Annotated in this window: 36 protein-coding genes and 1 tRNA gene; 21 read left to right on the top strand and 16 right to left on the bottom strand. The window is 40.7% G+C overall.

The genetic code is table 11. From position 1 onward, the window contains the following. Positions 1 to 270 precede the first annotated feature (270 nt). From H6G41_RS28625 to H6G41_RS28610, 4 genes are all read left to right on the top strand, one after another. A complete protein-coding gene (locus H6G41_RS28625; RefSeq protein WP_190750997.1) occupies positions 271 to 1,140 on the top strand; it encodes a zinc metalloprotease HtpX in 870 nt (289 codons plus the stop codon). 119 nt (positions 1,141 to 1,259) lie between these two features. Further along, the gene (locus tag H6G41_RS28620; protein WP_190750995.1) at positions 1,260 to 1,661 is read left to right on the top strand and encodes a hypothetical protein; all 402 of its coding nucleotides are present in this window, start codon (positions 1,260 to 1,262) and stop codon (positions 1,659 to 1,661) included. A gap of 181 nt (positions 1,662 to 1,842) precedes the next feature. Beyond that, positions 1,843 to 2,301, top strand: coding sequence for a hypothetical protein (locus H6G41_RS28615; RefSeq protein ID WP_190750993.1), 459 nt, complete (start codon positions 1,843 to 1,845; stop codon positions 2,299 to 2,301). 105 nt (positions 2,302 to 2,406) lie between these two features. Then, positions 2,407 to 4,524: an NACHT domain-containing protein gene (locus tag H6G41_RS28610; protein ID WP_190750991.1), complete on the top strand. Its 2,118-nt coding sequence runs from the start codon at positions 2,407 to 2,409 to the stop codon at positions 4,522 to 4,524. A gap of 327 nt (positions 4,525 to 4,851) precedes the next feature. Here H6G41_RS28610 and H6G41_RS28600 read toward each other — a convergent pair whose 3' ends face one another. From H6G41_RS28600 to H6G41_RS28590, 3 genes are all read right to left on the bottom strand, one after another. Beyond that, the gene (locus H6G41_RS28600; RefSeq protein WP_190750987.1) at positions 4,852 to 5,298 is read right to left on the bottom strand and encodes a PIN domain-containing protein; all 447 of its coding nucleotides are present in this window, start codon (positions 5,296 to 5,298) and stop codon (positions 4,852 to 4,854) included. Continuing rightward, positions 5,285 to 5,518: a hypothetical protein gene (locus tag H6G41_RS28595; protein ID WP_190750985.1), complete on the bottom strand. Its 234-nt coding sequence runs from the start codon at positions 5,516 to 5,518 to the stop codon at positions 5,285 to 5,287. The genes H6G41_RS28600 and H6G41_RS28595 overlap by 14 nt, the downstream gene beginning before the upstream one ends. Positions 5,519 to 5,699: 181 nt before the next feature. Next, positions 5,700 to 5,772, bottom strand: a tRNA-Val gene (locus H6G41_RS28590). Between the two features lie 84 nt (positions 5,773 to 5,856). On the opposite strand from H6G41_RS28590, the gene H6G41_RS28585 reads away from it, so the two are divergent. Further along, complete coding sequence (locus H6G41_RS28585) at positions 5,857 to 6,483, top strand: metal-binding protein (protein WP_190750983.1); 627 nt, start codon at positions 5,857 to 5,859, stop codon at positions 6,481 to 6,483. A gap of 51 nt (positions 6,484 to 6,534) precedes the next feature. Then, complete coding sequence (mazG, locus tag H6G41_RS28580; protein WP_190750981.1) at positions 6,535 to 7,341, top strand: nucleoside triphosphate pyrophosphohydrolase; 807 nt, start codon at positions 6,535 to 6,537, stop codon at positions 7,339 to 7,341. 173 nt (positions 7,342 to 7,514) lie between these two features. Here mazG and H6G41_RS28575 read toward each other — a convergent pair whose 3' ends face one another. The 3 genes from H6G41_RS28575 to H6G41_RS28565 form a co-directional block, all read right to left on the bottom strand. Then, positions 7,515 to 8,732: a transporter substrate-binding domain-containing protein gene (locus H6G41_RS28575; protein ID WP_190750979.1), complete on the bottom strand. Its 1,218-nt coding sequence runs from the start codon at positions 8,730 to 8,732 to the stop codon at positions 7,515 to 7,517. A gap of 401 nt (positions 8,733 to 9,133) precedes the next feature. Continuing rightward, positions 9,134 to 9,760 carry an SMI1/KNR4 family protein gene (locus H6G41_RS28570; RefSeq protein ID WP_190750977.1) on the bottom strand — a complete coding sequence of 209 codons (627 nt, stop codon included), beginning with the start codon at positions 9,758 to 9,760 and terminating at the stop codon, positions 9,134 to 9,136. Positions 9,761 to 10,100: 340 nt separating this feature from the next. Continuing rightward, positions 10,101 to 10,637 (bottom strand): hypothetical protein, encoded by a 537-nt coding sequence (locus H6G41_RS28565; protein WP_190750975.1) that lies wholly within the window; start codon positions 10,635 to 10,637, stop codon positions 10,101 to 10,103. A gap of 411 nt (positions 10,638 to 11,048) precedes the next feature. Here H6G41_RS28565 and H6G41_RS28560 point away from each other — a divergent pair, with 411 nt between their 5' ends. Both H6G41_RS28560 and H6G41_RS28555 read left to right on the top strand, forming a co-directional pair. After that, complete coding sequence (locus tag H6G41_RS28560; RefSeq protein WP_190750973.1) at positions 11,049 to 13,037, top strand: S8 family serine peptidase; 1,989 nt, start codon at positions 11,049 to 11,051, stop codon at positions 13,035 to 13,037. A 185-nt stretch (positions 13,038 to 13,222) separates the two neighbouring features. After that, complete coding sequence (locus H6G41_RS28555; RefSeq protein WP_190750971.1) at positions 13,223 to 13,762, top strand: SH3 domain-containing protein; 540 nt, start codon at positions 13,223 to 13,225, stop codon at positions 13,760 to 13,762. A 120-nt stretch (positions 13,763 to 13,882) separates the two neighbouring features. Here H6G41_RS28555 and H6G41_RS28550 read toward each other — a convergent pair whose 3' ends face one another. From H6G41_RS28550 to H6G41_RS28535, 4 genes are all read right to left on the bottom strand, one after another. Beyond that, positions 13,883 to 14,779, bottom strand: coding sequence for a bile acid:sodium symporter family protein (locus H6G41_RS28550; RefSeq protein ID WP_190750969.1), 897 nt, complete (start codon positions 14,777 to 14,779; stop codon positions 13,883 to 13,885). A gap of 391 nt (positions 14,780 to 15,170) precedes the next feature. Next, the gene (locus tag H6G41_RS28545; RefSeq protein WP_190750967.1) at positions 15,171 to 16,184 is read right to left on the bottom strand and encodes an SDR family oxidoreductase; all 1,014 of its coding nucleotides are present in this window, start codon (positions 16,182 to 16,184) and stop codon (positions 15,171 to 15,173) included. Positions 16,185 to 16,333: 149 nt separating this feature from the next. After that, positions 16,334 to 17,041: an ROK family protein gene (locus tag H6G41_RS28540; protein ID WP_190750965.1), complete on the bottom strand. Its 708-nt coding sequence runs from the start codon at positions 17,039 to 17,041 to the stop codon at positions 16,334 to 16,336. A gap of 164 nt (positions 17,042 to 17,205) precedes the next feature. Continuing rightward, positions 17,206 to 18,489 carry an aspartate aminotransferase family protein gene (locus H6G41_RS28535; protein WP_190750963.1) on the bottom strand — a complete coding sequence of 428 codons (1,284 nt, stop codon included), beginning with the start codon at positions 18,487 to 18,489 and terminating at the stop codon, positions 17,206 to 17,208. A 199-nt stretch (positions 18,490 to 18,688) separates the two neighbouring features. Here H6G41_RS28535 and H6G41_RS28530 point away from each other — a divergent pair, with 199 nt between their 5' ends. The 7 genes from H6G41_RS28530 (at position 18,689) to H6G41_RS28500 (ending at position 30,404) form a co-directional block, all read left to right on the top strand. Then, positions 18,689 to 19,753, top strand: coding sequence for a potassium channel protein (locus H6G41_RS28530; protein ID WP_308796624.1), 1,065 nt, complete (start codon positions 18,689 to 18,691; stop codon positions 19,751 to 19,753). A 54-nt stretch (positions 19,754 to 19,807) separates the two neighbouring features. Next, on the top strand, positions 19,808 to 20,839 hold the full coding sequence (locus H6G41_RS28525) for a VOC family protein (protein ID WP_190750961.1): 1,032 nt from the start codon (positions 19,808 to 19,810) through the stop codon (positions 20,837 to 20,839). A 54-nt stretch (positions 20,840 to 20,893) separates the two neighbouring features. Further along, complete coding sequence (locus H6G41_RS28520) at positions 20,894 to 21,493, top strand: YdcF family protein (protein WP_190750959.1); 600 nt, start codon at positions 20,894 to 20,896, stop codon at positions 21,491 to 21,493. Between the two features lie 127 nt (positions 21,494 to 21,620). Then, positions 21,621 to 22,151, top strand: coding sequence for a hypothetical protein (locus tag H6G41_RS28515; protein WP_190750999.1), 531 nt, complete (start codon positions 21,621 to 21,623; stop codon positions 22,149 to 22,151). A gap of 611 nt (positions 22,152 to 22,762) precedes the next feature. Continuing rightward, complete coding sequence (locus H6G41_RS28510; RefSeq protein WP_190750957.1) at positions 22,763 to 24,586, top strand: vWA domain-containing protein; 1,824 nt, start codon at positions 22,763 to 22,765, stop codon at positions 24,584 to 24,586. A 20-nt stretch (positions 24,587 to 24,606) separates the two neighbouring features. Continuing rightward, positions 24,607 to 27,351, top strand: a complete 2,745-nt coding sequence (locus H6G41_RS28505) for a tubulin-like doman-containing protein (protein WP_190750955.1) — start codon at positions 24,607 to 24,609, stop codon at positions 27,349 to 27,351. An 11-nt stretch (positions 27,352 to 27,362) separates the two neighbouring features. Next, positions 27,363 to 30,404: a hypothetical protein gene (locus H6G41_RS28500; protein ID WP_190750953.1), complete on the top strand. Its 3,042-nt coding sequence runs from the start codon at positions 27,363 to 27,365 to the stop codon at positions 30,402 to 30,404. Positions 30,405 to 30,487: 83 nt separating this feature from the next. Here the strand turns inward: H6G41_RS28500 and H6G41_RS28495 are convergent, their stop codons facing one another. Further along, positions 30,488 to 30,874: a tautomerase family protein gene (locus H6G41_RS28495; RefSeq protein ID WP_190750951.1), complete on the bottom strand. Its 387-nt coding sequence runs from the start codon at positions 30,872 to 30,874 to the stop codon at positions 30,488 to 30,490. 265 nt (positions 30,875 to 31,139) lie between these two features. On the opposite strand from H6G41_RS28495, the gene H6G41_RS28490 reads away from it, so the two are divergent. Then, positions 31,140 to 31,442 carry a hypothetical protein gene (locus H6G41_RS28490; protein WP_190750949.1) on the top strand — a complete coding sequence of 101 codons (303 nt, stop codon included), beginning with the start codon at positions 31,140 to 31,142 and terminating at the stop codon, positions 31,440 to 31,442. 2 nt (positions 31,443 to 31,444) lie between these two features. Further along, positions 31,445 to 31,813, top strand: a complete 369-nt coding sequence (locus tag H6G41_RS28485; protein WP_190750947.1) for a pentapeptide repeat-containing protein — start codon at positions 31,445 to 31,447, stop codon at positions 31,811 to 31,813. A gap of 206 nt (positions 31,814 to 32,019) precedes the next feature. Here the strand turns inward: H6G41_RS28485 and H6G41_RS28480 are convergent, their stop codons facing one another. Then, the gene (locus H6G41_RS28480; RefSeq protein ID WP_190750946.1) at positions 32,020 to 33,024 is read right to left on the bottom strand and encodes a glycerophosphodiester phosphodiesterase; all 1,005 of its coding nucleotides are present in this window, start codon (positions 33,022 to 33,024) and stop codon (positions 32,020 to 32,022) included. Between the two features lie 135 nt (positions 33,025 to 33,159). Here H6G41_RS28480 and ligA point away from each other — a divergent pair, with 135 nt between their 5' ends. From ligA to H6G41_RS28465, 3 genes are all read left to right on the top strand, one after another. After that, a complete protein-coding gene (ligA, locus tag H6G41_RS28475; RefSeq protein WP_190750944.1) occupies positions 33,160 to 35,193 on the top strand; it encodes an NAD-dependent DNA ligase LigA in 2,034 nt (677 codons plus the stop codon). A gap of 104 nt (positions 35,194 to 35,297) precedes the next feature. Next, positions 35,298 to 35,783, top strand: a complete 486-nt coding sequence (locus H6G41_RS28470; protein ID WP_190750942.1) for a hypothetical protein — start codon at positions 35,298 to 35,300, stop codon at positions 35,781 to 35,783. 162 nt (positions 35,784 to 35,945) lie between these two features. After that, complete coding sequence (locus tag H6G41_RS28465) at positions 35,946 to 36,326, top strand: DUF423 domain-containing protein (protein WP_190750940.1); 381 nt, start codon at positions 35,946 to 35,948, stop codon at positions 36,324 to 36,326. A 186-nt stretch (positions 36,327 to 36,512) separates the two neighbouring features. Here H6G41_RS28465 and H6G41_RS28460 read toward each other — a convergent pair whose 3' ends face one another. The 3 genes from H6G41_RS28460 to H6G41_RS28450 are packed head-to-tail and all read right to left on the bottom strand — an operon-like array spanning position 36,513 to position 37,751. After that, positions 36,513 to 36,665 carry a hypothetical protein gene (locus H6G41_RS28460; RefSeq protein ID WP_190750938.1) on the bottom strand — a complete coding sequence of 51 codons (153 nt, stop codon included), beginning with the start codon at positions 36,663 to 36,665 and terminating at the stop codon, positions 36,513 to 36,515. A 41-nt stretch (positions 36,666 to 36,706) separates the two neighbouring features. After that, positions 36,707 to 37,111, bottom strand: coding sequence for a biopolymer transporter ExbD (locus tag H6G41_RS28455; protein ID WP_190750936.1), 405 nt, complete (start codon positions 37,109 to 37,111; stop codon positions 36,707 to 36,709). Further along, the gene (locus tag H6G41_RS28450) at positions 37,095 to 37,751 is read right to left on the bottom strand and encodes a MotA/TolQ/ExbB proton channel family protein (RefSeq protein ID WP_190750934.1); all 657 of its coding nucleotides are present in this window, start codon (positions 37,749 to 37,751) and stop codon (positions 37,095 to 37,097) included. The genes H6G41_RS28455 and H6G41_RS28450 overlap by 17 nt, the downstream gene beginning before the upstream one ends. A gap of 304 nt (positions 37,752 to 38,055) precedes the next feature. Between H6G41_RS28450 and H6G41_RS28445 the strand changes: the two genes are divergently transcribed. After that, positions 38,056 to 39,741, top strand: coding sequence for an energy transducer TonB (locus tag H6G41_RS28445; protein WP_190750932.1), 1,686 nt, complete (start codon positions 38,056 to 38,058; stop codon positions 39,739 to 39,741). Between the two features lie 166 nt (positions 39,742 to 39,907). Here the strand turns inward: H6G41_RS28445 and H6G41_RS28440 are convergent, their stop codons facing one another. Next, positions 39,908 to 40,129 (bottom strand): FeoA family protein, encoded by a 222-nt coding sequence (locus H6G41_RS28440; protein ID WP_190750929.1) that lies wholly within the window; start codon positions 40,127 to 40,129, stop codon positions 39,908 to 39,910. Between the last annotated feature and the right edge of the window lie 342 nt (positions 40,130 to 40,471).

Here is a 40,471-nt window from a genome sequence, read left to right as displayed (position 1 = left end):
ATGTCAATACATATAAGGCTTTTGGCAAAATAAAGATGCTTTTTTTGTGTTTATATGAGTGCTATAACTAATAATTTGGCATAATAGCTACTGAAGAACCAGAATTTTATGTGCTTTCGATGACATTACCATCAACAGCATGGGAAAACCGTACTCAAATGGGAGGTTTTCTGTAATCTAAATCAGGGATGAGCTAGGTAAGATTGAAGAGCGACTTAAGTAATGCTGTTGTCTAAAAAATCAATTACGGCATTAGCAGGAGAGCATAATATGGGAAATCAATTCAAAACTTTGGTATTGCTAGCTACTCTCAGTGGTTTGTTAATTGCAATTAGTTACTGGGTAATTGGTGGCAGTACTGGTTTAATTATAGGTATTGGTTTAGCAGCAGTTACAAATCTATTTTCTTGGTATCAATCAGATAAAATTGCCCTGGCTGTATATCGCGCCCAGCCTGTAACAGAAGCCCAAGCACCGGGGCTGTATCGCATGGTGAAGAAATTAAGCGATCGCGCTAACATTCCCATACCCGGAGTATATATTGTTCCTGGTCAAACTGCCAACGCTTTCGCCACAGGACGCGATCCCGAACACGCGGCTGTTGCTGTAACAGAAGGAATATTGCAGATATTACCGGAAGATGAACTAGAAGGCGTAATTGCCCATGAACTCACCCATATTATCAACCGCGACACCTTAACCCAAGCCGTTGCAGCCACAGTTGCTGGTGCAATCTCTTTCTTGGCGCAAATGGTAAGTTATAGTTTATGGTTTGGCGGTGGTTCCCGCGATGATGACAGAGGCGGTAATCCCTTAGGCGTGTTGTTAACGGTATTACTTGCGCCTGTTGCAGCCACAATTATCCAACTAGCAATTTCCCGCACTAGAGAATTCTCCGCCGATGCTGGTGCTGCAAGATTAACAGGTAATCCCCGCGCTTTAGCTAGAGCATTGCAACGCCTAGAACTGACAGCAAAACAGTTACCTTTAGATGGTAATCCAGCCTTTGAACCTTTGTTAATTATCAATCCCATCTCTGGACAATTTTTAGGTAACTTGTTCTCCAGCCACCCCGCCACAGATGCACGAGTTGAACAATTGCTAAAATTAGAACGAGAACTAGCAACAACATCTTACTAAGGCGATTTTCAGAGAAGAATATACCAGGTGTTTGGCTTCTCTACGAGACGCTGCGCGAACGACTTCGCTCAGCCAACACCTTACCCTGAGCGAATTGCAATTTTAAGGATGTAGCAACTATGACTGATAATAATGTTAAATCAACTTTAATCATCGAAGTTAGCCCCGAAACTCACAAATTGGTAGAAACCGAAATGGTTGGGGAAACTGAGGAAGTCAAAGGCGAAACCAAAGCATTAATTGAAGCACTGAAAAAACGCGCCCAAGCTGAAGCAAAGTCAGCAGGTAATATCAGCAGTGAAACCTATTTAAAAGCTGTACGTCAAGCACGGGAAGCGATTGAAGCCAGGACACTCGTTGAACGAGAGTATCGCCTAGAATACGCTTGGCTAGTTCTGCAAGACGAATTTGAGAAAAACTGGTACTTGCTGATGAAAGAACTAGTAGATTTTAGCGATCGCCTCCAACATACAGCCAAAGCCGCTTGGGAAGCCTTCAATACTCCCCGTTATCAACGTTAATTAGCTATATCTATATAATCTACCGTAGGGGCATAGCAGTGCTATGCCCTGATTATTTTGTTGAGTGGTGCGCGATCGCAAATTAGCCTTGATTAATCATCCGTTGGTTGTCAGCAAAAATTTCTGTCATACTACCAAATTAGAGCAGATATAAGGTCATTTCTACATCTAATTTGAGTTTATGGAACCTGTGACGCTGACAGCTATTTGTACTGCGATCGCTACTATACTTTTAACGAAACCACTAGAGAAAGTAGGCGAAAACATTGGTGATGTGCTTTGGACGCAAGGTGGTAAGTTAATAGACAAGCTGCGCACAAAGAATAAATTGCCATTGCTGACTGCGACTGTAGAAGCTGATGAAACCCAAAGATTAGATTACGGACAAGCAGTGCTAGAACTCAAAAGCGCAGCTGAACAAGATCCGGAAATTGCTCAAGCAGTTGTGGAAGTGGAAGCAGCCGCTAATAATGACAAGTCTGAGACGGGCAAAGAAATTCAAAAATTAGCAAATGAAATCAAATCACAGCCCTCAGTTGTGAATAATTTTGCGAAATTAGCAGAAGAAATAAAAGCCGAAAAAGGTGCAATGGTTGCTCAACAAATCATTATTGAGCAGCAAACCAATACTTACAACTGACTGGAGTCGCCCGACGGGGAGAAGCGGGTAAAGTTAACTCTCGATAACTGGCGTGAAATCTGTCGTGAAATCTTGACAGAAAGGCGAAAGCTGACTACAAATCCCTTGACATCAACTGAAGGAGTCGCCCTACAAGTTGATGATGTTTACGTACCACTGGGATTAATTGAGCGCAAAAAACCATCCAAACGTCAGGATGATTTTTCTCCAGAACAGGGATCGGAACTGTATAAAGAAACAGAAATCACCAAAACATTTGAGCATGATGTTTTTCTTGAAGAAGTTTTAAAACATAAGAACACGCCTAAAAGTAAAGGTAAGCGAATAGCAATTATTGGCGAACCAGGCGCAGGAAAAACAACATTATTACAACAGATTGCTGATTGGGTGTCTCGTGAGATTCCCCAGTCAATAGTCATTTGGGTATCCTTAGCAGATTTGCGAGGAAAAGAATTAAAAGCTTATCTTTTGGATACTTGGTTAAATCAAGTAGCTGAGAAAATAGGTAAAGCTGAAGTCACTAAACAACTAAAAGATGATTTTGTCACTCTATTTAATCAAAATCATGTGTGGCTGCTGCTAGATGGGTTAGATGAAATGTCCACATCTTCAGGTAATCCTCTCACAGAAATTGCACGACAATTCCGTGAAGCTGGGGTAATTTGTAAAGCGCGAATTGTGCTAACCTGTAGAGTAAATTTGTGGGATAGCGGTATTAATGCACTTGATGATTTTGATATTTATCGTACTTTAGATTTTGCTTATCCACAACAGGTAGAACAATTTATTGATAAATGGTTTACTGCTATCCCCGAAACTGGCAAACAGTTATGTACTGCTTTAAAAGCACCCGGTAAAGAACGGATTCAGGATTTAGTCAAAAATCCTCTGCGGTTAACACTATTGTGTTTGAATTGGCAATCAGGAGATGGCAAATTACCAGATACTCAAGCGGGACTTTATCAGCAATTTGTTGATGATTTCTACAAGTGGAAAAAAGACGAATTTACTACTGCCTCTCATCAGCGTCAGCAACTCAATATCAAGTTTGGGGAATTAGCTAAAGCAGCAATAGATACAGAAGCAACTCGTTTTCGCTTGCGGGAAGATTTTGTTAGTCAGTTTTTGGGGTACGCTGATGATGACAATTCGTTGCTGAAATTAGCACTAAATCGAGGCTGGCTGAACAGTATAGGGATAGATGAACAGAGAAAACCTGTTTACGCTTTCTTTCATGCCTCATTTCAAGAATACTTTGCAGCTAAAGCAATTGATGACTGGCATTTCTTTCTTAACCATGTTCCCAAAAATCCTAGTCAAGGAACTTATCGCATCTTTGAGCCGCAATGGAAACAGGTAATATTGCTTTGGTTAGGGCGAGAAGAAGAAAATCTTAAACAGCAAAAGCAAGAGTTTATTGATGCTTTAGTTAGTTTTAAAGATGGATGTCGAAAATTTTATCAATATCATGCTTATTTTTTAGCAGCAGCAGCAATTGCAGAGTTTAGGACTTATTATAAAGCAGATAAAATAGTAACACAAATTGTCAAGTGGACAATTAATAGTCAGAGTTTAATCCAAGAAGAAGCTAGGTCAGCACTGCAACAAACAGACCGTACAAAAGCGATCGCCGCCTTGGTGCAACTGCTGCAATCAACTAATCTGGATGACGATACCCGTGGGCTGGCAGCAGATAGCTTAGGGGAAATCGACCCTGGCAATAAAATTGCGATCTCTGCCTTGGTGCAACTGCTGCAATCAACTACTGTGCATGACTCAACCCGTTGCCAGGCAGCATATAGCTTAGGGAAAATTGACCCTGGCAATGAAATAGGGATCGCCACCTTGGTGGAACTGCTGCAATCAAATAACCTGGATGAATTCACCCCTTGGCTGGCAGCATATAGCTTAGGGAAAATTGACCCTGGCAATGAATTTGCGATCACTGCTTTGGTGCAACTGTTGCAATCAACTACTGTGGATTACTACATCCGTAGAGATGCAGCAGGAAGCTTAGGGCAAATCATACAAGACAATAATCATCGGTTTAAAGCAGTTGAAGTTGTAAGTCGTTATTGGCGAGTGGATGATAATTTCTATAATTTAGCCTGGAAATGCGCCCAGAATATGCCTTACCCCGATTTCTATCAAGCTTGGCATCAGCATAATTTTGCTACTCGTGCGCTGCGAACTTTAAAGAAAATCCTCTTTACAGAAATTTGAGTACAGCAGCAACGTTACAAATGAAGTTCCCCTAGTAACATTAGCTTGTAAATTCTTTACCAACACAGAAACCGTCGTTACGAATAAAGTTGTTTCGTTACGAATGCTTATGCGATGTTTACCAACACAACTTGTTTTGTTACGAATGCTTATCCGCTGGTAACGACAACTTATGCGATCGTTACCAACACAACTTGTTTCGTTACCACAACTTATCTATTGGTGGCAAACGCTTATGTTGTGGTTACCACGGCTTAAGTAAAACTTATTAATCAAAGGCAAAATATAGCTATTCTCATTTTGATGTCTTGGCGTAAACTTCAAGAGTTAAGTCTTTGGCTCTACAAATGGATTCACAATCTGTAAGGCATTTTCAACGATTAAACCATCTTGCATATCTTCTGAGTACAAAATACTCGCTTCCCCCAGAATTGCACTAGCAACAATGAGGCTATCCCAAAACGAGAACAAATAGCCATTCCGCAATTGTGCAGCATACTCAAGCGTTTCTAGAGAAACAGATAGAATTTCACAACCTTCTGAAAATTCTGTAACTAAGCTTTGAATTTGTGAGTTATCAAACCCTGCTTTGCGGATTAAATTTGCACAAACCTCATTGATTACTTGTGTACTAACAACTAAGTTTTCTTGGCTAGTAATGTTTGTAGCTACTTGTTGCTTTTTGATAGCACTTGCATCATTAGAACTCAAAATGAAACGATATAACCAAATATTAGAATCCACAAAGCACCGCTTCGATTCACCAGCGTTCATTTGCTTCCTCTCTGGTGAGTGGTTTGAAACCCATAACTTGAATGGGATTTGCGGTTAGCTGAGCAATAATACCTGTTTTGGGAAAACCTTTCTTACTTGGGTTGGTTTTCAAGATAACGATTTGCACAATTTCCGCGTTGCGAATTTCGTCTTGATACTCAACAGGAATTTCAATGTTCCCGTTGTTGACCCTAGCGTTAAAATGTGTGTTTGTAGTCATGATAATTACACACCTTTTGCAAATTGTTTAATGACTTAAATCTCGTTTCATACCATTTCACTTTTATCATGATACAAATACGTGAGTAAGGCTTTAGGATTGCTCATACACCCTCTGACTTTTCATCAAACATTAAAAAAGGCGAGAAACAAGTTAAATGTTTCTCGCCTTTTTATGTGAGTGGGCAGTACCAGACTCGAACTGATGACATCCTGCTTGTAAGGCAGGCGCTCTACCAACTGAGCTAACCGCCCGTTTGCGCTCACATTTATAGAATATAGCAAAAGATTTTGAATCGCGCTAGTATTTTTGAGAAAAAATTTTTTGAGAAATTTAAAATGCCCTCTGGTCGAACCCACGATAGCATTACGCTGTATGCTCTGCCATTGGTGGCGGGTGTGACTTTCTGGCAGACTGGCAGTAGCAATGTGACTTTATTTGTTGCCGGCGGGTTTCTGTTTGGGGGGCTGATGTTCGGCCCGGATTTAGATATTTACTCAATTCAATACCAACGCTGGGGTTTCTTGCGCTGGATTTGGCTACCTTATCAAAAAAGTTTGCGGCATCGCTCTTTTTTATCCCACGGGCCGATTATTGGCACGACGCTACGAGTTATTTATCTGAGTTGCTTAATTGCGATCGCGTCGATTTTTATCTTAATCATTGCCGAAAAGCTTTGGAATATCGCCTTTAGCTGGCAACATGTCGGCGGTACAGTGGGGCGATCGCTCGCCAGTTACAGCACTGAATTTCTCGCTTTATTCTTGGGCATGGAACTCGGTGCCATGAGTCATTCTCTCAGCGATTGGAGCAACTCCACATACAAGCGGGTGAAAAAACAAGGCATCAAGGCATTGCTACCAAGTGGCAAAATTAAGAAACGTAAATCGAGTAGCACAGGTAAGCGGCGGGTGTTGAGCAGGGGGACAAGGAGGACAAGGAAGACGAGGGACAATAATAAATGATAAATGCCCCATGCCCAATGCCCCATGCCCAATACCCATTAACTATTAACTATGAACCAAAACTTAGCAGCATTACAAGAATTAATTGAGGTGGTGGCAAAATTGCGATCGCCTGATGGTGGGTGTCCTTGGGATTTGGCGCAAACGCCGGAAAGTCTCACTCCCTATGTGATTGAGGAAGCTTATGAGGTAGTGGATGCAATTAAGAGTGGTGACCAAAAGGCGATCGCGGAAGAATTAGGTGATTTACTATTACAGGTAGTATTGCAAGCTCAAATCGCTAGTGAATCTGGGCAATTCTCTCTTAAAGAAGTCGCTGAAGGGATTTCCCAAAAATTAATTCGCCGTCATCCCCATGTATTTGGTGATGTGGAAGTGGCGAGTGTAGAGGAAGTGCGGCAAAACTGGGAAGAAATCAAAGCCGCCGAAAAAGGCGAACCATCACCAGAAAATCAAAAACTCAGCACTAAACTCAGTCGCTATGGGCGCACCCTTCCCCCATTAATGGCAGCGATGAAGATTTCCCAAAAAGCAGCGGCTGTGGGCTTTGAATGGGAAAATATTGAGGGAGTGTGGGATAAGTTTCATGAAGAGTTAGCAGAATTTCAACAGGCTTTAGCCGCAGAAACCCCCGAAGCCCAACAAGCAGAATTAGGCGATTTACTATTTGCAACCATTCAACTAGCCCGTTGGCATAATCTCGATCCTAGCGTTGGTTTACAAGGTACAAATCAGCGATTCATCCAAAGGTTACAAAAAATGGAGGCAGTTGTTGACCGCCCCCTTTCGGATTACACTTTGGCTGAATTAGAAGTTTTGTGGCAACAAGCAAAGGCGCAAATTGCAAAGGACGGTTGACGGTTGACGGTTGACGGTTGACTGTTGAGTGTTGACTGTTGTACGGGCGGGTTCACAAATATCCTCACCAAGCAACGATAATTCTCAATAAACCCGCCCCTACTGACTGTTGACTGTTGCCCAATGCCCAATGCCCAATGCCCAATGCCCAATGCCCAATGCCCAATGCCCAATTACGACTTCTTCACGTCAAACCACTTATCATAAAGCGATTGATATGTGCCATCTTCTTTGAGACTCAACAATGCACTATTAATTTGTTTGCGGTAGGGACTGTTATTAGGTAGAACAATACCGTAGTTTTCTTCACGGAAGACACTACCAACTATCTCTACCTTTCCTTGACCTTCATTAGCAGCATAAAACAGAAGTACGGGAGCATCAAAGACGACTGCATCAGCCTTTTTGCTTTGTAAAGCATCGTAAGCTTGCTCAATCTTGGGAACTTCTAGGACGGGAATTTTACGTTCTTTTAGATATTTGGCGGCTGTGCTACCAGCAGTTGTTGCTACTAATTTACCTGGTAAATCTTCTACACTTCTGATATCGCCCTGGAGTTGCTGCACGGTCAGGGAAGTGGTAGCCGCGGCTGTAAAGTAGGCGACGAAGAGAACGCCGATAAACATCCAGATAATAGCTATTACCCTTCCCACTACACCCTTGGGCATTTCGTCGGCTTGGGTTGCTAAGGTTGCTGCTGCCCACCAACAAGCTTTAAAAATTCCTGGGAAGTATGATTTATCAATCATTCCTTCTTTATGATTGCGTTCTGATAACCAAATTACATGGGCAGCGACAACAATCAGCAGCAATGCAATCCCAACTACCTGAAACAAGGTAGGAGAAAATATCAATTGCAAAATGTTAGCAAAAGCACCGCCATTCGCTTCTGGAGGTCTTACCATGATTTGCAACCCACCAGCAAACATTGGTAAGGAGAAATCAAAGTTCTCCTGTCTTTCGGCGGTAATGGAGATAGCAGCAATGCCAGCATTAGCTTTGCTATCTTTCACAGCAGAAAGTAAATCGGCTACGGTGGAATACTCAACAAATTCCGATTTTATACCTATCTTGGTAGCAATGCTGCGCCAAAGGTCAATACTAAAACCAGATAGTTCACCTTTATCTTTGTTGACAAAGGGTGGGATCATCCTTGTGGCAACGAGGAAAGAATTATTAGCTGCTGCTGGTTCGGGTTCTTCGGCTATTCCTGGGTGGACGAAAGATAGCGCCAGCAATAACGCCATCACTCCACTGAGTAATCCTAGCCACATGTGTCTTTTAGGGAAACGCCGGCTGTGATTTTTGCTGTAACCTCTGTAAAAATAGGTAAGTTGGCTTTTCCAGCCGACCATAAATTGGCGGAATCTACGAGCGATCGCATTTATCATTGGAATTTCTTCGGATTGTATGTAGTATCTATCTATCATTCCCAACCCATAACAGATATCACATAGGTGGTACTAAGTTGTTGATGGTTGACGGTTGACTGTGCAGCACTGAAGCTCTGGTGAAGTGTTGATTGAAAACAAAGATGGTATGACCCCCCTGATATCAATTTTGTTAACTGAATCAGGGCGGTTAATAGCTCGTAGTCAGGACTATTGAGGGGTATGACCTTCCATCGCCAGATGTAGCCTTGACGCACGGGAGTGTCAATCAGTAAAGGGCGAATTTTGGGTTTAGTAAAAGTAATTGAAAAGTCTCTATCGCTTTCTCAATATAATTGATATTACCTTTATTGACCATTAGAAAACATACAATTATTCAAGATGATTGAGATATAAATTAATTAAAGTCTTCCCTGCGTAATCATTTTCCAATAATCAAGAAAATGGCTCATTTGCGGATTTTTAGTACTAAAAGTTTTAGTATCCTCTTCAGTACTTATGATGTAATTTCCCGCTTCTAGTTGAGTAATAAACCAAGTTAAAAATGATTCTAAATCCTCTGCAAAAACAAATTTAATGTCTTCATCTCTACCAAAGTTGATAACTTGCCCTATTGTCCCTTTCTTTCCTGGGTCTAAATCTATACCTAAATGGTTTCCGCCCCAATCGAAAGCAAAAGGAACCCACTTTTTATTAGCATATATTTCTTTGATTTTTCCTGGACTATAAGATTGACCAAGAATATCCTTATTGATATCCTCATCTACAAGTTCCGCCCACACTTGCCAATTTGCAAATACTTCTAGCAATGACAAGAATTCTAAACCGTAAAATAGTCCTGGGTAAGTTCCACTTTTCTGGCCATTATGCCACTTATATAAGTCTTTAAATGATGAAGGTAACTCGATTTGTATTTTATTTTCTAATTCCTGGATTTCCTCTTCAGTTGCTCCCGGATTTAAGGTATCTAACACTTCCGAAAAATTGTTATTTAACCAGTTGTCAATTCTATTTAATATTTCTTTCATAAAAATTTATAGTAAATCAAAAAAAGCTGTTTGAGCTTTTTTATCACATTTTTATCAATTTGAGTAAGAGATTTGTAATATTTTTTATTTTAAAAGTGAGTTATTAAAAATTCATTTCTTAAACATGCTAATACACTATGAATTCAAAATAAGCAAGACATTGAAACGCTTTTATTTGTCTGGCGATCGCCATCGCTTCCGACTGCAAAGCCTCCGGTAAGAAGGTCAGCTATTCTGCCTTTAAGTTGGACAATCCATTGTGAGGGCTGTTGACTGTTGACGGTTGACTGTAAGCTCTCAACAGTCAACTATCTTTTCTACCATCCTTTCCTAAACATCCCTAACGCTGTCTCCTTTCCATTAGCATTTGCGGCTCGACATTTTCCACATTTGGTATTGCTTCTAATTGACGAATTTCTTGGAAAGCATCGCTCATCTTACCTGATTTAGCACGTAACCACGCGGCATGAGGAGCATAAGCCAATTTTTCGGTGATTTCATAACCAGCTTGATTAATCGCGGCTTTTTGCGATTCTACATCAACGTTTTCCGCAAAGCGAATAAATATTAAACCCGTGGGTACAGCGAGTGAACCTCCTTGCAATCTATACACAGGGCTGATTGTATCTGTAATTGCTGACTTTGGTTCACCTGTAAATACTGCTATTTTCCCTTCATTTAATAATAAAGTGGGTGTAGCGACGCTGGCTTTCGGTTCTTGGGAGTGTACAGCATAGTAACCAGGCTGACGACTATATAACACAGGCGCATCCTTGCCTATACTTATTTGTTGGGGATATGCACTAAAGTAGTCTGGGGTAAATCTCACTTCAGCAATTGGGGGTAGAGAATAAGCCAACAAAAATAATTCAATCATGTTGTTTAAATTCTATAATTTTCAATAGTTGTGTTAACTGTTAACCGTCATCGGTCAACAGTTAACTGTCAACGTGAAATCCCATCCCTTTAAAGGTGGGATGAGCTTAATAAGACTTGTCGCCTTGAGATAGTAGAAAGTTTCCCTGGTTGGTGTTTAGTAGAACAACCAAAGGAAAAATTACTATTGCCTAATGCCCAATGCCCAATGCCCAATGCCCAATGCCCAATGCCCAATGCCCAATGCCCTAATATTTAACTTCTGTTAGCAATATTCAGGAAAAACCTAGTTCAAACTTGTATTTACTCGCTATACTAACTTATTTCTCAGCTGCGGCTGGCGGGTGATACTTTCCAGATCTGCACAAGCCATCCAGAGGCTGAGATGCAAATGGATACAGGAGATTAAATTATGGTTCAGGTTCGCTATGGTGGTCAGAACGGTGAACAGTATGAGCTTGTTATTAGCGATAACCACATTGTAGTTCGTACCGAAAATCGCAGTTTACTTGTAGGCGATCGCCCTTTTGAAGTTACATCTGTATCACCCGAAGCCCGGAGTATCCTCAAGCAATTTGAGGTAAAAACCCGATTTCGCCAAGCAGGTGTAGAAGTTTTGCAAGTGAAAGCGGCCAGTGAAGATGGTGCTTTACGCGACCAAGCCAGGACAATTCTCAATCAAGAACCGCAAATTCAATTTGCTGGGCGGGTATTGGTCGATCCTCGGTCAAACCAGCCAGTTATCTATACAGAAAACTTATTCGTTAAATTTGATGATGAAACGGAAGCTAACACCTGTGAAGAAGTTTTGCAGCGTTACAATTTGACCATCAAGCGTCAACTTGATTATGCCCGCAATGCTTATTTTGTCAGTGCGCCGGCAAATACTGGTTTAGCCATTTTTGACTTGGCTGAAAGTCTAGTCAATGAAGAAGTTGTAGAATTGTGCCATCCCGAACTAGTCCGGGAATTCCGCCAACGTCAAGTTTTCTCCCAGCAATGGCATCTCAAAGAAACCACAATTAATGGTAAAAAAATTAACGCTCATGTTAACGTCGAAGCAGCTTGGAAGTTCAGCGACGGTACGGGCACAACTATTGCCATTGTTGATGATGGTGTAGATATTGACCATGAAGAATTCCGTTCTGCTGGTAAAGTTGTCGCTCCTAGGGATGTAACATTTAAAACTAATAATCCCAGACCAGGAAACTCAGATAATCATGGCACAGCTTGCGCCGGGGTAGCTTGTGGTAATGGAAGTTTTGGCGCATCGGGTGTAGCACCAAAAGCCAAACTTATGCCCATTCGCTTTGTCTCAGCTTTGGGTTCCCAAGAAGAAGCCGACGCTTTTGTTTGGGCGGCGCAAAATGGTGCAGATATCATTTCTTGTAGCTGGGGGCCAGCAGATGGGGATTGGTGGGATGCAAACGATCCAGTTCACAAGCAAAAAGTACCTTTACCTGACTCTACAAGGTTAGCGATGGACTACGCCTTTACTAAGGGGCGTAATGGTAAGGGCTGCGTAATTTTATTTGCCGCAGGGAATGGTAACGAAAGTGTAGATAATGATGGCTATGCCAGCTATTCTAAAGTTATTGCTGTAGCTGCTTGTAACGATTTTGGTACCAGAAGCGCCTATAGTGACTTTGGCAATGCTGTTTGGTGTGCTTTCCCCAGTAATAACGGTTACAGTTCCCAAACAGAAGGGATTTGGACAACCGATCGCACTGGTGCAGTCGGTTACAATGCTGGTAAAACTGAACTTGGGGATTTAGCAGGTAACTATACTAATAATTTTGGTGGAACTTCTAGCGCCTGTCCTGGAGTAGCGGGTATAGCGGCGTTGATTCTTTCCCGTAACCCAGATTTACGTTGGGATGAGGTGAAAGATATTATTAAACGTTCTTGCGATCGCATTGATACCGCTGGCGGCAATTATAATGCTAACGGACACAGCCCCCTATATGGTTACGGTCGCATCAATGCTCTCAAAGCTGTAGAACTGGCGTTACCGACACAAACCACACCTGTGGGTGTTTTCAAAGCCGTTCAAGATGTACCAATTAATGATTTGCAGACATCTAAACTCAGTTTAGCGATCGCTAATACTAATGCCATCAAATCTATCAAAGTTGAGGTAGATATTGAGCATACCTACATTGGCGATTTAGTTGTCAGCCTCATTCCCCCCACAGCATCAAGTGTATTACCAATAATTCTCCACGATCGCCAAGGCGGAGCCACAGACAACATCAAAAAAACCTATGATGAAGTCAATACTCCTGATTTAACTAAGCTCAAAGGTAAAAGTCCCCAAGGTAATTGGACTTTAGAAGTCACCGATAAAGCCCAAGTAGATACAGGGAAAATTCGCAGTTTGACTATTGAAATCGGGTTTTAACTAGGGACTTTCTCAGTAAAAAAATATTCCCTTGTTATTGTTGACTGTTGACCCTTCGACTACGCTCAGGGTCAACAGTTTCGCTTTTGCGGAAAATCATTAATTACCTATGTATTTATATTTAGTGCAAGTGACTTGCCAGTTCGATTTTATTCTTTGGTTATCAAATATTTTCTGGGGAATTTATGGGTATAAAAACAAAGTTGGCAGCAGTATTGTTGACTGTTGGCACATTTATGAATACGGTATTACCTGCAATAGCTCGTCCAGCAACCTTAACGACTGATAGCAATTTGCGAACTAGCGCCTCTTTGACAGCAACCGTCGCGGATGTTTTAGCATTGGGTAGTAATGTAGAAGTTTTAAATATTACCGTAGGCGATGATGGCAGTTACTGGTATTACGTGCAACCAAACAGAGGAAAGAAGGCAAAAGGTTGGATACGTGGCGATTTAGTCAGGTTTCAGCCAAGCCAGAAGCGTTATGCAACCATAGCTGGGGAACGTGGATATACAATTAATGTGCGCTCCTCGCCTAACTTAAACAGCAAAGTTTTGTACAGTGCTGTGTCAGGTGATTTGGTAAGCGTTGAAGATTCCTTTCAAAAAGCGGGTCAATACCGTTGGTATCGCATCCAGTTCCCCAATAATGTTAGTGGTTGGGTGCGAGAAGACTTGCTATCAATCTGGCCGCAAGGATGTATTATCACCTGTCCAACACATTAGGAACTTCCAGAGAATAAATTACCCAATTTATTTAATGAGATTGTTCTTTATACCCCCTCTCCCAATCCCCTGAGGGGGCCTATCTTTAGCTATCTTTTAAAGAAATAACTGGAAACCCAGCTAAACCTGGCTCTCTACAGGTTCCTGAACCGCACTAGTTACAGCCAATTGTCTACCGTAGTTAATTGCAATCAAACCTGTGACATTCATAAACAAACTGTAAATTGCCGCAGGTATTGCCATATCAGGATTGTTGAGTAATCCGGCTGTAATTGCGATCGCAAGTGTACCATTTTGAATGCCCACCTCAATAGCAATGCAGATTTGCTGTGCAGAATTGAGGTTAAATAACTTGCTGGTATAAAATCCTGTAATCATAGATATAGTATTTAACAACACTACACCCACGCCAACTTGCATAATAAAGCCAGGGAGACTATTCCACTCACGAATAATTAAGATGAGAATAATTAAGGCTAGGAAAGCAACTGCTAGGCGGCTAGTAACTTTTTCTAGACGACGGGCGATTTCGGGCAATATCTGCCTTATTCCCATTCCTAAACCTATAGGCAGAAGCGTCATCAAGAAAACTTGTAATATTGTGGCACCAATTGGTAAGGCGATCGCGGCAGTTTGGCCGATGAAGTGCTGATACGCGAGATTTCCTAATATGGGAATTGTAAATACTGTAATCACACTGCTAAAAGCTGTCAAAGTGACTGAAAGAGCAACATCACCTTTAGCAAGGAATGTAATTACATTTGAAGATACGCCACCTGGACACAGGGCGATTATCATTAACCCCATAGCAATCGTCGGTTGCATGGGTACAAGTGTTGCAATGATGAAACCAATAATAGGTAAAAAAATTAACTGACTAACTAAGCCAATTAAAACAGCTTTCGGATACTTCTTTACACGTTGGAAATCTTCTGGTACAAGAGATAAACCCATTCCTAGCATGATAATTGCTAAGGCAATAGGTAAAGCCACAGCAGTAAAAAAGCTTGCTTGCATAATCAATTTTGGATTAATTAGACAAAATTGATGATATCAGAATGTTTCTACGTCTGGTGGTGTAATTTCAAGATAAATGGCGTACCTCTTCAGGGAAGCAAGCTACGCATAGCGTCTTTGACAGGAGAGGGCTTTCATTATTTATTAGTCATTGGTCATTGGTAATTAGTCATTTGTCAGCGAAACATCAATAATATTATTGAGGGCAAGTCACTGCCTTGCCCCTACAATCGGTTCCGTTCTTTTTTAAAATTGGTATTAATTACAGAAATGTTGAAAATTCTTAAAAAATTAGTTCGTATTCAGGAATTTAGTCCTGAATTTTAAAGAACTAAAGTCTTGATTACGAACTTTAAAAATTAAGGTTCTCTTGTATTAATGAGAAATTGAATTAAATTTCATTCCTACCAAATATGCCTAAAGCTGTGGCAATACCTAATGCTGCAACTGCTAATGCACCCCATTTCAATGGGGGATTTTTATCGAAATTATCTAAGAAACTGGGTATGGACAAGTTTCTAAAATCTCCCTCAACTTTGTCATAGCCTGCAATTGGCGCAAAAACATTGTTGGGTGCATCTGCTGATTTTGGCTCATTAGTACGCTGTCCTTGAAATGCGATCGCCAATAGCAGAGAATCAGCTAAGGCTGGCGAAACTCGTTGCACTAAATCTAAGATTTTGCCCGCATCCCCAACGACAAAATCACGGGTGGGATGTTCAGCAGCGTAGAGAATAGCATCACTAACCAAACTCGGTTGATAATATGGCGGTACTCCTGTAGGCTTCACCCCTAGTTTGGTGCGAACTTTATTGTAGTAAGGAGTATTAATTGTTGCCGGCAGTATGGATGTGACGCTAATCGGCCATTTTTCGTGTTGTAACTCTACCCGCAAAGCATCAAGAAATCCTTCTAAACCATGCTTGGCTGTGGAATAGGGGCTTTGTAAAGGTAGACTGCGCCTTCCTTCCATTGAGGAAATATGAATTAACGCTCCCCGTCCCTCTTGTTTGAGATAGGGTAGGGCTGCCATTGCTCCGTATACTTGTCCCATTAAGGTAACATCTACAACTCTGGCAAACTCCTCTGGTGTAATTTTCTCAAAAGGAGCAATCACACCTGTAGCAGCCGTATGCACCCAAGTATCGAGTCGTCCGTATTCTGCCACAGTTTTATCTGCGATCGCTTTTACTTGCTGAAAATCACTGACATCGGCAATTATATAGGTTGCTTCACCGCCCAAATTGCGGATCTCATTCACCAAAGACTGTAATCCTGGTTCACTACGGGCAGCAACTACAACCTTAGCGCCACGTTCGGCAAACTTCACTGCTGTATCCCGCCCAATCCCGCTGGAAGCCCCAACAATAGCTACCACCTGCTGACCAATTGATTTTAATTGCATGGTTAATTATTCTTAACACCTTCCCTTCAATCAATAGGCGCGATTTGTGCTTAGTTCATCTCTCGCCAGACTTAGGCCGGATTAGGGAAGGGGAAGAGGGAGATGATGAAGTGTGGGGAGTTTTCTTCCCAATGCCCAATGCCCAATAACTAATCTCTCCACAAAGCAATGCCGCCTAATAAACCCGTAATATTGGGAATGAGTTTGACATTTAGGGGTAGCTGGAGATTGACGCGGACGGCTTCACCGCCACCGATATAAAGGCAATCATAATTAAATAAATGTTCTAAAGAAGCGATCGCTTTTTGTAAGCGTCGATTCCATTTTTTATCGCCAATTTTTTCTAACGCTGCCCGCCCTAGTTGTTCTTCGTAGGTGTCGCCTTTGCGGAACTTATGGTGCCCCATTTCCATATTCGGGACTAGCTTACCATCGACAAATAACGCGGAACCAAACCCTGTACCCAAAGTAATCACTAATTCCACACCTTTACCTGCGATCGCACCTAGCCCTTGCATATCGGCATCATTAATTACCCGTACAGGTTTATTTAATTTATTGGCTAAGGCTGTTTGAAAATCAAAACCGATCCAATCCCGATCTAAATTTACCGCCGTTTCCGTGACTCCGTGGCGCACCACACCAGGAAAACCCACGGAAACGCGATGAAATTCACCTTGATTAGCTGCTAAAACTGCAATAGCATTAATTACTGTGTCTGGTTTCGCTGGTTGGGGTGTTTCTAAACGCCCCCTTTCGGTTACAGGTTGTCCTGTAACATCTAAAACCAAAGCTTTGACACCACTACCACCAATATCTACTGATAGAGTGCGAATTGAGCCATTATCTTCTACCATTGCGTTTTCTCCCAGCAATTTTGTGCTACTTGGTTATTATGCTCTCCTGTTTTTGATTTACGTGCAGAAGTTTTGATAGTCTTCACAAGTGAAAATAGGGGCTAGGGGCTAGGGAGGACAAGGAAGATAAATCTCCCATGCCCAATGCCCCCATGCCCAATGCCCTAAACTGTCAGCGTTGCTAGTGCTTTTTCTACGGCTTGCAAGGCTGTGTTAACTTCTGCTTCTGTGACAATTAATGGTGGTACAAACCGCAGAACTTTGGGCCCGGCTGGTACAAGCAATACACCTTCAGCGATCGCAACTTTGACAATCTCAGCTGCTGTTAGCTCGATATCCGCTTGCAATTCCATACCATTAATTAAGCCCCAGCCGCGAACATCGGCGATGAGATGAGGATTTTTAGCAGCGATCGCTCTTAGTCCTTCACGCAGTTGTTCACCCCGTTGTTCGACATTCTGTAAGATATTGTCTTTCTCTAATGTCTGACAGACACTCAGGGCGACTCCACAAGCAAAGGGATTACCGCCAAAGGTGCTGGCGTGTTCTCCTGGCTGGAAGACATCGCAGAATTTCTTACTCATCATGGCACCGATGGGGATACCACCACCTAATCCCTTCGCGCTGGTGAAAATATCCGGTTCTACGCCGAGAGTTTCGTAACCCCATAATTTACCGGTGCGTCCCATTCCAACTTGCACTTCGTCAAAAATCAACAAAATGCCAGTTTCGTCACAAATTTGCCGCAATTTTTGGAAGTAGGCGCGATCGCCTGGACGCACGCCGCCTTCTCCTTGTAATGGTTCTAATAATATTGCTGCTACACGGTAATCGCCTTCATCGAGTTCGCTAATTGCCGCTTCTATAGCGCCAATATCGTTGTAAGGCACATAATGAAACCCAGGAACCAAGGGATCGAAGTATTTTTGATACTTGGGTTGCCCTGTAGCCGTAATTGTGGCTAAAGTCCGGCCGTGAAAACTAGCATTAGCGGTTAAAATAATTGGTCGTTCAATTTCTAAGACAGTATGGGCGTATTTCCGCGCCAGTTTAATTGCGGCTTCGTTAGCTTCCGCACCAGAATTACAGAAAAAGACGCGATCGGCGCAGGAATGTTGAATCAACCATTTTGCCAATTCACCTTGTTCGCGAATGTAGTACAAATTCGAGACATGATGCAGCCTTTGGATTTGGCTTGTTACTGCTTCTACCATAGCTGGGTGGGCATGTCCCAAGGTACAAGTGGCAATTCCCGCCACAAAGTCCAAATATTCCCGCCCTTCAGTATCCCAAACTCGGCATCCTGCACCCCGTTCTAAGGCTAGGGGAAATCGAGCATAAGTAGACATCACCGCTGCATCAAAGCTGTTGGCATCAAAAGGGCTTGATGGCAACGAATCAGACTTTGGGGGGTTGGTGGCTGCTTCAACTAAACTTTGTATGCTCACTACCGCTCCTTAAGAAAATCTTTAATCGTATAGTTATCTACTAGTGTCGTAGAAATTTCTCAAAAATATCGACTATTTTCTGCAACTCATATTTTTAAAGTTATACATTGACAAAAAGTACTAAATATGAATTATGAATTTTTAGGATTACCTTTGGTTAAATATTGTTTTTCTTACCAGTCGCAGGGGTGAAAAAATTGTGTATTCAATGCCTGAGCAAAAATATCAACGTATCCAACAGGAGTTGATGGCAGGGGCGATCGCTCTCGGCTGTGTTTTCGTGATTGGGACTTTATGGTACTGTCTGGTGGAGGGTTGGTCATGGGAAGATGCTGCTTACATGACGGTAATTACCTTGGCTACTGTGGGATATGGCGAAACCCATCCCCTCGGCAGTCGCGGTAGATTATTTACTATTGCCTTAATTTTGATGGGTGTAATCAATATCGGTTACATTGTCAATAGATTTACTCAAGCAGTAATTGAAGGCTACTTTCAAGAAGGAATTCGACTTAGGCAACAGAGGCGTTTAATGGAATCCTTAACAGGACATTACATCATTTGTGGATTTAGTCGGACAGGACGCCAAATAGCCAAAGAATTTCGGGCAGAAGGCGTGGCCTTCGTTGTCATTGATTCCGAGCTGGAATCTGTGCAAAGAGCGCAAACAGAAGGTTACATAGCATACCAAGGAGATGCCACATTAGATGAATCCCTGGTAAGAGTTGGTATAGAAAGAGCGATTTGTATTGTTGCCGCACTGCCTTCTGATGCAGAAAATTTATACACAGTTTTATCAGCAAAAACACTAAATCCAGGCATCAGAGCGATCGCCAGAGCTAGCACAGAAGAAGCGTTACAAAAATTACAGCGCGGTGGTGCAGATGCGGTGATTTCTCCTTATATTACTGGAGGAAAGCGAATGGCCGCTGCTGCCCTCAGACCCCAAATTTTAGATTTTGTCGATGGTATCCTTTCCGGTTCCGATCGCCAATTGTACATGGAAGAATTTCTCCTAGAACCAGCTTTTTGTCCGTTTGTGGGACAAACCCTACAAAAAGCGAAATTGCGATCGCAAACAGGTGCTTTAGTCTTAGCAATTCGTCGCACTGATGGTAACTTAATTGGCGGCCCTACTGGTGATACAGTCTTAATGCCAGGAGATACTCTTATCTGCATGGGTACAGCAGAACAATTGCGTAGCCTGAACCAAATTCTCGGCCCCATCCTCTCCCAAAAGTTGCGTAAACCCAAAAATAGCTAATTTGGCTAGTTGTCAGTTTTCAATGGTTTTTTCCCCCTTCCTTAATCAAAATATATGAATCAGGGTCAACAAACTGCAATTGCAGGTATATACGAAGTATGTATTGGGATTACAGACCCAATTTATGCAATTCAATATTGGGAACAATTTGGCTATCGAATTGGTAAAGTTGGGGAATTATCTGTTGATATTGCCAAGCAATTATATGGTGTAAATTCGTCTTTACGCTCAATTCGCCTTTATCACCAAGATGCAGATCATGGATTAATTCGCTTGATGATTTGGCAAAATCCCATCAATCAGGGATTAGGAACAGCTTCCATGAAAATTAAAGGAAATCGTTGGGCGACAGCCTTAACTGCTGATACATTAACTATTTTAAATCATGCCGATGAAGCAAAAGCTGCTGGTTGGGATATTCGCTACACACATCCTTATTGGGAAATAATTTATAACAAGGAAAGAAAAAGCCAACCTTTTACTGAACCTGCGGTTGGGGTGCGGGAAATATTATTATTACAACCGTTATCAAGACAAGTTTTCTTCCAAAGATTTGGTTATACAATGCCTCATTATGGACAAATTAACTCTAATGCAACATTTAAGACTAGCCAGTTTACCCACATGGGGTTAATTGTTCAAGATGACAGCAAAGAAACCTTGAATTTTTACGAAGATGTTTTGGGTTTGTTGCGTGTACGGGATGATGTCGAAACTACCTATGAAGCTTCCCCAGCAGGGCGTGATATTTTTGACCTCAATCCTGGGGAAAAATTTATTGTTACCGCCTTTGATGACCCGCGTTCTTCTGTTTATGACTTCATGGCTGCTCGCAGTGGTAGACTTTACATTGTTCGCTTCCCCGAAAGCATCAATTTAGAGTCACGCTTTGAATCCGCACAACCCGGTAGCCTGGGAATGTCATTATATACCTACAGAGTGCGGGGAATTGAAAAATATTGCGATCGCATTCGCCAAAGTTCAGCCCAAAATATAACTAACATCATTAGTAACGAATTTGGCGAGATGAGTTTCTCCTTCCGTTCGCCCGATGGCTATTTCTGGAATTTGGTAGAAAATTGTTGATGGTTAACTGTTGACTGCGGTCACTGAACTTGTTGAAGTGTTGACTATTGACCAATGACAAAATCACAAAAACGATGGCTGATACTGATTTTACTAGCTTTCATATCTGCTTTATCACTAGCGATCGCATCTACAGCTATCAGTATTTATTTGTATGGTAATCAAACTTATACGGCTAAAGCAGAAGCAGCCATTGTTTTAGGCGCAGCCGTTTGGGGAGAAGAACCATCTCCCGTATTTCGTGAAAGAATAAATCACGCAATTAATTTGTATCAAAATCAGCAGATTAATAAAATAATTTTTACTGGCGGAGTTGGCGAACCTAATGAAGCTGCGGAAGCAATAATTGGCAAAAATTATGCTTTAGCAAGACAAGTAAAATTAAATGATATTCTCACTGAAACAGAATCGCGCACGACTTACCAAAATCTCAAAAATGCTCGTTCTGTAGCCTATAATTCCAAATTAAATAAATTTCTGATTGTCAGCGATCCATTGCATATGAAAAGAGCAGTACTGATGGCTAGAAATTTAGACATGGATGCATATCCATCACCTACACCTACTACTCGCTATAGTAGTTTCCGCAGTCAGATAGAGTTTCTGATACGGGAAACTTTTTTTTACTTTGTCTACCTCGTGTTGCAAATTTAGCTAATAGCTGAATTTAGTATATTTTTCCATAAAAATAATTCTGTTTAATTCAGAGGAACCTCAACCGGAGGATAGGTTAGAAGGCTAGAAATAACTATTAAAAGATCCGACCAAAAAAACTATGTTGATGAGAATTTGGGCTGTTACCGTTTTAGTAACTTATTCTTGGTTAATGGCTGAAGTCGTAGCTGCTGAACCAATCCAAGTTGTCGCTGCTTCTCCCCAAAGCGATGCTCAACCAATTATTGTCAATAAAGCTGAATTTGGTGTACAACGAGTTGGTTCTCAAGGTAAAACCACCTTTATTCCTACCTTTAGAGTCCCGCTACAAGAAGGAACTAAATATGGCTGGCAAATTCAACTCAAAAATTACAAAGGTGCAGTAACATGGAGAGAAATTCTCAGATTACCAAAACGTCCAGAAACCTGGGGTGTAGATAGCGGACAAGACTTGATCATATCCCCAGATGGTAAAGAAGCAGTAACGAAGCGCACACAAAATACTACCGATGGCGTGATTAAGAATTTTTGGACGATCGCACCTGGCGATCCCGATGGTAAACATAGAATTCAAGTCTATATTGACGATCGGCTAATTGCTGTGTTCGAGTTTGAAATTGTTCCTCTCCGAAAGCCGAAAGCCGAAGGGAGAATTTAGAACTAACAGCGATTTAGCTGGATGTATTGTTGAAAGCGATCGCAACTCAAGCCCAAATTATCACATGTCGGGGTGGGGTATCCCACCCTTAACGATCCATTCATCACTGGTAGTGATTAACAATTTATCTGACTTATTGTCAAGGCTAATTAAACTTAAATATAAAATTATTCTATTTGTTATCTCAATTAATATCTATATATTTGCGGAATTGATAAATTAGTTTAGCTTTATTATAGCAGTAATTTCACTTGTATCTAAGAAAACGTGACATTTTTGCATCAAGTAGTTAATATATAACTTGATATGTCATCTATTAAATAAATTCCGCCTAATCAGGCTGAAATGTAGATGATAATTCCCAAAAATTAATTACTTATGTATTCAGTCAGATATGAAAAATTATCAACTGCTTCTGGCTATTAATAGAATTGCCATCAAAAATTAATAATTAAATCTTGCAGATTAATTTCTGAAATAACAAACTAAAAATATCTTATTTCTATTCTTAATGAAAGAAATATGACATTTTTTGCTGCTTAATTTTAGTCAGTATATTTTCAGTTTATTGTATATAGTTTTATCGCTGGTATGTCTGGAGCAATCTACCAATGAATTTTAAATACTTCAAGCATTGGAGGAAATACATCTCAATCCAAAGTATTGCGGTTTTGAGTTTGATGTCAATTCCTGACTTATCTATTGCATCCAGCAATCCTCAAGGAGGAATTGACTGGATTGTGGTAATAGATACTTCTGCTTCCATGCGTGGTGTAGGCGGGACAAAGAATATTTTTTCGCAAGTAAAAAATTCTATTACTGAGTTTGTAAATACTGCCAGATTAGGCGATACAGTTACTATTTATAGTTTTGACAAAGATGTCACTCTCAATGCTAATGATATCGCTATTAATAGTAATCCCGACCGAGGAAAGCTCAAGCAAATAATTAACTCGCTTCAGGCGAATGGCGTGCGGACTCATACAGGAAAAGCTGTACAACAAGCGCTACAACATTCCGCTATCTTAAATCAACGAGATAATTCTCTGGGGCGGACTGTCAGCATAGTATTTTTAACTGATGGATTAGAAGATGTCCGGGGTATTGATAATCCTGTTTCTATCCCTAGTAGCACTCAACTTTTAAACCAACAACAATGTAAACCTTATGTATTTTTCGTATCTTTAGGATTAGAAGAACACGAAAAACAATTGAATGAATTTGCGAATAATCCCGCACTTTGTAGTAAAGGACTGGTATTAAGAGATCCGGGAGGAGTGCAGTTAAATAGACTGGCGCAAAATATTCGTCCAGTGTTAGTTAAAGCAAAATTAGATGTAAATTTACCCAGAACAAATTTGCAGCCAGTTTTACCCGGAACTACTAAAAAAATTAAAATTAATAGTATTAGTAATGTTAACTCTACAGTTAATGTACAACTAGAAGATCCTCACCAAAGTGGTATTAGCTTAATTTCTGGCGATCGCTCAATTGATTTAGCTGCGAATCAAGCCAAAAGTATACCTTTAAGCTTACAAATACCAGATCGGGTTCAGGGAGGCGTCCATAACTTGCGCTTGGTGCTGACAACAGCAAATAATGCGATCGCACCCATGACGGTTGATGTACCTGTCACCGTTAAGCCAACGCTGGAATTTTCCCCGACAAAGTTAGATTTTGGGACTACAGAAGTTGGACAATCTACAGCAACTCAAACTTTAGTAGTTAAGAGTAATATTGCCACAACTGCTCAATTACAACTGCAAGGCAATTTTAAAGATATTTCTGTTATAGAATCGCCAAAACCTATATCCTTGCAAGTTGGGGAAACGAAAATTCCTCTGCAATTTCAAGTAAGCGATCGCGGTTCTGAAGGTAAACGCAATTTTACCTTGGTATTACAGCCAGATAACTCCCTTGCAAGTCCTATTAATGCAGAAGTTAATCTGAATATTTTAATTCCACTAGGACGCAAAATTATTACTTGGACGCTCTTAGTGCTGCTGCTATTGCTAATTACTCTCATCGCCATTTGTTTAATTCAACGCAAAACCCCCTGGGAATTAGTCGAAGATTTGCGCACGCGCGATCGCTTAGAAGGAGCGCTGTTAGTCCTCAAACCATTACCAAAATCCTTAGACGACGAAGAGATTAGCCTGACTCGTCTGCATCAAAGTAAAGTTTGTCTCAGTAATTTAATACCAGCAATTGCGGATACCGATGCTGATGCTGAGTTAGTTGTAGCTTGGCGAGCAGGTAAAAAAATTATTGATATTCACTGTTTGAAAGGTGTAATTTTTGTCAATACTAAGAAAGTCGATACAGAAGAACTTTACGACGAGGACATTATCGAAATTGGCGATGTAAAGCTGCAATTTAATTGGATTGCGCATCAAAGACCATTTGAGCCAAACAGTGAGCAAACAAACTTTTAAATCATCTCATAGGAGAGTTCATGTCTAGTAACAGGGTTGAGCGTCCTACCGTTGTCTTTCGTCCTACCGTTGTCATTGGGTTAGGGGGAACAGGTTATGAAGTGGTACTCAAGCTGAAAAAGCGATTTATAGATGTTTATGGCTCAGTACCAGAAATTATTCGGTTTCTTTCTATTGATACTACAGAAAATATTCAAGAACGAGAAAAATCACCGGATGGTAATAAGGTTTTCTTAGAACCTAATGAACTTTATGCAATTTCTGTTGCTAATCCCATACCCTTAACACGTAACGATAATATCAGCGAATGGTGGCCGAAAGATATTCCAGCAACTAGCTTAATTAGTGGTGCGGGACAAATTCGCGCTAGGGGAAGGTTAGCATTATTTGCTAAAGTTGGCGATATTAACGGTTTAATCGCCCAAGCAATCAATACTGTCAGAGAAATTCGCACTAATACACAAGCATATTCAGATAATTTTCAAGTTTCTAACCGTGATGGTGTCGAAGTTTTTATTGTTGGTAGTATAGCAGGTGGAACAGGGAGCGGCACATTTTTAGATGTGGCGTTTTTAACTAGGCAATATTTAAATAGTTTTTCTAATGTTACAGGAGTATTTGTTTTACCAAGAGTATTTGCTAATCTTCCCCAAACTCATTTAATTAAATCTAATGCTTATGGCGCTCTCAAAGAAATTGAACACTTTTGGGGATTATCACCAGCAAATCCAATTGAAGTCGATTATGGAATTTGCAAAGTTAAAGCCGATCGCCCTCCTTTTGACGCAGTATTTTTAATTGATGGTGTCAATAAAAAGGGAACTGTAGTTAACCGTCCTGATGATTTACAAAATTTAGTTGCTGATGGGTTGTACGTACAAATTGGTTCGCAAATTGGTTTAGATGCGGCTAACGTTGCTGATAATATTCGTGCTTACATCGCAACTGGTGAAACAGTAAGAGGACGAAAAATTAATTATTGTAGCTTTGGCTTTGCTACCCTAACTCTACCCACCAAAAAATATGAGCGGATGAAATTAGAAGACGCTCTAAAATTATTGAAAAATGAGTTAATGGGAACGACGATCACCATTGATGTTGATAGCGAAATTGAGCGCTTTCTGCAAGAATGTAAGTTAGCAGAAAATACTATTTTAAATGCGTTAACAGAAATCGAATCTGTTGGACAAATTAAACCAGAATTTAGAATTGGCGAGATGGTCTTTGACCGCACAGCCTTACTCAAAATTAAGGAACTCTACAAGCGGCAATTTGACCAATTTGAACAACGCATAGCCAAAGAACTAACAGCCAATCTTCAGCGTTTAGATCAGGCTGCTACTTCTGCTATTGTTAATGGTTGGGAAAAGGGAATTAATCGTCCTAATGGTTTAGCTTACGTTTGGTATTTTTTAACCAAAATTTCCGAAAAACTAGATGAGTTGCAGCAGTTAGTACAGCGCAAATCTCAAGAAGCTCAACTTAATTTCAACAATTTGAAGTTAGAACCACAAGAAGAAAAAATTACAGAAGCGGCTCAAGCATTCTTTTTAAATAAGAATAATATCCAAGCAGCTTGTCAAAGATATAAAGAACGAGCGGATCACAAATGGAAGATTTATTTACATTGGAAGCGATGTGATAAAGCGGCTGAACTTTATGGTGTGTTGCGTAATAAGGTAGATGTCGTTAAAGAAAAATGTCAGCGTCTACACAGCAACCTAGATAAAGTTTATCGAGACATCGAGCAGAGTTATCAAGATATTAGTCGTCAAGTCAGTAACGATAATCCTTTTATTCATACCATCCAGCGCGTTAATTTGGAATCAAAACGCCCCAAAGTTACAGGTGAAGATTTCATTCGCTGGTATCGAGAAAAATCTCAAACTTTGAGCCATTGGGCAGATAAAAAAGCTGAAAATGTTAGGGATGAATTTATCGAATTTTTAGATGAAACTTACCTACCTCTAACCAGCATGACTGTTGAGGAAGTATTAGCAGATAGCAACCCCGAAGATGCAGGAGAAGATTTACAACAACTCGGTAAATTAGCAGTACCTTTGTGGCAGTATCAAGAAACAGAAATTCCTGCTAAACAGCAGCATGTCATTACAGAATTTTATTACTACGGCGTAGAAAGTAATAAAACCATTTTTAGCACTCCACCTCTAGCAAGCAGAGTACCAAAAAGCAGAACAAATCCGTCTTTTGTCCCCACCGGCGAACCTCATAAAGTTACTTTATTTCGTGTAGAAATAGGTGTACCTTTATTTGCCTTTAATGGTATGAAAGATATGGAATTAGCTTACCTAGATCCAGATAAAGTCTTCAAACACTTAGATCGGCGGTGGACAAACTTAGCTAATTTAATTCCCCCGGAAGATGACGGTGGGGCGTTGCGTTGGTTTGCTTTGGCGCTAGCAACAGAACCATATAAATTGATTGTCAATCAAAAAAGACAATACTCCGTTTATACAGATCAAGCGAGAAAGTTAGAAGGCGGAGTTTTACCTTTGGGAAGCGATCGCAAATCCGCATTTAAAGCTTTTAAAGGTAACCAGCTTTTAGTTAAGGAAATTGCTGACAAAGTTGAAAGTATTACCCACGAAGATCAAGACAAAGCGAGATTAGCTTTGGAGGGCTATATCAATCAAATTAATAAAGTTTTAAGAGAAAACAGGGTAGATGCTCAGATTAAAGAACAGGTAGAAATGGAAATTCAAGAAATTGAAGCCTACCTGGAAGATTTGGATGTGATTATGTAGAGATTAGCCTCATGTCAAAACCAACTATTTTAATTGCACTCGATCCGCACAGTGCTGCTTTTTGTGCAGCCATTAAACGCCAGTTGCAAGAATTATCGACGATCCAAAGTCGTTTAATTCAAACTTACGCTTTAACTTGGGATAATCAAACTTTTGGCTTTAGCACCGATTTAGATCGGTTTGCTGATGGGAGTTTTGATTTAGCTCAAACCCACAGTAAAAAAGCTGCTGTCTCCCAAATCCGCACTCAATTTAACCAAGCGGCTAACCAACTACAAACGGAACTAATCGATTTACTCAAAACCCTAAATCAATTACCAGAAGCGATTGCTGCTAAACGCCAGGGAATAGAAATTGGTAATAGTCATCGCGTCTATCTCATGCTCTCAGCTAGTAATAATTTTGCACCAGGAGTAGTATTTGAGCTAGTACGTTTGATGCGCTGGTTATTTACTAAATATTTCACAGATACACCCCATAGCTTAGAGGCTTTATTACTTTTACCAGGTTTATTTAACCAAGCTACAGCTTTTGATTATGGCGCTGCTTATACATTTCTCAAAGAGCTAGATTACAAAATGACTAGTGGTGTAGTCATTACAGCTAACCAAAAAGTACCGCCTTTTGATAACTGCTGGCTAATTGATGAGCGAATCGGGGGAATCAAAGAGAATTTACTCAGTTATGCTGATGCATTTGCAGGTTTTTTAACTTTGGAGCCAGAAACCAATGGCTTGTTAATTGGTACGCATAAAGTTAGAGGAAAAATACCTGCTTACAGTACTTTTGGCTATGGAGAATTATTTTTTCCCAAAGAAACAATAATTACTCGTTTAAGTAGTGCTTTAGCTGCTGATATCGTTATGAGGCAGTTTTTACCCAGAGCAGAATATACTCCCGAAGCAAATCGCAAGTGGCTATTAGATGCTAAAGATTTAGTCTTGAGTGATGAATTTAATAATGCTTTCCTTCAATTAGAACGAGATAACGGTAAACCAGTATGGCAAGATTTTAACCCACGCCTTGATATCCGTAATGGTATGGCGAAAGAATATGGTATGGAATTGCAGCGTGCTTACCAACAATTTGAAAATCGCGAATTACTTGCTTATAAACGCACGTTAGAAAATTCTAGTAAACAAGCCCAAAAAACTTTAGCCAATTTTTTAGATAACAGCATTAATCGCTATATTGATGCTACACCTAGAGGTTTAAATGAAGCAGTTAAGTTATTAAATTTATTGACTTATTTATACTTAGAACTGCAAACCGATTCAATTAGCGAACAACCAGAAAATCTTGTGACTCAATTGCGATTTGCGGAAGCATTTCTCGATTCTAGATTGCAGGTGACAATTGATAAAGAAGCATCCAAAAAGCTACTCAATCAAGTTTTATCTTTAAAATTACAACGGCAACAATTACAAGATTCTACTGTAGAAAACAGTTCGGAAGTAGATAAAATTCAAGAACAGCTAGAAACCGCGATCGCCGATTATAAACAAGCAGTAAATACAGAAAGCGAACAAGCGCGACAACTGCGGGTAATAGCGATCGCTCACGCACGGGAAACCGCAAGAGAAGAAATTAATCAATCACAAAAACATCTATCTGGTATTGAGAATCAACTGGAAAGCCATACTGATAAACTCAGTGAACTGCTAGCCGAAGAAAGCCTTTTTCGGACTAAATACTTAGTAATTTTCCCTAGTATTGTTGTATTTTTTGTCCTGGCTCTGGTGATTCTTACAGGTATTTTCAGCCAGTCAATACTATGGCTATTATTGCAAAATATCTGGGCTAACTTAGCTAATCATCTGCTAGGAACTGCGGTATTTATTTTAATATATCTAGGGATAGTTTGGCTGAAATACAGCAGTGATATCCGCGATCGCATTCAAAAAGTCCAAAAGCAAATTCAACGCTTAGAAAGCAGTTTAAAAGCCACGGCTGTAGAATTACGCCGCAATTATAACGAGCAACTAAAATTAGAATACGACCTCTATGTGCAAAATCTCCGCGTTGAATCGTTAAATTATTTAATTAAAATAGCTCGACAAAAAACCGAGACTTTACGTACAACTCTTACTAATTTCTCTAGAATATATGATGATTTACTAGCTCAAAATCACAAAGCGACAACTAGCTTTTCCGAAATTCGCCTGTCAGTGCTGACAGATACAGATATTGATAATTATTACGAGAATTTCTTGGCTAAACTACCCACAGAAAAATTCACTCAGGAACAGGTAAAGCGTTCGCAGTCGTGGCAAATGTCTGTGGGAGAATTTCAAAATCTACTCATGTCATTTGCTCGTCAACAGTTTGAGCATTTAACTAATTTGTCAGTTGCAGAAGTATTAAAACAACCGGATTTAATCGCGTCTCATAGTGCCAGCTTACGTTTAAATCAGCTTTACGATAATGCTAAACTCTTGCTAAGGTTGCAAGATATTGATGCACATTTAAACCCAACCTCTCAACGAGAGCTAACTCTGTGGGTGGGAGCTAAAGATAAGGAAGAAATTTTTGCAATTTATAGTCGTTTTAGTCGGACTTTAACAGCTTTATTAGGGGAAGACGAGCAACATTTAGCTCTTTTAACTCGTTCTTTAGGCTTCCCGGCTTATTTTCTCAGTCAGATAGAGTTTTACCGCGACTGTTATGAACGCACTCAAAGCGAACATCCAGCGCCAGAAGAAAACATTCCCGATTTAATTCCTGAGGAAATCGGCTCTAGTCAGGAATTGAAGCTAGCTTATCAAACTCTGCTATTAGCGATCGCGCTAGGGCTATTATCCCAAAATTCTCAAGGTAATTATCAATTCCAAGGTCGTTCGCTAGGTAAAGATAGAGAACAAATCGCCTTAGCTTTAGCAACTGAGTTTACTTTACAAGAACTCTATGGAGAACTCCAAGAACGAATTGAAACTTTTGAACACGATTTAATATACCAGAAATTACAAGAACTAGAAAAAGCTGCTCAGAATTTAACTCAATCGGAACGCAAACTTTTGGATCTGCTACTTTCAGACTATAATCCGCTAAATTAACGCTTTTACAGTTTTAAATTAGCAAAAAGCATCTGTAAGAACAGCTTCAGGAGTTTTAGTTACTTCCAGATGTAGCTATTTTGCTAAACCTCAATTTTGTAATTCAGTTCGTGTTCATCACCTGGTAATCCACGAAAACCCCAATTATGCTTAGGGTTCTCGAAAATTGTTATCTCTAAATCTTGCGCCGTAATCCCTACAGAAAGCGATCGCTCAAACAACAGCTTAATCAATTGTTTTTTCGCGGCTACACTCCGCCCTTCAATCATACTCAACTCGATAATGGTATAACGCTCAGTGCGCCCAGTCGGGTAATAAAAGTCTGACTTATCCAAGGGAAAAAAACGATGCGATCGCTTATTTGCGGGAAACTGTAATGCATCCATTACGCAACTATGAATCACATCTGAAAGTTGTTGCTTGATTGGGTTTAAATAATCCCTAATACCGTAAATTTTGACTTGAACCATAAATTTATCCTCATTTTTGCTCGTTACAGTTAACTTTCTTCAGCACAAATATTTCCTGAGATAGTGGTTAAGAAAATATAACTATGTAGTTAACTTAGTATAAAAACTGCTGTTTAAACTATTAACATTGATGTTTCTACTTGTAGCAGAACATCAATGTCAACCTGGTGAATAGAGCTATTAATAAAATAATTACAATTAGTCTTCATTAGTTGCAAACTACGCAGTATCTTAAAAATAGAGAGTTGATACTGTTTGAGAAACAATGGTAAACTTAACCGAATTTCAGCAGTTAATCGAAACACAGCAATTATCCCTAGAAACTCTACCGAAAGCTCTACAAGCACTGTTTTATGACAAAAAGGGTAATTGGAATCAAGCTCATGAAATAGTGCAAAATGCTAGTGATGTTGACAGCGCTTGGGTTCATGCTTATTTACATCGCAAAGAAGGGGATTTGAGTAATGCTCGTTACTGGTATCGACGTAGCAATCAGCTAGAATTCTCTGGGGAACTCAACCAGGAATGGGAAGCAATTACTTCTTATTTATTGAAAAAGGTGAAATAAGCATGGACGCAGCAGAATTAATCCGCCGTTATACGGGAGGAGAAAGATATTTTCCCGCAGCACATTTAACTAAAGTCAAATTAATTGCAGCTAACTTACCAGGAATCAATTTATGGGGAGCAGACTTGAGTGGAGCTAACTTAGCTAAAGCTAAATTATGGGGAGCAGATTTGAGTAGAACTAACCTAGCACAAGCCAACTTAACTAGAGCAAATTTAAGCGGCGTGAAGCTCAATGAGGCAAATCTCCGGGGAGCCAAGCTGAACTATGCCAAGTTGTATGGAGCCGATTTAACTGGTGCTTACTACGATGAAAGCACTCGATTTAGTATTGGTTTCGATCCAGTTAGTAGAAACATGCGCAAGTTTTAAAAGCTTATCGATCCACACTCAAATATTTATTTTTGAGTGTGTCATTAATTATTAAATTACTTTAAATAGCATTTTTTAAAATTTGTTTTATTTGGGAATTTAATTAAGCTTAGTTTGTAGGGTGTGTTACCCCGTAGGCTAACGCACCTTTAATTGTTAATAATGCGGTGCGCTACGCGAAAACATACCCTAATTTTTTTAAATTATTATTGTATATTGCTATTTTGTAATTTTACTAAATTTGCAGTATCGGGAAAATCACTAAATACCCCATCAACTCCTAAACTAAAAAATAACTCATATTCCTGTTGGGGATTATCTTGAAATTCGAGGGATAAAAATAAATTTTCATTGCGGAATGTCCAAGCATGGACTAGTAAAGACGCTGCATGAGCATCACTAAGTAATGATGTTGCAGACAGCATTTTTTTATTATTATCTATAGGAACGAGCAAATTTTTATGAATTCCTATCGCTTGTGCATATTCGGCAATTTCTTGTAAACCTGATTTTGTGATTAAATCTGTATAAATTCTAGTATCACCATGAACAATAAAATCATAGGGTTTACCTGTATTATTCAACAATTGCACCAAAGGTATATCAGTTTTACTAGCTAAATATTTGAGGTTGCTAACTTCAAAAGATTGAATAAAAATAGGTGTATTTGCGCCTTGATAACCATTAGCTTGTAAAATTGATAGTAAAGGTTCTTCTAAAGCTAATCCGATAGATTGAAAATAACTTGGGTGCTTAGTTTCTGGATAAATGCCAATAGTCCGCCCAACAGCAATACTTTTAGTTTTAGCTAAATCGATAATTTCTTGGAATGTAGGAATTGCAAATAATCCATCATAGTTTGTATTTTGCGATCGCACTTTGGGAATGCGCTCTTTTGCCCGCAGGGTTTTCAGTTCTGCTAAGGTAAAATCTTCTGTAAACCAGCCTGTTTTACTTTCCCCATCAATAATCTTAGTAGTTTGACGTTCAGCAAATTCTGGATGCTGGGCTATATCGGTAGTTTCGGAAATTTCATTTTCGTGACGCGCAACTAATACACCATCTTTGGTTGCAACTAAATCGGGTTCAATATAATCAGCCCCTAAATCAATTGCGAGTTCATAAGCCGCTAATGTATGTTCTGGACGGTAGCCGCTAGCGCCTCTGTGTCCAATAATAATTGGGGCTGTAAATTGCTTAATTGTCTTCATCGCCCTGATTCTAGATAATAGGGTTATTCTTATAATGAGATTCTCTATTTTGAGGAATGCTCAAAACCTCAAAGTCAGTCGCTATACTAGCAAAACATCGTTAAATTTATTTGCTAAGTATTTTGTAAACAGTCAATGATACAGAATCAGCCAGAAACCAAGCGCGTAGCAGAACTACGTCAGTTGTTGCAGCAAGCTAGTTATGCTTATTATGTCCTAGATGCACCGATTATGGAGGATGCTGTCTATGACCAGTTATATCGAGAATTGCAACAATTAGAAATTCAGTATCCAGAACTGATAACACCGGATAGTCCGACTCAGCGGGTGGGTGAAAGACCAGCGACACAGTTTACATCTGTGCGGCATAATATCCCCTTATATAGTCTGGAGAATGCCTTTAATATTGATGAGTTACAAACATGGGATCAGCGTTGGCAAAGACAAGTACCGAAAACTGATGCTGTAGATTATGTTGCAGAACTAAAAATTGATGGTTCTGCGATCGCTCTTACCTATCACAATGGCATACTAACTAGAGGTGCCACTAGGGGTGACGGGGTAACAGGTGAAGATATCACCCAAAATGTGCGCACAATTCGTTCCATTCCTTTGCGTTTAAATTTTGACGGTTTAGAACCTTTAGAAAAGGTAGAAGTTCGGGGTGAGGCGTTTCTACCCTTAGAAGTATTTAAACAAATTAACGAAGAAAGACAAAAAGCTTCTGAGCAATTATTCGCTAATCCCCGCAATGCTGCGGCTGGTACGCTGAGACAGTTAGATTCGCGGATTGTCGCCCGCAGGCGCTTAGATTTCTTTGCTTATACTTTGCACATTCCTGGTAGAGATGATGCCAGTATTGCCAACACTCAATGGCAAGCTCTGGAATTGTTGCAAAAAATGGGTTTTCGCGTCAACCCCAACCATAAATTATGTCCTTCCCTAGCCGATGTAGGCGATTATTACAAATTTTGGGATACGGAACGGCTAAATTTACCTTACATGACCGATGGGGTAGTCGTAAAACTCAATTCCTTTAAACTGCAAGAACAGCTAGGATTTACCCAGAAATTCCCCCGTTGGGCGGTGGCGTTAAAATATCCCGCAGAAGAAGCACCTACCCGCGTGGAAAATATTGCGGTAAATGTGGGGAGAACGGGGGCGTTAACACCATTGGCGGAGATGCGCCCAGTACAATTAGCGGGAACAACAGTATCAAGAGCTACATTACATAATAGCGATCGCATTTCTCAATTAGATATCCGTATTGGCGATACAGTAATCGTTCGCAAAGCTGGGGAGATTATCCCGGAGGTAGTGCGGGTACTGAAAGAACTGCGCCCTGATAATACACAACCGTTTATTATGCCGAGTAATTGTCCAGTTTGCGGACAACCGGTGGTGCGAGAATTGGGTGAAGCTGTTACTCGATGCGTCAATGCTTCCTGTGCGGCGATTCTCAAAGGCGCAATCGAACATTGGGTAAGCCGCGATGCTTTAGATATTAAAGGAATGGGGGAAAAACTAGTACATCAACTCGTAGATAAAGGTTTAGTGCATTCTGTCGCAGATTTATACAACATCACCGAAGCCCAGTTATGTAGCTTAGAAAGAATGGGACAAAAATCGGCACAGAAATTAATTGATGCGATCGCGCAATCAAAAAATCAACCTTGGTCGCGAGTATTGTATGGTTTAGGTATCCGTCATGTTGGTAGCGTTAATGCCCAATTATTAACCGAGAAGTTTAACTCTGTAGATAAATTAGCTCAAGCTAAACAATCAGATATTGCTCTTATTTACGGAATTGGTGTAGAAATTGCCGAATCTGTACATCAATGGTTTCAAATTGCAGCCAATCAAACTTTAATTTCTCGCTTGCAAGCCGCCGGGTTAGAATTAGAAACCACAGAAGAAACAACAATAACTGAAGGTAATCAAAAATTAGCCGGAAAAACTTTTGTAGTCACTGGAACTTTACCCACCTTAAAGCGAGATGACGCCAAAGCTTTAATTCAAAAAGCTGGCGGTAAAGTGACAGATTCAGTCAGTAAAAAAACAGATTACTTACTTGTCGGTGAAGATGCTGGTTCTAAATTAGCCAAAGCCGAATCCTTGGGAATTCCCCAATTAACGGAAGTACAGTTTTTGGCGATGTTAGCAGAGTAGTCATTGTTGACTGTTGACTGTTGACTGTTGAGTGTTAACCATTGGAAGCTTTGCAAAACTAAAGTTAAAATTGCAAGCAAAGTTCAAATCTGAGAGAGCGAACTATGAAGACTGCTGAAAAATTAGCTGCTGGTTGGCTACTTACACTCGGTTTCATGTTTTTAACGATATCAGTCTCAGCAGGAATTCAGAAACATGATATGTTGAAGCCTATCCCAGGTGCAGATGGTAACTCAGGGAAAGAATTTCTTAATAAACCGCGTCTTTATCGCCTTAATTATGAGGCTACCCAAGGTCTGATTTTTGGCGTTCCTACTTTAATTTTAGGGGGATGGCTCAGTTTAGGATTGTATCATCAAAGCAGACAAGAGAAAAAAGCTTTAAATCAACAAATGAGCGATCGCCTGCAATCGATTTTTTATCAAATGCTACAAGAAAATAAAGGGCGTATGACTCTTCTTGGCTTTGCAATAAAATCAGAATTACCTGCAATCGCCGCCAGACAGTATTTAGATGAGAAAGCTAAAGAATTCAATGCTAATTTTAAAGTCAGCGAAGATGGGACTGTATCATATCATTTTGAGATTTAGATGTTTCAGGGACTAGGGGCTAGGGACTAGAGGCTAGAGGCTAAAGATTTTCATGTTTGCTTGTGGGATTTTCCCGTGAATGGCTAACTTGAAAGAGTAATGTCTCCCTTCTTTTTCTGCTTTCATTCCTACATCTTCTTCACCAATCTACGCCTAAGTATAATGACGCAGATTTTTGTAAGTATAGCTGCCATTTTAGGCGGTTTATCTGTTGCCGCTGGTGCCTTTGGTGCTCATGCTTTACGGGACAAAATCAGCGAGCGATCGCTGGAGATTTTTGATATTGGTGCTAGGTATCAAATGTACCATGCTCTCGCACTGTTATTAGTAGGATTACTACTAAGCCGCACCGAGTCGCCACCCTCTACCCTCATAGCCAGTGGTTGGTTGTTTATTCTCGGTATTGCCATATTCTCCGGGAGTTTGTACGCCTTGAGTTTAACTGGTGTTAAATCTTTGGGAGCAATTGCACCTTTGGGAGGTGCAGCTTTTATTGCTGGTTGGGGTGCTTTAGCCTTTGCGGCTTGGAGTTTAAAACTTTGATTGTTGACTGTTGACTTTTGTACGGGCGGGTTCACAGATATCCTCACTGATTCATGAAGATCTTCCATAAACCCGCCCCTACTGACTGTTGATGGTTCACGGTTAACAATCAACAGCCATAAAAATACCCCCTATTGGGGGTTTTTGCTGCGGTTCATGTTTCTTGAGAAAACACAAGAGGATAATTTAGGTTCGGTATAACGACAGACGATAAGTTAGGTTCGGTATAAGGTGTTCTGTATATGCGCCCATATTAACAGCTAAATCAGTAAATGCAAGGGGCGATCGCGGATTCTTCAAAATTGCTTTATCAAAACTGGGCAAAACTCGCTCAGACACAGGAATTCCCCAACTAAATTTAGTTGGGGGGATGATTAAACTTAAGGCTTTTGTGTGGCGATCGCTAACCTTGCACCCTTAACCTGACGCACTTGATCCATAATCGTGACAATCTCCCCATGTTCCACTTGACGATCGGCGTTAATCACTACAATCGTGTCTGGGGTGGAACCAACCATTCCCCGTAGCTGTTCAGCTAGTACATCAACCGTTGTCGGCTGTTTATTCAAGCTAATTTTGCCGTTAGCTTCTACTGTTACAGTAATTTTGCTGGGTACTTGCGACTGTTGCGAAGTTGAAGCTTGGGGTAAATTGACGGGTAATCCTTCTTGGCGCGTCAGAAATAGGGTGGACATGATGAAAAACGTCAAAATCGCAAATATTACGTCAATCATCGGCACAATATTTATCTGTGCTGGAATATCCGCTTCATCTGGTAGACGCATAAACTTTTTCTCCTCCTCGTTCGTAACGACGGCGATATAACAGCTCTAATTGCCCACCATATTCCTGAATCAATCCAGTTTGACGTTGAGCTAGTCCGCGAAAAGAATTAGCAAAGAACAGGGTGAAAATTGCCACAATTAAGCCAGACGCTGTGGAAACCAGTGCTTCGCTGATCCCCGATGTCACACCTGCGGTTTTTGTCCCGCCAACATCACCAAGATTGAGAGAAGCGAATGAAACAATCAAACCTAGCACCGTTCCTAACAAGCCAAATAATGGTGAAAGACCGATAATTGTGTCAAAAATTGTGTTAAAACGCTTAATAATCGGTAATTCTGCTTGCGCTTCACTTTCCAAGGCCAAGCGAAACTCTTCTGGTGTCGGTTCTTCCAATTCCAAAGCAGCTAGGAAAATTCGGGGAATCGGTAAATTCGCATTCTGACGGGATTTTTCGATTGCTCCCACCACATTATCCATCCGGTAGAGATTGAGAATTTCTCGCACCACCTTGCTTTGGCGGGTATTGATTCGATACCAAAACCGCACCCGCTCAACAATCAAAGCTACCGCCACAATAGAGAACGCCAGCAGAGGCCACATTACCACGCCACCTGCGCTGAATAACTGTTTTATCCCCATAGATCCTTTGGTTTAATTTCAATGAATATGCTGATGCTGTAAGTTTTTGGTCAAATTGAGATCTACTCTCAATTGAGAATTATAGAATACTGCAAATACTTCTCAACTTGATGTGAAAGTATAATGACAGAAAACGCATTGATTATTCAAGTAGGATTAATCCAATTGTTCTAGCTTGATGCCTGACACGATGTCATAGTTGAAAACTAACGCAAAAGTAATAGTCAGGATATTTACAGAGATTGATTGACTTTTGCTCCAGGACACTTTAACCTTTTTAGTGAGAATATCTAGCAACATACTTATGAGCTTCTCCGGCACTACTTTCGAGCAGCGCGAGAAAGAAACAAAGGCGCTTAAAGGTTTTTTGGTTCTGAGTCTAATTGGTTCCCTCGGCTTCCATGTAGCGGTACTCGCTTCTGGGATTGGTAATTATTTCTCTAGAGTGTCCCCTCTGGAAGAGGAACCTATCGAGTTTACAATTCTTGACACCCCCGAAGAGAAAAAGTTAGAAGAAGAACCAAAGCCGGAGAAGTCTCCTCAAAAGTTGGCAATCCAAGAAAAAACAGAAATTCTGGCAAGTTCTACAAGTAACCCCAAAACTGAAAGTATTATCAAACCTGAAAATCCGGTACAGCCAGTTCCCCTTCCAGCCAAGGTGGAATTACCTCCCCCTAAACCTGTGGTACCAGAGCCACCTATCCAAAAGTTGGTTGAAAACTTAAAAAAACCTATCGAACCGCTGAAAACTCAAGTTCAGCCAGAAACAACCGCAACAAATATAGCCCCAAAACCAGTTAACAACGCTCCAGAAAAACCCGTAGACAAATCTGTTGCTTTATCTAACACAAGTTCCAGTAGTAAGTTACGCGATACTCTACGCGGAATTAGAGATTCTCAAGCAAGTCAGTCAACACCAGGAAATGGTACACCTGGGGGTGGCGGCGGTGGCGGCGGCGGTGGAACATCCGTCTTAACTGGTAACGGTTCTGGCAGTATTGGTGGTTCTGGTACAGGAACAGGTACTGGTATTGGTAGCGGTTCTGGTTCTGGTATTGGTAACGGCAATGGTTCCGGTGTCGGTAGCGGTTCTGGTTCTGGTATTGGTAACGGCAATGGTTCTGGTGTTGGTAATGGCAATGGTGGTAATGGCGGAGTACCTATAGCTACTGCACCTACAACCCCGAAGTTACCTAGTAATGGAGATGGAGAAGGTAATTCTCGGCGTGGCGGTGATGGTCGCGCCGCTTGTCAAGAGTGTAATGTTAGATACTCAGATAGAGCCAGACGGCGCAAGGCAGAAGGCAGAGTAAACGTAGCTGTTGATACTGATGTAAATGGTAATGTTACTAATGTGAGATTACTTGGTTCCAGTGGCGATAGAGAATTAGATGAAGAACACCTACGCCAAGCTAGAAACTGGAAACTGAAGCCTTCTGAGAGAGGGAGACAAGGAGTACAGATAGCTACAGAGTATGCGATCCAAGGTTCGCGTCGCCATAGCCAAGTCAGGAAGCAGCAACAGGAACGCCAAGAACGTGAAAGACAGAGAGAAACAGCAGCAGCCTCTTCTAACAACAATTCTAGTCAAGAAACACCAAGACGCAGACGGCGTTTAGAAGCAGCGACTTCTGGAGGTAACGATGTTCCTGTCAGATCAACAAGACAAAGGGAGCAAAGTGCTACTAACAGTACAGAATCCAGAATTAACCGGAGATTGCGGCGTACCAACACTACAGAAGCGACACCAACAAGGGTACAAAGTTCGGAAAATTCTTTGAGTAATCGTCTGCGACGGCGATCGCGGGAAGTGACAGCGGATGTGAGAACATCAGGACAAACAACGCAAAATTTATTGAGAAGACGGCGGCGGACTTTGAAACCATCTGCGCCAGCGTCGGATAGTGGTAGTCGTTTGCGGGATGCTCTGCGTCGTAGTCGTCAGTCTACTCCTACTGCTGCACCTAGTCCGAGTACAACAACACCGTAGGTGTGCCCTTCTCCTTCGCTCACGCTACTTTGTTGGCTTCGACTGCGCTCAGCCAACACTCTCTGGTACATTCTTGAATAGGAAATTTTGATTTTTTATTCTGTGCGATCGCTTTTTTCTCTGCGGTTTAAATGATCATTGGTTGAACCGCAGAGAACGCAGAGATTTAACACGATTTCACAAAAATACTTTGGGCTGTTTCCTGATCCAAAGCGGTGCGGGTTCTGCCAACTGTGATGATGTAGGATGGAAAGCGTTGCTCTAGCACTAAATTACTACCTGGTAAAATACCGAATGCCATGAGCTTGTGTAAAATTGCATCATCTTCAGTTTGCAAACAAACTACCGTTTGTGGTTGACCAATTTTGACTGTTGGTAAGGCGTTCATCTTAAAATTGCACTCCAAAGAAGGTTAAGCCAAGGTTGACAAGATATCCCATCAAAAAAGCAAAGGGGAAAATAAATAATACGATCGCAGTTGTAATTTTTGCGCCCCGTTCTTTAATTAGCATTTGCAATTGAGCAACACAGGGTAGAAACAATGTCAAAACAATCGCCGCTACGACTAACTGATTACCTGTGAGGCTACCTTGTTGTTGTAAATCAAATAGTCCGGCTGCACCATAATCTAGGGGAAACGCATCTTATTTCCTAATAAAAACTAAGAGAGATTTCAAAATGACATTGATAATTGTAAAAATTCCGGCAATGATAAATAAAACAAATAAAA

Source organism: Tolypothrix sp. FACHB-123, from assembly GCF_014697075.1.
Lineage (GTDB): Bacteria > Cyanobacteriota > Cyanobacteriia > Cyanobacteriales > Nostocaceae > Aulosira.
The sequence above is the reverse complement of the archived record's forward strand: the minus strand, read 5'-3'. Positions and strand labels throughout refer to the sequence as shown.

Excerpts from the sequence above, each read along its gene's own strand:
- H6G41_RS28625 (WP_190750997.1), top strand. The coding sequence starts at position 271 with ATGGGAAATCAATTCAAAACTTTGGTATTGCTAGCTACTCTCAGTGGT.
- H6G41_RS28620 (WP_190750995.1), top strand. The coding sequence starts at position 1,260 with ATGACTGATAATAATGTTAAATCAACTTTAATCATCGAAGTTAGCCCC.
- H6G41_RS28615 (WP_190750993.1), top strand. The coding sequence starts at position 1,843 with ATGGAACCTGTGACGCTGACAGCTATTTGTACTGCGATCGCTACTATA.
- H6G41_RS28600 (WP_190750987.1), bottom strand. The coding sequence starts at position 5,298 with ATGAACGCTGGTGAATCGAAGCGGTGCTTTGTGGATTCTAATATTTGG.
- H6G41_RS28595 (WP_190750985.1), bottom strand. The coding sequence starts at position 5,518 with ATGACTACAAACACACATTTTAACGCTAGGGTCAACAACGGGAACATT.
- H6G41_RS28585 (WP_190750983.1), top strand. The coding sequence starts at position 5,857 with ATGCCCTCTGGTCGAACCCACGATAGCATTACGCTGTATGCTCTGCCA.
- mazG (WP_190750981.1), top strand. The coding sequence starts at position 6,535 with ATGAACCAAAACTTAGCAGCATTACAAGAATTAATTGAGGTGGTGGCA.
- H6G41_RS28575 (WP_190750979.1), bottom strand. The coding sequence starts at position 8,732 with ATGATAAATGCGATCGCTCGTAGATTCCGCCAATTTATGGTCGGCTGG.
- H6G41_RS28570 (WP_190750977.1), bottom strand. The coding sequence starts at position 9,760 with ATGAAAGAAATATTAAATAGAATTGACAACTGGTTAAATAACAATTTT.
- H6G41_RS28565 (WP_190750975.1), bottom strand. The coding sequence starts at position 10,637 with ATGATTGAATTATTTTTGTTGGCTTATTCTCTACCCCCAATTGCTGAA.
- H6G41_RS28560 (WP_190750973.1), top strand. The coding sequence starts at position 11,049 with ATGGTTCAGGTTCGCTATGGTGGTCAGAACGGTGAACAGTATGAGCTT.
- H6G41_RS28555 (WP_190750971.1), top strand. The coding sequence starts at position 13,223 with ATGGGTATAAAAACAAAGTTGGCAGCAGTATTGTTGACTGTTGGCACA.
- H6G41_RS28550 (WP_190750969.1), bottom strand. The coding sequence starts at position 14,779 with ATGCAAGCAAGCTTTTTTACTGCTGTGGCTTTACCTATTGCCTTAGCA.
- H6G41_RS28545 (WP_190750967.1), bottom strand. The coding sequence starts at position 16,184 with ATGCAATTAAAATCAATTGGTCAGCAGGTGGTAGCTATTGTTGGGGCT.
- H6G41_RS28540 (WP_190750965.1), bottom strand. The coding sequence starts at position 17,041 with ATGGTAGAAGATAATGGCTCAATTCGCACTCTATCAGTAGATATTGGT.
- H6G41_RS28525 (WP_190750961.1), top strand. The coding sequence starts at position 19,808 with ATGAATCAGGGTCAACAAACTGCAATTGCAGGTATATACGAAGTATGT.
- H6G41_RS28520 (WP_190750959.1), top strand. The coding sequence starts at position 20,894 with ATGACAAAATCACAAAAACGATGGCTGATACTGATTTTACTAGCTTTC.
- H6G41_RS28515 (WP_190750999.1), top strand. The coding sequence starts at position 21,621 with ATGAGAATTTGGGCTGTTACCGTTTTAGTAACTTATTCTTGGTTAATG.
- H6G41_RS28510 (WP_190750957.1), top strand. The coding sequence starts at position 22,763 with ATGAATTTTAAATACTTCAAGCATTGGAGGAAATACATCTCAATCCAA.
- H6G41_RS28505 (WP_190750955.1), top strand. The coding sequence starts at position 24,607 with ATGTCTAGTAACAGGGTTGAGCGTCCTACCGTTGTCTTTCGTCCTACC.
- H6G41_RS28500 (WP_190750953.1), top strand. The coding sequence starts at position 27,363 with ATGTCAAAACCAACTATTTTAATTGCACTCGATCCGCACAGTGCTGCT.
- H6G41_RS28495 (WP_190750951.1), bottom strand. The coding sequence starts at position 30,874 with ATGGTTCAAGTCAAAATTTACGGTATTAGGGATTATTTAAACCCAATC.
- H6G41_RS28490 (WP_190750949.1), top strand. The coding sequence starts at position 31,140 with ATGGTAAACTTAACCGAATTTCAGCAGTTAATCGAAACACAGCAATTA.
- H6G41_RS28485 (WP_190750947.1), top strand. The coding sequence starts at position 31,445 with ATGGACGCAGCAGAATTAATCCGCCGTTATACGGGAGGAGAAAGATAT.
- H6G41_RS28480 (WP_190750946.1), bottom strand. The coding sequence starts at position 33,024 with ATGAAGACAATTAAGCAATTTACAGCCCCAATTATTATTGGACACAGA.
- ligA (WP_190750944.1), top strand. The coding sequence starts at position 33,160 with ATGATACAGAATCAGCCAGAAACCAAGCGCGTAGCAGAACTACGTCAG.
- H6G41_RS28470 (WP_190750942.1), top strand. The coding sequence starts at position 35,298 with ATGAAGACTGCTGAAAAATTAGCTGCTGGTTGGCTACTTACACTCGGT.
- H6G41_RS28465 (WP_190750940.1), top strand. The coding sequence starts at position 35,946 with ATGACGCAGATTTTTGTAAGTATAGCTGCCATTTTAGGCGGTTTATCT.
- H6G41_RS28455 (WP_190750936.1), bottom strand. The coding sequence starts at position 37,111 with ATGCGTCTACCAGATGAAGCGGATATTCCAGCACAGATAAATATTGTG.
- H6G41_RS28450 (WP_190750934.1), bottom strand. The coding sequence starts at position 37,751 with ATGGGGATAAAACAGTTATTCAGCGCAGGTGGCGTGGTAATGTGGCCT.
- H6G41_RS28445 (WP_190750932.1), top strand. The coding sequence starts at position 38,056 with ATGAGCTTCTCCGGCACTACTTTCGAGCAGCGCGAGAAAGAAACAAAG.
- H6G41_RS28440 (WP_190750929.1), bottom strand. The coding sequence starts at position 40,129 with ATGAACGCCTTACCAACAGTCAAAATTGGTCAACCACAAACGGTAGTT.